The sequence below is a fragment of the Legionella maioricensis genome (genome assembly GCF_023618015.1).
In the GTDB taxonomy this organism is placed as follows: domain Bacteria; phylum Pseudomonadota; class Gammaproteobacteria; order Legionellales; family Legionellaceae; genus Legionella; species Legionella maioricensis.
Genome location: NZ_JAJKBJ010000012.1, coordinates 57,672 through 115,342 on the forward strand (window position 1 = coordinate 57,672; position 57,671 = coordinate 115,342).

Sequence of the window (57,671 nt, forward strand, 5' to 3'; positions counted from 1 at the left end):
GGCTTGGCTTAAGGGGCTTCAAATTTTGAATTAATAATCCAATTATAATGTCGAGAAAAAGAGTAAATCTAATTATAAATAAAGGCAAGACTAACAATACACTATATCTGATAAGATAGTTCTATATATCTAAATCTGACATACTCTATTTACAGAGAAATTAAGAGAAAAATTTCTATTTTGATTATTAGTTAACATAAACAATCTCAAAGAAGATAGAATGCAGGTATAACAAGTGGTAATAGTTGATGATAATTCAACTAAAATTACAAATCTCAACTATTTATGGTAAGGAGGTAACGATGACGAATATTACGGAGGGACTAAATGAACAGCTTATTCTAAAAAGATCCATCGTAGTGACTTGTTTCTTATCAATAGTCGGTATCGTATTTGGCTTATTATCTGGCTCATTAGCCATCGTATTTGATGGTATGTTTGATATGATTGATGCTGTCATGTCAATCCTCGCCTTTTTCGTCACCCGTCTGTTAACCAGTGAAGGTAACCGCCGATTTCAATATGGTTATTGGCACGTTGAGCCCATGGTCCTTGTCTTCAACGGAAGCGTGCTCATTTTGCTCTCCGCCTATGCATTAATCAACGCCATCGGTAGCTTGTTGTCTGGTGGCCGAGAAATGAACTTTGACCTGGCATTAGTTATTGCCCTGTTGATGTCTGTTTTATCCATGAGTATGTATGGTTATATACGACATAAAAATCTCAAGGTGAATTCCGAGTTCTTGAGACTTGATGCACACAGTTGGCTAATGTCCGGATCCATTTCATTATCTCTCTTAGTGGCCTTTGCTATTGCCCAATTTATGGAAGGAAGTCGCTACCAATATCTTACTCCTTACGTTGATCCTCTTGTTTTAGCTATCCTTTCAATTTTTTTAATTTTTGTACCCATGCCGACCGTACGCAATGCCATGCGTGATATTTTTCTTATTGCCCCATTTAGTCTTGATGAGAAAGTAAGGCAATTTTTAGATGCATTAATTGTACGACATGAATTTAAGACCTATTCAAGCTACGTTGCTAAAATTGGGCGTGCCCAATTTATTGAAATTCATATAGTAGTACCTCCTGGCTATTCAATTAACAGTGTGGAAACATTAGATGTAATTCGTCACGAAATAGCAGACGCAATGGGGGGAGAAAGTCCCCAACGTTGGTTAACTGTCGTTTTTACTGCTAATGAAAGCTGGATTTAGAAAAACAAGAGTACGGAAAATGATTCATTCCTATGCATGTTCAATAAGCACATGCTTGCCGCATACGTCTATCACTAAAAGTTAGGTCTAAAAATGCGCCATCTTTTTTAGAAGCAATCAAAAGTCGTTTGTTCATTGGCAGTTAATTCAGTAATTTGGTCTTGGATAGATTGATACATTGGAAATAATTTTGGACTGTAATGGTAAAGTCTCCCAACAATTTTTTCATTAAGAGCCCCCAATAATAGGGCTTTTACATTATTGTTTCTTATGGAATTAATTTCTACATGTAAATCATGTAACTTAGCGTAAGGGAAACTAACACTCTTCGTTGATAAAGATTCCAAATAAGAAGACAACTCTGACTCTAATGCTTCTATTTTTTTCTGTAAATTTAAATATTGAGCTTTATGGGGGCGAAATAAAAACATTCTATCACCTTAATTTTAATTCCATTTAATTTCAACGTGCATAGCTCACACTGACACACTGTAATATGAGATTATCTATTCTGCATCCTTAACAAAAAGTCAGAGAAATCCCATACTACACCGCGCCACGGATTACCTTCTTATTACAATGCTTCAAATACAGCAGCAGCTCCCATGCCTGTACCGATACACATTGTTACCATTCCATATCGACCCTTAGTTCTTTTCAAGCCATGTAATAGAGTTGCGGTTCTTATCGTCCCTGTAGCACCTAATGGGTGGCCTAAAGCAATAGCGCCACCTAAAGGATTTACTTTGTCTCTGGGCAGATTAAGCTCTTTAATTACTGCTAATGCCTGAGCTGCAAATGCTTCATTAAGTTCTATCCAATCTAATTGATCTAAACGAATGCCAGCACGTTTTAAAGCAAGCGGAATTGCTTGAATCGGACCTATCCCCATAATCTCTGGTGGAACCCCGGCAACAGCAAAACTCAGTAATCGCCCCATTGGCTTCAAATTATATTGCTTTAAAGCCTGCTCACTTGCCAGCAAGGCAATACCTGCCCCATCACTGGTTTGTGAACTATTTCCTGCTGTAACTGAACCTCGGGCAGCAAAAACAGGTTTTAATCGAGCAATCGCCTCATAAGAAGTATCAGCTCTAGGTCCCTCATCTTCACTAATCAATTTTTTCTTTACAACTACGGAGGAAGTTTCCAGGTCTGCTTGTCTGATAGTAATTTCTATAGGGCTGATTTCCTCTTTAAAATACCCACTCTTTTGCGCCGCTATAGCTTTCTTATGACTTTCGGCAGCAAACTCATCTTGTTGTTCACGAGTGATATCCCAGCGTTTGGCAACATTTTCAGCAGTGATTCCCATTCCATAGGCAATAGCAACATCTTCCTTATTAAATATCGAAGGATTAGCCGTATATTTATTACCCCCCAAAGGCACCATAGACATACTTTCAACGCCACCACCAAGGGCCAGGTGAATATCACCGTTAAGGATGGACCCTGCGGCAGTAGCAATACTTTGTACTCCAGAAGAGCAAAATCGGTTAATGGTCATTGCGGGAACAGACTCGGGCAAATCAGCTAATAAAGAAGCGATACGCGCTACGTTCATCCCCTGCTCTGCTTCAGGCATAGCACAACCAATCACTACATCTCCGATTTCGTGCCAATCTATTGATTGATGTCTATGGGTTAAACTTTTTATAGTATGTGCCAATAAATCGTCTGGTAATGTATGCTTAAAAACGCCTCTCGGTGCTTTACCAACCGGAGTGCGCAATACATCAACTATATATACATTAGTCATAACTCAATCTCCTTGCTTAATTGCGCAGTGGTTTACCAGTTTCTAATAAGTGACTGATTCGTGCCTGGGTTAATGGCATTGCCGCAAGTTTAATAAATGCTTCTCTTTCCAACTTCAATACCCAATTCTCATCGACCAAAGTGCCTTGATTGAGATTTCCACCACAAAGAACTGCTGCCAATTCATTAGCCAGGAAATAATCATGTTGGGAAATAAAGCCTCCTTCTAACCAATTTACCAAGCCTGCTTGCAGCCGTGCGTGTCCTTCAATCCCTGCAACTTTAAATTTCTTTTGTAACGGGGGAAGATAATTCGCTGCTTGCATGGCATTAATTTTTGCTAATGCCGCATATAAAACTTCATCGGCATGCATTACAACAGTGTCGGTACTGCGCAAATAGCCCATTTGCAGTGCATCAGGGGCGCTTCCCGCAACTTGAGCCGTAGCAATTTGTTGGAAGAATACTTGAAGAAAAGTCATTAAATCAGCCTGCTGTGCCTGATGAGCAGCGCGCATTGCCATTTCCTTACAACCACCTCCTGCAGGAATGACACCAACCCCCACCTCGACCAAACCAGGATAGGATTCAAAAGCTGAAACTACCGTGTCACAATGCATCATTAACTCACAACCCCCACCTAAAGCACGACCTCGTAAAGCCGCAACAGTGGGAATGGCACTGTATTTTAAACGCATGGCCACCTGTTGGAATTGAACAATCATTGCTTCCAGCTCCTGCATTTTCTTTTCCTGAATGAGCATAGAAACACCACGCAAATCCGCACCGGAACTAAAATTAGAAGCATCATGCTGATAGATGATTAACCCTTTGCACTGTTTTTCTGCCAACTCTAAAGCTTCATACAAGCCATCAAGAACTGCCTGTCCAACGGTATTCGCCTTGCTGTTAAAGTTAACCACAGCAACATCATCTTTTAGATGCCACAAACAAACACCTTCGTTTTCGTAAATATAAGGGGTGGAGTAAACAGATTCCTTCAAAACTCTATCAGGGAAAAATTGATGTTGATAAACAGGCAATTTACTTCTGGACTGATATTCGTTTTGTTGAGGAGAATAAGCACCATCCCGAGTATAAAAGGCTTGGATTTCTGCTAACCAGCCTGGTAATTTAGCAGTACTTAAAGTGGTTTTTGCTTCAATGGACTGACTAATAAATTGAGTCATCTGCTGCAAATCAGCTAATTGCCAGGTTTCAAAAGGCCCTTGCATCCAACCAAAACCCCATCGAATAGCTAAATCTACATCTCTGACATTATCAGCAATGTCCTCTAAATGAAACGCGCAATAATGAAATAAGTCTTTAAAGCAGGCTGCCAGAAATTGCGCTTGCTTATTACTCGAATTGATTAGACCTTTCATGCGAGCGACAGGATCCGTATTTTTCATGATCGCGTTCAACTCATCACTTATTTCTGATTTTGACGGTCGATAATTACCTGATTTAATATCATAAACCTCAATGACCTTACCATTTTTTCTGTAAATTCCCTGACCGGATTTTTGTCCTAAATGTCCTTCTTTAATTAATCCACTTAACCACTCAGGCAATTTAAAATGAGGATGCCAGGGATCATCTTTTAATTGCTGTTGCATGGTATGAACCACGTGTTGCATTGTATCAAGACCTACAACATCCATGGTACGAAACGTTGCAGATTTCGGTCTGCCCAGCAAAGGTCCTGTTAAGGCATCCACTTCATCCAGCCCCATATCCATGGCAAGGGTATGATGTAAGGTAGTTAATAATGAAAAAACACCAATACGATTGGCAATAAAATTAGGCGTATCTTTAGCTCTAACCACTCCTTTACCTAAATGACTGGTTAACCAGGTTTCCAGGTTATCCATCATTTTTTTAGAGGTAGTTTGAGCTGGAATTAATTCAGCAAGATGCATATAACGAGGAGGATTAAAAAAATGAACCCCACAAAAATGTTCACGGTGCTGTTTTGGCAAAACATCACATAAAGAATTAATACTAAGGCCGGAAGTATTACTCACCAAAATTGATTTTTCAGTTAAATAAGGTGAAATACGTTTATATAAATCTTCTTTCCAATCAATACGCTCAGCTATGGCTTCGATGATTAAGTCACATGAGGATAAATCTGCAAGATTCTGTTCGTAGTTTCGAGCTTTGAGCAAAGCAGCAGTTTGAGCAGTGGCTAAAGGTGCTGGCTTTAGTTTTCCCAAATTAACGATTGCTTTGTCAATTAAGCCATTAGCAGGTCCTTCTTTGGCTGCTAAATCGAATAATAAAGTCTCTATGCCTGCATTAACGCAGTGCGCAGCTATTTGTGCCCCCATAACCCCTGCACCTAAAACCGCGACTTTCTTTATAAAAAAAGGTTCCTGCATTATTGTATCCTCTTTTTTGTCGTGAAAAAATAATTAATCCTGATGTAGAACATAGGCCCATGTAAACGATCATTAAGTTAAGGACTACCGTGATCCCGTTCGACCTGAGGAGGTGCGATAGCACCGTCTCGAAGCCTTGGTGCATAAGCTTCGAGACGACGTAAACGTCTCCTCAGCTCGAACGGATTGAGGTACAAAATCCTTAGCCTATAAATTATTTAACCTTTTTAAGACAGAGTAAATCGAATACCTTGAGCCAGGGGCAGTTCATCCCCCCAATTTATTGTATTCGTTTGACGTCGCATATAGGCTTTCCATGAATCAGACCCCGATTCACGACCACCTCCAGTTTCTTTTTCACCACCGAATGCGCCGCCTATTTCTGCACCTGAAGTACCAATATTAATATTCGCGATACCACAATCGCTTCCCCAGGCACTTAAAAAACGTTCTGCATTTTTTAAATCTTGTGTAAACAAAGCCGAAGATAGTCCTTGGGGAACACCATTTTGCAACTCAATCGCTTCATCTAGAGAACTATAAGACATAACATATAAAATAGGCGCAAAAGTTTCTTCTTGAACAATGTCCCAATGGTTTTTCACATCGACAACCAAAGTAGGTTGGACAAAAGAGCCTGATTGTTTTAATACTTCACCACCAAACACTATTTGACCGCCTGCTTCTTTTATTCTGACAACGGCTTTTTTAAATTGTTCAACCGCTTCCTGATCAATGAGAGGCCCCATTAAATTACGTTCATCAAGAGGATCGCCAATGGTTATTTGTTCATAAGCATGCTGTAATCTTTTTATTACATCGTGGTACTTGGATTCATGAACAAATAATCGGCGTGTTGTAGTACAGCGCTGTCCTGCAGTTCCTACTGCGCCAAAAACCACACCAGGGATCGCCAAGTGCAGGTCGGCTGACTCATCGAGAATAATTGCATTATTTCCACCCAACTCCAGAATGGTTTTACCTAATCGGGCGGCGACTTTCGCCGAAACTTGTTTTCCTACAGCAGTAGAACCGGTAAAGGAAATGAGCGGAATACGAGTATCATTAACCATAGCATCAACAACATCATGCGAGCTGGGAATTATTAAACTGAATATCTCAGGACAATCATTTTTCTTTAAAACCTGATTACAAATATACTGTACGGCTACAGCGCAAAGAGGTGTTTTTGCAGAGGGCTTCCATAAAGTGACGTTTCCACATATTGCAGCTAAAAATGCATTCCACGCCCAAACAGCAACAGGAAAGTTAAACGCAGAAATAACGCCTATAATCCCATAAGGATGCCATTGCTCATACATTCGATGATATGGACGCTCTGAATGCATGGAGTTTCCATACAGCATGCGGGATTGACCAACAGCAAAGTCGGCAATATCAATCATTTCCTGTACTTCGCCATCCCCTTCTTGTTTGGATTTCCCCATTTCCAAAGAAACCAAACTTCCCAAGCTGTCTTTTTGCTCTCTTAAGGCCTGACCAATTTGCCTTATAATTTCTCCGCGTTTAGGAGCAGGAACTTTTTTCCAGGCTTGAGCCGCTTGCACCGCTCGGCTCATTACCTGCTCATAATCGCTCATAGAACAGGTAGCAATTTCTGCAAGTTTCTGGCCGTTTGCTGGACTATACGAAACTAAAGTCCTTTGATGATTTTCACTGTGCCAACCCTGGCCACTAAAGGCACCAGGATTGATAGACTGAATTTTAAGCTGATTTAATAATTCCATAAAGAGCTCCTAAGCGTAGTATTTACCGAACCGATTCTCCAATACACTGGATAATTTGAATTTTTCTTGCAAAATCAGTCCCTTATACTCATTAGATTGCCCTAATACCAAATCAACTACAGCGCAGATACCTGACGCGGTACTGACTTGAATAGCAGACCATTCCAAACCGCGAATTACTTCAGGATACACTTTTTTCACATAGCTTTTTTCCGTCAGCTCACCGCGTTTAATTCCTTCTACCGTAACATAGACAATAACGATATCCTGGTACGTTTTAGGAATTGCATTTTCGAGAATTCGCTTTAAGGTAACTCGGTCATCGTTTAACCGTAAGTCATTCATAAGTAAACGCATTTTTTCACAATGACCAGGATAACGCATGGTCTTATAATTCATGGTTTGCACTTTGCCAAAATACAACTCAGCCAAACTTCCTAAACCGCCCGAAGTGTTAAATGCTTCATATTCACAACCATCTATCTGAATCGCCTCTAAACCTTCAAGAGGTGCCATTATTACTGCTTTTCCACCCTCAATACCATAACAAGGGTTTCCATACTCATTTATTACCCCATCAGTTGACCAGGTTAACGAGTATTGAAGTGCATTATTCGCTCGCTGTGGCAAAGCACCTACGCGTAATTTAGCATGAAAGCATTGTTCAAATTCCTGCATCAGACTATTTGCAGCGATACTGATAAATCCAGGAGCTAATCCACATTGAGGAACAAATGCAGTCTCAGCATTTTCAGCAATGGCTTTAACAGCATCGGTAACGGAGGTATCCTCGGTTAAATCAAAATAATGCGCTTTTGCAGCCTTTGCAGCTTGTGCCACATAGGTGTTTAAAAAGTAAGGTAAACTTGAAATAACTGCGATAATATTATGTTTTTTTAGATAGGCTTCTGTTGACTGTTCATCTTTAACATCCAACGCAACCGTTTTAATTTCAGGTAATGCGGCTAATAATCTTTTTACATCCGATCCACTAAATTCGACATCGGCCAAATGAACTTGATAAGAGCCACTATCAGCCAATAAACAAGCAATTAAGCTTCCTATCTTCCCAGCACCAGTAATCATTACGTTGTACATACAATCCCTCTCCTTTGTAAAACGAGATAATCCTACACAAAATATTAAGCATTGAATAGAGATAATTGGCGGATTAAAGTGATATTTCCAACTACATCTCTTGTCCTAATCGCTGATTCCCTTCTATAATTCTTGACCTGAGTGCCGTAGTCATTTATCTTGGCCACTTTAATCTATTTGATTATCCCATGAAGCAAGCCGCTTTAACCAATTCTGAATTTTTCGATGCTGTAATCAGATCAAAATATACTCTCTATATTTTTATATTTATCACCGGATTATTAGCGCCGCTTGGTTTTGCTCCGTTTCATATGCCAGGTATTACCATTTTGAGTCTGGCCTTCCTGTTCTCTGCACTATTAAACTGCTCTGCGAAAAAAAGCTTTACTTTAGGCTTCATTTTTGGGGTGGGATATTTTGGCTTTGGTGTTTCCTGGGTTATTATTAGTATTCATGACTATGGTCAATTAAATTATTTTTTGTCAGGATTAACTACCCTTATTTTTGTATTTTATCTTTCTTTATTCCCGGCTTCAGTATCCTATGTTTTTAAATTATTGCAATCCAATCACGATAAGTTATTAAGTATCCTTTTGTTCAGCTCCTTATGGTGTCTTAGTGAATTTATTCGAGCAAATCTGTTTACCGGTTTTCCCTGGTTATTGATTGGTACTACTCAGATTGATACGCCTTTACGTTACCTTGCACCTCTTTTGGGAATTTATGGATTAAGTTTATTTTGTTCTTTTACAGCTGGTTTATTAACAATCGCTGTCCGTGAAAACTCCATCAAACGATATTACTATCTTATTTTATTTGTTCTAATCCTGATTACCCCCTCTCTTGGAAAAAACATTCATTGGACTGAGGTAAAAAAAGATCCCGTGACTATCGGGGTTATTCAAGCAAACCTATCAATGCGGGATAAGTGGGATGATAGTCTTTTCTGGAGTTTATTAAAATTTTATGGGCAGGCTATTGATAAACTGCTGGGCAAACAATTAATAATTTTACCTGAGTCAGCTATCCCCTTACCCGCGAGCTATCTCGATGAATATTTGCTGAAACTCAATAAAAAAGCCTTAAAAGCAAAAAGCGCGCTCATGCTCGGGATATTACAGCCAGCTAATGACAATGAAACTTATTATTACAACTCCGTCATTAGCTTGGGACAAGCCCAGGGGGAACACTTTAAACAACGATTGGTTCCTTTTGGAGAATACATACCAGCACCATTTGTCGCTATAAACCGATGGTTTAATTTACCGGAACCCAATATTTTACCCGGAAAAAAAGATCAACAATTAATAAAAATTGCAGATAATCCCATTGCCAGCCTGATCTGTTATGAAATTGCCTATCCTAATCTGCTAAGGCATCAGATGCCTTTGGCGCGATGGATTGTTTCAATCAGCGATAATGGCTGGTTTGGCCGTTCTTTAGCAAGTTATCAACAGCTGCAAATGGCTCAAGTTCTTTCCTTACTGACAGGACGATTTCAGATAGTGGTGAATAATGATGGTTTGTCATCGGTCATCAATAATAACGGTGATATAGTTGAAGGATTACCCCCATTCAGCTCTGGAATTTTGGAAGGAGAAATTTTTCCTGCTGAAGGAGCGACTCCATGGGTCATTTGGTACGACTACCCTTCGATTATATTTTGCTCATTATTTATAATATTCATACTGATTTTGCAGCTTCGTCAATTTACGAAGAAATAATCTATTGCTGGCGAGGACAAGAGGGGTTATCCTAGCGCTTCACCGTCACTTGATTAATTGGACTATGGATAATACCTATAAACCCCAAGAAGTTGAAGAACAAGCCCAGCAATATTGGCATAAAAAACAGTCGTTTAATGTTACTGAAGATTTAAACAAAGAGAAGTTTTATTGTTTGTCTATGTTCCCCTATCCTAGCGGAACCTTACATATGGGACATGTTCGTAACTATACTCTTGGAGATGTTATCTCTCGCTATCAGCGCGCTTTAGGAAAAAATGTTCTCCAGCCTATAGGCTGGGATGCTTTCGGCTTGCCAGCTGAAAATGCTGCTATCAAAAATGGAATACCCCCTGCTGAATGGACGAGAAAAAATATAGCTGCAATGAAAGAGCAGTTTTTACGTCTGGGCAATGCTTATGATTGGAAACGCGAAATCACAACTTGTGATCCCGAATATTACCGTTGGGAACAATGGTTTTTTATTCGGTTATTTGAAAAAGGTCTGGTCTACAAAAAGAACGCTGTGGTTAATTGGGACCCCGTTGATCAAACTGTTTTAGCTAATGAACAGGTCGTCGATGGACGAGGATGGCGCTCTGGTGCATTAGTAGAGAGAAAAGAAATTTCTCAATGGTTTATTAAAATAACCTCTTATGCAGACGAACTGCTCAATTCTCTGGACACCCTTGATGAGTGGCCATCTCAAGTAAAACAGATGCAACGTAATTGGATTGGTCGCTCAATTGGGACTGAAATCCATTTCAGTGTGACTAATTATCCTAAACGGGTAAAAATTTACACGACGCGCCCCGATACTTTAATGGGAGCAACGTATCTTGCAGTTGCGACAGATCATCCTATAGCAAAAGAAGCCGCGGCTAATAATCCAGAAGTGAAGGCATTCCTTGACAGTTGTCAAGGTACAAAAATGGCTGAAGCAGAGCTGGCAACCATGGAAAAGCGTGGTATTGCAACCGGTATGACTGCCATTCATCCTATAACGGGCAAAGAATTACCCATTTGGGCTGCTAATTTTGTGTTGATGCAATACGGTTCTGGAGCAGTGATGGCAGTACCCGCTCACGATCAAAGAGATTGGGAGTTTGCTCAAAAATATAACTTACCTATTATTGAAGTAATTAAACCTGAAAATGGCGTCAAACACGACCTCACTCAATCAGCCTATACCGGTGAAGGTACTCTAATTAATTCTGCTCAATTTGATAAATTACACTCGTCCCAAGCAATTCAATCCATAACAGATTATCTGGAAGAGCATGACGCGGGTAAAGCGACTATTAATTATCGGCTTCGTGATTGGGGTGTATCAAGACAACGCTATTGGGGTACGCCTATACCAATGATTCTATGCGAACAATGTGGTGTAGTGCCTGTTCCCGATGAGGAGCTTCCAGTAGTACTGCCAGAAAACGTCCAATTTACAGGAGCGGGTTCTCCTCTTGCTCAATGCAATGAATTTGTTAACGTCACGTGTCCCAAATGCGGTCAGGATGCAAGCCGTGAAACAGATACTTTTGATACCTTCGTTGAATCCTCTTGGTATTATGCTCGCTTTGCCTGTAAAGGCCAGGAAAATGCGATGCTTGATGATAGAGCAAAATATTGGACACCAGTAGATCAATATATTGGCGGAATAGAACATGCGGTAATGCACTTGCTTTACGCGCGTTTTTTTCACAAATTAATGCGTGATGAAGGCCTGGTTAACTCCGATGAACCTTTTAAGGCCCTGCTAACACAAGGCATGGTTTTAAAAGATGGACATAAAATGTCCAAGTCCGTGGGAAATGTTGTTGATCCCAATCATCTGATTAATACCTATGGTGCAGACACCGCGCGTCTATTTGTTATGTTTGCTGCGCCGCCTGAACAATCACTAGAGTGGTCTGACACTGCTGTAGAAGGCGCTCATCGCTTCCTCAAACGCTTATGGGCATTTGCTCATCAACACTTAAATATGCTCATTGATATTAATGACATTATTTTAAGCGGCAATGGTCATGTTGATTGGCAGCATGCTGAGAGTCGATTAAAAAAATCGCGTCACGTGGTTCATCAAACTCTAGCCCAAGCGACCAATGATTATGAGCGTAATCAATTCAATACCGTTGTCTCGGGATGTATGAAGCTCTTCAATGAGATATCCAGTTACTCTATAGAGACAGAAGAAGATAAGTTTTTTGTTCACTCCAGTATGAGCATCATTCTTAGGTTGCTTGCTCCTATTACACCCCATATCTGTCACCATTTATGGCAACAGTTAGGTTTTGAAAAAGCAATTATTGACGCCCCTTGGCCTAGAGTTGATAAAGGTGCGTTAAAGACTGATGAAGTTGACTTTGTGGTACAAGTGAATGGCAAACTAAGAGCTCAATTTACTGCCAGCGTAGATGCGACAGAAGAGGTGCTGATTGAAACTGCTAGGCAACATGCCCAAGATTTTCTGGTAGATAAAACAATAAAAAAAGCTATTGTTGTTGCTCATAGACAGTTAATCAATCTGGTTGTCGGTTAAGATGAAGAAAAAGGTTTTTCCACTCATTTTAGCCCTTCTTTTATCCGCTTGTGGCTTTCATTTACGTGGTTTAATCGATGTACCCGAATGGCTGAATAACGTTTCTATTATTTCCAAGGATGGAAATAAAGAACTGGTTTCTTTACTAAAATCGCAACTAGAAGGATATAAAGTCGAAGTTAACCCTGAACCAGCTCTTGCCAAGTATTGGCTCATAATTAATAAAACTACTTTTCAACAGCAAATAGTCAGTGTTGGCGCAAGTACCAATCCAAGACAATATCAACTTATCTTGACTATAGAGTTTATGTTGCAGACCTCGAAAGGCCAAATAATTAAAGCCCCAAGATTCGTTGCAGTAAGCCGTCAGCTCACCGTTAATAATGATCGCATTTTAGGTTCCAATGAAGAAGAAACCGTTCTAATTAGCGAAATGAGAAGGGAAGCAGTAATTCAAATCATTAATCGCTTAAGTCGGAAATAACTGTTCTTTTACTCAGCTTGCCAATTTCCTTTGGCAGCCTGCGACTTGTTTCGCGTTATTCCGTTAGATTTTCTCCCCAATCCAAAGAGTAATTGCTTAGGGGGTATGTCCTTCTTCGAATTCCCTGGCAAAATCGGTCGTCGTGGCGAACGAAGTGAGGCAATCTAGTTTCAATGCTCAACGAAGCATCATCTGGATTGCTTCGCAAGGCTCGCAAAGACGAAATAGACATGTTCTGGAATGATTACACGCAAGCTAACAATGGTAATGGCCCCGCCTCCAGTTCATGGGATACAAAAACACCATACAGAACTCTGATAATTCCTTTCTCATATTACTCTTTCTCTTCATACGAGTTACAATAGTTCTTTGGAATAAGATACATCATTTTTCGTCATTGGACCAATAAGAAACAGAATGCAAATTAAACAACAAATGCTCGCCCAGCAGATACAAAAAAAAATAGCCCCCCTCTATGTCCTTATTGGCCAGGAGCATTATCTTCTTGAAGAAAGTTTAGATACCATAAAGTCCGCTATAAAAAAATCTTATGATTACGATGAAAAGGTCATTTCCGTACAATCAACCGAGGATTGGACTACTGTTTTAGAAGAGGCCAATAGTTATTCATTATTTTCAGATACAGTCCTGCTAAATATTTTTTATGATAAAAAATCAATCGACGCAACAGGTAAAAAAATCCTGACCGAATACCTAAAAGTAATTAATTCCCGTTGTTTTATAATTATCAGAGCACCTAACATTCCGGCAAAACAATTACAGTGGTTATACAATAGCGAACATGTTGTGCTTGTAGTAGCATATCCACTGAATACAGAGTTGATGAAACAGTGGATTGCCAACCAATTTAAAAAAAATGCCCTCACTGTTGAACAACAAATACCTGATTTAATTTATCAGTACACTCAAGGAAATATGCTGGCTTGTGCGCAAGTTATAGAAAAAATTGCCTTGTCTAATGCTTCAAACCGTCAAATTAATTCTCAACTGGCATTGGAGCACTTATCCGATCAATGCGCTCACTCTCTTTTTGAATTGGTTGAAGCATGTTTAATGGGACAGGCGGATAAAGCAATTCATATATTAAGACAAGCTGCAAATAATAAAACAGAAGTGACATTAGTTTTATGGATACTTACCCAGGAAATAAGAGTACTATTACAATTATCCTTTGCTATTCAGCAAAATACAGACTTTAAAGCTGCTTGCAATCAGTTAAAAATATGGCCTCAGCGTATTAATCTCTATCAATCAAGTATCAAAAGATTAACTAATGCCTTGTTAGAGCAGCTATTATATTTCTGTAAATCTATTGACGAACAGATTAAATCAAATTTGAATACTCAAGTATGGAATGCTTTAGAAAGACTAACTCTTTCTCTGTGTATAGGAACTGTATGCGTAGTATAGCTATTTTAGGTGGAACCTTTGATCCGGTACATAATGGACATATACAAACAAGCCTGTTCATTCAATCCAATTTTAATTTTGACGACTACTTTTTTCTTCCCTGCAAAACCCCTACGCTAAAACCACCAACTTGCGCTAACACTCAGCAAAGAATTGAAATGCTTCAATTAGCGATAAAAAGCCATCCTGATTTTAAGCTGGACTTACGTGAAATAAAACGCGACTCCCCTTCTTATATGGTTGAGACATTAGCAAGCTTTAGAAAAGAAAATACAGATGCCGCAATTACTTTAATTATGGGATACGATGCATTTTTATCGTTACCCCAATGGTATCAATGGGAAAAAATAATTAAATTAGCCAATCTGCTCGTTATTAATAGAAATCAATTTTCGACTTACCCCATGCCAGAAGCCATAAAAATGCTGCTGACAGAACATAAAACTGAAATTAAAACGGACTTATTAATCAAACCTGCCGGGACTATTTATTTATTTGATGCAGGTAACTATGAAATTTCTTCTACTCATATTAGAGAAGAGCTAAAAAAAAATAAGCCCGTAGAAACCAAGTTACCTAAAGAAGTAGGTGAATATATTAAGCAACAGGAACTGTATCGATAATATTTTCAGTTATCTTTTCAGTTTTATCGACGTCCTGCATTTTTTTTATAAATTCAGGTAAGTGAGCATAAATCAAATCGACTGCTGGATCAAAGCGAGCATAGAGCATCGATTCCTTAGAGTACTGCTGATAAGGTAAAGAGGTCATTTTAGCTGCTACCATAATCAAAGCAACAATAAAGACGCCTCTTATAAAACCAAAGAGCATACCTAAAGTTTTATCTGTTCCACTTAAGCCAGCACGCTTCAATATGAAACTTAATATAGCATTGACAACGCCACCAACCAGCAAGGTCGCAAAAAGAATAATAACGAATCCTACTGCGGTCCGCGCAGATTGCTCTTTTATATATGACTTTAACCAAGGATCCAGGCTTTGGCAGTAGGTAAATGCCAACCAAAAAGCCAAGATCCAAACACATAATGCCACAAGCTCTTTAACAAAACCCCTAAATAAGCCCGTTAATACTGATAATCCGATAACTACAATTATGCCTATATCAATCCACTGCAACATGGCTAGCTAACTCCAGTATTCACAACGAAGCCATTTAATTGCATTGCACTGGCTAATTGGGTTTTTAGTTTCATTACATCGGTTTTACGGGGTGAATGCCCTACATAAACTTTATAAACAGGCCCTTGTTTTCCTTTAGTTCGGATAAAGTTAGCCTTATAGCCTTTACTATGTAATTTATTAACCAAGGTTTGAGCATTAGCTAATTGCGAAAAAGAAGCTAATTGTACTGCGTAAATATCTTTTCTGATTGATGGCTTATTATTAGCTTGAGCCACTTTGGTAACAGGAACCACCTTGGTGACCGCTTTTTGTTTCAAAGCAACGGCTACAGGAGGTTTAGCAGGCTGTGGATTAGCTACTTTAATTATTTTTTTAGCCGTATTATTAGCCGCTTCATTTACAGCAAGATGGACAGGTGCAGCATTAGAATTCGCAGCAACTTTAACGTCTGGCTTTGGATTGGCATTAATTAAATCAGATTTAACAGGTTCTGCTTTTACAAGTTCAGTTAACTGTCTTTTTTCCGAGACAGAAGGAATTTCTACTTTAGCTACTTTAATAGTTTTAAACACTTCTTTTTCATCAGTTAAAACTACATCCGGAGCCAATGGCTTTGGGGGTAATTTCACATTAACACTAAAATTACCATCAACATGTTGACTTGATTTCTTCATCACAGCAGGAGCGAAAATGGCTCCTAATGAAAGAATAACAGCCAATCCGACTAAACGATGTTTAAGCTTCTCATCCATTACCAGTTTCATAGAATCTCCTTCTGCTCCAAGATGTTATGTTGGGCAGCCATTACTTGACCAACCGTAAAAAATGACCCGTAAACCACAATTAAGTCTCCAGCCGTAGCTTGACTTAATGCTTTTTGAAAAGCAATAAGGGGGCTAGTATAACAAACTTCCACAAAAATTTCTGCATCTTCAAAAATAGAGCATAACAAACTTGCGCTAGAAGCACGTTTATTATCTAATTGTGCAGGATACCATCGGTCAACACAATCCTTTAAGGGAAAAATTAAACCTAAAATATCTTTATCTTTTAAAGCTGAAAAAACGGCGTGCACCTGTCCATTTATTTCTTTTGATTTAAGTGTCTCAGCAAGCAGTCTGGCTGACTGTCCATTATGAGCAACATCATATAAAATACTAATACTGCCTTGATGAAACTGTAATCTCCCTGCAATAGTTACTTTCTCCATCGCCAAAGAGAGATGTCTTTGAGATACAGGCAGCTCCTGATCTAATAACAAACAAGCCATAATTGCTGCGGATGCCGATTTAAGTTGTATTTTTGGCTTGGGCAGTTCTTTGATGCGTTTTCCCCGCCAGTTAAATTCCCAACAACCGCCCTGTTGATCAATAGAAAAATCTGTATCATAAAAATAACAAGGAGTTGCAAGATCTCTGGCTACTTTGATAATGCTTGATGGCGGATTATTATCTGCATAAATAAATGGTTTTCCCTGACGTAATATTCCTGCTTTCTCATAGCCTATGCTCTCTAGCGTGCTGCCTAAATAATCTTGATGATCATAATCTATAGTAGTGATAATCGATAAATCTGCATCAATGATGTTAGTGGCATCCAATCGTCCCCCTAACCCCACTTCTAAAATAATAACATCCAGGTTTTGTTGCTTAAAATAAAGTAATGCGGCAAGAGTAGTGATTTCAAAATAGGTAAGAAGAACAGAATCACGAGCGTCTTCAATAAAATTAAACGCCTGACATAAATCCTCATCCGAAATAGGTTTTAGATTCACTCGGATGCGTTCATTAAAATGAATCAAATGGGGAGAGGTATAAGCTCCTACCTTGTAACCGGCCGTGTGATAGATTCTTTCGAGAGCACTAACGGTTGATCCTTTTCCATTAGTGCCTGCAACAGTAATGACTTTACAATCAAACGCACACACGTTTATTCTTTCTGCCACTTCCAATATTCGAGTTAAACCAAGCTGTATTTCCTGAGTATTCCTATTTTCCAGGCTATTTAACCATTGGTTTAAATCCCAATTACTCCAGGGTTTGTGCAAAAAAATTCTCCGTGCCTTTACGTGTCAATTTTGATACTAATTCCGAAACAGTAGAACGAAGATTTTTACGCTCAACTATCATATCAATATGACCATGCTCCAGCAGGAACTCACTGCGTTGAAATCCTTCTGGTAAGGTTTGTCTTACTGTTTGTTCTATCACTCTTGGACCTGCAAAGCCGATTAATGCATTAGGCTCAGCAATAATGACATCTCCAAGACTGGCAAAACTTGCCGAAACCCCACCCATAGTAGGATCAGTCAGAACAACCATGAATGGAAGCCCTGTTTCTGCAAATTTAGCCAATGCGGCTGAGGTTTTGGCCATTTGCATTAAAGAAAAAAGCCCTTCTTGCATGCGAGCTCCACCACTGGCGGTAAAACAAATATAAGCTCTTTTTTCTGTTGTCGCGAGGTTGATTGCGCGTACAAATTTCTCACCGACAGTGGCCCCCATAGAACCACCCATAAAGTTAAATTCAAAAGCACTGACAACTACAGGTTGTTGCGATAGAGTCCCTTTAACCACAATAAGGGCTTCTTTTTCGCCTGTAGCTTTCTGAGCCTGAGATATTCTATCTTTATATTTTTTTGAATCCCGGAATTTCAGTCTGTCCAGAGGCTCTAAATTGGCAGCAATTTCCTCTTGTCCCCCTTCATCAAGAAATTGGGCAATTCTAACCCGTGCAGACACCCTATGATGAAAATTACAAGAAGGACAAACCATTAAATTTTTTGCCAACTCGGTACTATAAAGAACTTCATTGCAACCCAAACATTTAACCCACAAACCCTCTGGAACACCTTTCTTTTGTGAGGTTTCTGTTCTTATTCTTGATGGTAATAGCTTTTTAAACCAGCTCATAAATTAGAACCTATATATAGAATCGAGTTATAGTATACACTGAAAAAATGATATTCTTAATATCTATCACTAAATCTGATTCATTCAAAATTAATTTTTATTATTCTATTTGCTGGTGAATTAGAAGGTAGTCCATAGCCGTCAAGCGCAAACAATTTTTGGTGATTGTCTTTCCTACGCAGCCAGAAATCCATTCCTGTTTTAGTACAATGCTAATGCAAAATGGCTCCCCTCCTAAGCGGAATCGACACGTTTTTACGCAACTTGTTTGCAGTTAAATGCCTAGCCTGACGGCTATGGGACATAGCCCGTCATTTGTACGGGCTACTCATGGTATAGTCATTTCGCGACGAGTTAGATTATTGACTTAATTCTAATTTATTTTCAGGCTCTATACCTTTTGCATAAATTGGCGTTAAACTCTCTTTAAGTGATTCCAGCTTAGAATGCAAAGAGTCGTTATATCCATCTTCCCCAGCCTTGGCTCGAGGAGAAAATAGCTTCTGGCCTTTTTCAATTTCAGCAAGTACTAGAGCTCCTTTTGATTCGTTGTGGTACCTATTAAATACTATCTCCAACCCTTTCAAATACTCTTCTCGCTCTTGGGCGTCGGTTTTGTAACCAAAACATCCCAAGGTGAACGCGGCAAGAGATCTGAATAAATCTTTCAACCAAAATTGTTGAGCTCTCTCTTGCAAGTACTGGGTAAAAATCCCCACTTCGGGTTCAAAATAGCTCTTACGGATAGAATCCATAGCCAATTCAGTCTCTGCTGTTACCTCATTCTCCATAACACCTTTGGCACCAAAAAATGTTAGTCGTGACACCGCAGAAGGAGTAAGTTGACTTTTTATTCCATCCATTTGCTCCATATTTTGGCTAATCGCTCGTAGTTTCTGTTGAATTTCTTCCGAGTCTGAATCCGCAAGCTTTGCTAAGAAGTCTCCTTCACGTATCTTAAGTTTCTCAATATCATCTAACAGAGCATTCCTTTCGCTTCTATTTTTTACAGAAAACCCTTTAATCTCAGAAAATCTTTTTATAAATGAATCCGTATCTTCTTCTACTCTGTCTAATTTGAGTTTAACCAAATAGTCTTCAAGTTTATGGGCAGCTTGAAGGGCGCTTTGATGTTTTTCATTTACGGACTCATTAGGATGTACTTTAAAATCCTTTAGAGGTCCAAAATTAGTTTCCTTGAATTGTTCCATTTCCTCAATCAGTATTTCGCGAGCTTCTCTATTGTCTGGCCTAATGGCAGTATCATTAATCACATCAATATACTTAGTTCGCAAAGCATCTTCAATTTCAGTAAATTGATTCAAAGCAATAAGTGTGTCTTTTTTCTCATTGAGAATTTTCATTTTCTCCACATGAGCTTCTCTAATTTTTTCAAGAGAGGAATCCAAACGAGCGCTCTTTGCTTTCAGCTCTTCAAACTCAACCTCTAAGGCTCCTAATTTACTTTTAAACACCTCAGATTTGTCGATAGTGGCTTGATCCTCTGATCGGAGCTTAATCAAACTCTTCTGGAGCGCACTTAGTGAGTCATGGATGTGACGTTGAAGTTCGGTACCGGAATAAACTCTGTGGTCAGGCTTGGACTCCATCATTTTATCGACATCAATTAACGCAATTTTATCGCGCATACCCTCTAAATATTTCAGGGACTCTTTATCATCCATTGTATCAAGGGCTCTAATAATGTCGTCTAAACCTTTTTGTTCTTTTTCAATATCAGCTAATTTGAACTCAAGTTCATAAGCATTTAAAGCAACCATCGCTTGTAGGTGATCCTGAGTATTCATTTTTTCTTCCAGGGTCGCAAAAGCAGCGGTCTCTTCTTTTGCAGCTTTTGCCTCATTCCATTCATTCAGCTTTGTCGTCATTGTTGCAGTCATTTTTTGCTGAGTTTCTTCATCTTTTTTGCTTTGTAGTTCTAGTGCAATTTTTTCTTGCCGTATTTTTTGATACTCTTTTTGCAATTCCCATAAGTTACCCTTACCTAAGAGATAATTCTTTGAAGGGGAAGGGGCGCTCAAATCACTTGTTACATCAATCTGCATTTCCTGATCAATTAATTCAATTTTTTCGGAGATGTAATCAATTATGGCACCTATATCCAAATCAAAATCACTTGGTCCAAGTATAGAAGCATGATGACGGTATTTGTTATAAATATTGGTGGGATTAAAACCATAAAAATAATTGGAGGCTTGTTCTGTCTGGTACATCTCACCAATAAATTCCGCTATTTTCTCGTTGCATTCCAGATATTTTATTAATAATTCTTTAGGAATTTTTGTAGAGGGGATGTATATGCCTGACTCTTTTTCTAAAATTTCCTTAAATTGTTCAAGCTCCGCGCGTGACGTTTTCAGTAGATTTTTGCGTTCAATATTTTGTTGATTGATCGCCCCAAGGCTATGTTCTTTGGAACTTATTTGGGAATGAGTTGTAGAGATTGTTTCATCTAAAGCACTGATTTGAGGAGCATACTCCTTCTCTATTGCTGCCACTGCAGGAGTATATCCTTCCAGAAAGCGGTGAGATTGAACTTCTGCCTCTACTCGTTTTGGATGAGATTTCTCATGCAATTGTCTAAATGCTTCTCGAATACGCGTTCCAACCTCTTCTAGTTTGTTTTTTCTTCCGTCCTCAGATTGTTTTGCAAGCTCATCGCCTAAATAAGTCACCTTAGTCTTTACTTTTGCTAAAAGGGAATTAACGACAGTTATTTGCTGTTCAATAGCCTCAACTTCACTAGTTAATTGTTGTTTTGCTTTCGTGCGCACTGCCTCAAAGGCTGATTTATGCTCAGCTTCTTTTATCGGGGGCAAAGGATTATCTGTTTCAAAATTACGAATTTTCTTCTCTAATGAGAGTTTAGATTTTGAAAGACTCACACGATGACTTTCGAGGTTTTTATTTAAATTATTATAAAATTCTATATCCTCAGAAGCTGGTATTTCTGAATTTTCCATTAATGACGGAATAGTTTCTGGAGTATCAACAGCCTCCTGAAGATTGCGTTCAAAAACAGCCAATGATTTAGAATCCTCAATTCGGTTTACAAGCATTTGTCGCTGCATAGCCACTATTTCTTTTGCCTGTATTTCAATTCTCTCTATTTTTCCCTCTGTTGCTTCATAAGTAATCGTAAATAAACGGCCAGCATTTTCACTCCATGTTTTATAATTTGAAGAATTATAAACCTTAGCTAATTCCTCTACTATTTTCTGATGAGATGCTGATTCTGCAAGCGCACGAATATAATAAGATGAAGTCACGGTATCTGGTAAATTCTCAGCCAGACCATTGTCTTTCCATTGCTTACTATATTCTCTAAATTCCTCTGCTTCTCTAGCAAAGAAATCATCATACTCATCCAGGATATGTAATTTTTCTTCTAAAGCATGATAATTGGAATCCAACTCTTGCGGAATAAATTTCCAATATGGATTAGGATCAACTCTTCGCTCAAATGCTCTTAAAGCCTTATCCCATTCAGATCCCCTCTCCATTGTAATTTTGAGGTGATTAACGGTATCACTAACTTTCTTAGGCTGGTGAATTTCATAGACATGTAATCTTTGATTTAATATAGTCTGCATTCCCTCCAAAGTATTCTTTACTAAATTCCGGGCCCCACCTACCTCAGGTACATTATTAAGTGCTTCTTGCGTTAAAGCTTCCTGCAAAAAAGCTTGTAATGCTTTACCTACAGCATAGGTTTTCTCATCAATAATTTTAGGTACCCGAGTTCTGTCTAAATACGCAAAAGCCTCAGTAATTGTATTTCTATTCCAAAGCGCAACCGTATATCCTCTTGAGGCATGATGAGCAATATTCCATACGGCTTGCAGCACATGATCAGCATAATCTCTTTGGGCATCACTATCGGTAACACCTTTAATGACTCCTTCATGGAGAAGATCTGGATTAATAAATTCAGGGAGAAGATCTGGATTAATAAATAATTGGGCAGATTTAGAAGTATTATTAAGATCTTCACGACTTTCAGCTAAAGTTCTACCATTAATATGATCGAGTTCTGCTTTAAGTTTTGTTAATGCTTTGAATATATCAGCCATAAGTCCCCCAATGTTGGATCTGTTTAACAATCAAAACCTGAATTGATTATTTATATACTAATTCTATGCCTGTTATATTAAGTAAATATGAACAATTGAACTTGTTTTTTATTTTTACAGTTTTTTTACACTTTGATACTCAAACTCCTTTTATCAGCAGCTCATCGAAATAATAAAAAGAATCATCAATTTCAAAAAAATAGAAAATTTAATTCTGGTGTGCATAAATACAACACATTGATTTTATTAATCAAACCATCTCTTAAAAAAAAAAAAATCGTATAAAGCCCTAAAGTTTTTTTGCACTTTTCCGATAACTTTGGTGGGTACGGTAAATTTACAAAAAAATAAATTTACTGAATCGTAAATGTCCCAAACCAGGGATTCAGGTCTGAGGAGACTACAATGGCACAAGTAATTAATACTAACGTAACGTCGCTTACTGCCCAACGTAACTTAGGAGTATCAGGGAGTGCGATGTCTCTAGCAATTCAAAGGTTATCATCTGGCTTAAGAATTAATAGTGCGAAAGATGACGCTGCAGGTCTTGCAATTTCTCAACGTATGACAGCACAAATAAGAGGGATGAACCAGGCGGTAAGAAATGCGAATGACGGTATTTCACTTGCTCAGGTGGCTGAAGGTGCGATGCAGGAATCAACGAACCTCCTGCAACGTATGCGTGAGCTGGCAGTTCAAGCAGCTAACTCAACCAATAACAGCACTGACCGCGCTTCAATTCAATCTGAAGTAAATCAGCTGAAAAGTGAAATTGACCGAATTGCATTAAATACCCAATTTAACGGTCAAAGAATTCTGGATGGCTCGTTTTCTAATGCCAGCTTCCAGGTTGGGGCTAACTCAAACCAAACCATTAGCTTTTCTATAGGAAGTGCGAAAGCATCTTCTATCGGTGGTATAGCGACTGCTACTGGTAGTACAGTAGGTGCTGCAGTTGCTGCCGACATTACGGTTGCAATTGGCGGCGGAGCAGCTAAAACCATCAACTCTTCTGCTAACTTTGCAGGTTCGCTATCGTCACAAGATGGAACCTCTGCTTATGCCAAGGCGGCAGCCTTAACTGATGCTGGTTTTTCAGTGACTGCATCAACCTCTGGCACTCAAACACTGGGAGCTATTGGGGGGACTGCAGGGGATACTTACAATTTAGATATCAATGGAGTGTCTATATTTAGTGGTACGGACGTATCTACCGCGTTAACTTCCTCTGCTCTACGCGATGCAATCAATGGAGTGAGCAACCAAACCGGGGTTATTGCTACACTTAATGGTGGTAATTTGACCTTGACTGCCGCTGACGGTCGTAATATTTCTGTGACTGAAAGTGGTACTGGTTTTACCGCAGGTACTGACGGTATTACTGTAACTGCTGGTCCCTTTGCTTCTTTATTACGCGGAAAATTAACCATCAATGCCGCTGATACCATTGCCATTGGCGGTACTGTAGCGAATATAGGACTGAGCGCAGCTATAGCAAAAGATACCATAGGTATTGATTCATTGGATGTGAGTACTGCCGCTGGTGCGCAAACTGCAATCATGAGAATCGATGCGGCGTTAGGCACAATTAACGCCAACCGAGCAGACATGGGTGCGTTGCAAAACCGCTTTGACTCTACAATTGCCAACCTGCAAAATGTATCAGACAACTTGTCAGCTGCACGAAGCCGTATCCAGGATGCTGACTATGCTGCTGAAATGGCCAATTTAACCAAGAATCAAATTTTGCAACAAGCAGGAACCGCGATGTTAGCGCAAGCTAATAGCATGCCACAATCTGTACTTAAACTGTTAGGATAGGACCTAGCAACCCCAGTGCAACTGAATGTTGCACTGGAGTTTTTTAGTTTTATACTCTAATCTATAATCAGGGTATAAAAGGAGTAGAAAATGAATATTGACCCTTTAAAACCAATAAGCCCGATAATAAAAAATGACACTGTAAAATTACCTGAAAAAACAAGTCAACCTGTTAATAAAACTAGCAGTGCAGGGTCACTGGCCGATTCCGATATGAAATATACTCTGGATGAGGCAACAGGATTGCTGCAAGCGATAGTAACCGACAAAATCACAGATAAAGTAATACGTAAAATGCCTTCGGACGAATATTTGCATTTATTAAGTTTGCTTGATGAAATAATTAATGGTTCTATAGATAAGCACATTTAATAAATGAATCTATTTGTTGTTACATAGAAATAAAAATACAGATTAATAACATAGATAAGGGATATTATGAGTCTATCATCTCCAGGGATTGGATCAGGTCTTGATGTCAAAACACTTGTTGATGCTTTGGTAAAGGCGGAAATAACCCCGTTGCAAACGCGACATGACAATCAACTAAGCAGTGTTAATACCGAACTCTCGGCTGTAGGCCAATTAAAAAGCTCTTTAGCAAGTCTACAAACCTCCCTGAACAATTTATCCGATATTAGCAACTTTTATAATATGAAATACTCGGTTAGCAATACCGACTTTCTGTCCGCCACATTAACCCCTCAGGCAGTAAAAGGTACTTATCAAGTAGAAATCCAAAAACTGGCACAACAACAAAGTCTCGCCAGCGGTTATCTCAATACCACAAGTGTAGGTAGCGGCAGCATCACTATTAATTTTGGTACTTATAATGCAAATAAAACGACGTTTACAGCCAATGCCAGCGCAACCCCTGTTACGGTTACTATCGCTCCAGGAAGTGATAGCCTTATTGCGGTTCGTGATGCCATTAATAATACTAACTCAGGAGTCACTGCCAGTATCGTCACAGATAACCAAGGCTCAAGGCTAACACTCACCTCCTCAAAGACAGGTGAAAATTATGCAATGCAGGTTAACAGTAACATTACAGCATTAAAATATGATCCCACCATAGGCAATAATGACTTAACCGAAACCATTGCTGCACAAAACAGCGTAGTTAAAATAAACGGTCTGACACTTACTCAAAGCACAAATCAACTTCAAGATGCAATTTCTGGAGTAACACTTAATTTGAAGAAGGCTGAACTGGGAACAATCACTACCTTCACGGTGGATGATAATAAAGATCAACTGACTACTTTAGTAAATGATTTTGTAAAAAAATACAATGACAGTATAACTCTTTTGACTAATTTAACAGGCTATAACAAAGACACCAAACAAAGTGGTATATTTCAAGGAGATCCCCAATTTAGAAATTTGAAACTTAATCTAAGCAAGTGGGCAACCTCTCCTCTATCCCAAAGTACCAATCCAATTCAATCATTAGCTGATTTGGGTATTACTACCACTGATAATGGTCTACTGGAAATTAATCAGGATAAATACAACGCGGCTCTTAGTACTAATTATGCAAATATTGGAGCCTTATTTGCTAAAACCGCCACGGCAACAGACAGCAATATACGCATCAACTCCGTTGGTGCTGGAGTCCCAGCAGGAAAATATGATGTCTCTTTAACACAATTTACTCCTGGGGTAAGTATGTCCGGTACTATTGGCACTTCTCCTGCCACATCAACTGATGGAGTTACCCTTAATGGAAGTAGTGAATTAAGTGGATTATCCATCAAAGTACTTTCAGGAAGTACTGGTGCTCGCGGGAAAGTTGCTGTTAATGATGGTATAGCCGTCTTGATGAACCAGTTTCTCGATTCTTATATGGATGCTACTACTGGCGATTTAGATCAGCGCACCAAACAATTAAACAAGCAAGTTACTGAATTAGGTAAAACTCAAACTCAGATAGACGCTCGCAGTGTGAGTGTACAAAACAGGTATCTAAAACAATTTAATGCTTTGGATGTTTTGTTAACGCAAATGCAAAGTACCAGTAGTTTTCTTACTCAACAACTGGCCGCTTTACCAAAGTTAACCACTAAATAATACAAGGCTATGCTCATGAAAAATCCATACAACCAAGTTTTAAATCAATATAAGTCAATTGAATTACAAACCCGTATTGATACTGCCTCTCCTCACGAACTTATAGAACTACTGCTGCAGGGAGCCAGATCCCATATAGCAACGGCTCAAGGCAATATTCAGCGTAACCAGATCAAAGAAAAAGGCGAACATATTGGCAAAGCCTTAAATATCATTGAAGGACTAAAGACAAGCCTAAACCACGAACAAGGTGGAGAAATTGCTATAAATTTACTGCAACTGTACGACTACATTCAACGCATATTATTAAAAGCAAACTTAAATAATGACGAAGACTTATTAGTTCAATCAAATTTATTACTGGCTGAAGTACATCAAGCCTGGCAATCCATTAATTCCAGTTCAGAAAGTGAGGTAAAAGAATAACTAACTCATTTGCTATTTCAACACGTTCTGTTCTATCTTTAGAGATTCACTGGGGTTGGTCTCATTCGTGACGGCCGACAAGCAACAAACATTCATGGCTTTTATTTGATCACAAAAAAATGAGTGACTTTTAGCGATCATGTACCCAAAGAGAATTCGCGGTGCTCATGCTCTCCCGGATTTCATCCGGGCTACTTTAAATAGCATTGACTTATTATTGTAGCCCGTATGTAACGTAGTGTAATACGGGAGAGCATGAGCACCGCGAATTCTCGTGATATTGAGAGATTGCTTATACATATCTAACTTTAAATAACTTTAAATAACTTTAAATAACTTTAAATAACTTTAAATAACTTTAAATAACTTTAAATAACTTTAAATAACTTTAAATAGTAAAGTTATTTTTTATTGTGCCGCTAAAGAAATTAGAGAACTATAATCGAGGTGATTATGAAAAAAATTATACTATCAATCATAGTCTTAACCTACCTCATACTCACGACTCCATTTGCTTTTGCTTATAAGCGATTTGGTGAAACTTTATGCAATTCTCCCGATTATTTTTGTATGAAAATTAAAAGTGGCGAATCATGGGAGAGTCTATTTCCAAATGTTGAGGAAAGAGATATTGTCCGACGTATTAATCGTATGAATGTTAGCCTTCATCCTGGAATGACCATTGCGGTGCCTAAAAATATTGATCGGCTAACCATTTACGACGTTTCTCCATTCCCGCGATATATAGAATCAGATGGCGAAAAAACAATTTATGTCAGTCAAAAGAAATTAGCCTGGGGAGCTTATGATCAGGATGGAGAATTACTTTGGTGGGGACCTATCTCTTCTGGGATAGGCAAATGCAGAGTAGCTGGAGGTTGCGGCACTCCTACCGGCTCTTTCCGTGTTATAAGAAAACAGGACATCGAATGTGTTTCCACCGTTTTCCCAAGAAGAAGTAACGGTGAAAGTGGTGGCGCCTTAATGCCTTACTGCATGCATTTCTTCAGAGGGTACGCCCTGCATGGAAGCTATGAAGTACCAGGATATAGAGCAAGTCATGGCTGTGTTAGAATGTTTATTGAAGATGCGCGCTGGTTAAATGAAGAATTTGTTGATGTTCCCGGAGGAGGAATGAAAGGAACTCGGGTCATATTAGATGCTCCGGATGATCCTAATGAACAATAGTCAATCAAATTTCATCTTGATAGACAAATACTGGACAAGCTGATAATATTTTATTTAGTGAAATTTATATATTTGTATGTTAACGTATAAAGTGAATTTGTGATTAAAAAAAATCACGTTATTGACTAAGCAGTAAGATATAAAGAAACATCATCTTGTATCACTCGTTTTGATCAAAGAAATCTCGCAAAATCAATCGAATTGGGCAAATCAGGAGAATTATATAATAATGGCTCATTATCATACGCAGTCGGAATCAATGCAAAAATCAAATATCAAATCATTAATGCCTTGGATGGTATGGGGATTAGGCTGCTTATTTTATTTTTATGAATGTCTCTTACAAGTATCACCCAGTGTAATGAGCAATGAGTTAATGCGAGACTTCTCAGTTACTAGTCAAACTTTAGGTATTTTATCGGGTATCTACTTTTATTCTTATGCCGCCATGCAATTACCTGGTGGTGTATTAATGGATTATTTTGGCCCTCATCGATTATTAACTCTGGCTACCGTTGTATGCGCAGTAAGTACCATTGCTTTTGGAATGACCGACAGCTTCTTTATGGCTTGCGTCGCACGACTCATGATTGGTTTTGGTTCCGCTTTTGCAGCGGTTGGCACCATGAAATTAGCAGCAAATTGGTTTCCTGCACAAAAATTTGCCTTATTAACTGGTTTAATGGTTACCATTGGTATGATGGGCGCAATTGGTGGAGAGGCTCCTTTAGCATTGCTAATTGACAGTTTTGGTTGGCGTCATAGTATGATCATTATGGGTACTGTTGGTCTTGTTTTGTCCACTTTAATTGTATTAATAGCCCGAGATACCCCCCAAAATTACACTCCGGCAACCCACCACCATCCTATTGAAGAAGAACGCCTAGTACCGAGTTTCCTTGCATTGATAAAAAACAAACAATTATGGCTTGTTGCTACATATGGTGGACTGATGTACATGGCAACACCAGTGTTTTGCGGACTATGGGGCGTTCCATTTTTAATAAATAAAATGCATATTGCTAAAGCTACTGCAGCTAATTATGTTTCTTTAGTATTCATCGGCTGGGCGATTGCCAGTCCCTTATGGGGCATATTTTCCAACCGTATTGGTTTGCGTAAACCGCCAATGTATATAGGTTGTATAGGTGCTTTAATTTGTTCGACCTTGTTTATCTTCGCACCTATTACTTCTTCTTTTCTCATGGAATTTCTTCTCTTTTCCTTTGGTATCTTTTCTGCCGGTTTTTTGCCTGCATTTACAGTAGCTAAAGAGTTATGCAATAAAAAGTATGTTGCTACTGGTTTAAGTTTTATGAATATGATGAATATGGTGGGAATAGCTTTAGCACAACCACTTATAGGTTATATTCTTGATAAAATGTGGCAAGGAGAAATGACAGGAACAGTAAGACTATATCCACTGTCCGCCTATCACACGGCTTTGGCGATTCTTCCTCTTGGTATGCTCATTGCGCTATTTATTTTACCAAGAATCAAAGAAACCTATTGCCAAAGTGCTCATTAATGAAATAATACCGCGTTTAAAAAAGTAGAATTAATATGTCTAAAAAATTATATATTAAAACAAATGGCTGCCAGATGAATGAATATGATTCATCTAAAATGGCAGAAGTATTACTAGAATCTCATGGTTTAGTTAAAACAGACCAAGTAGAAGAAGCAGATGTAATATTACTCAACACCTGTTCTATACGTGAAAAAGCTCAGGAGAAAGTGTTTTCACAGCTGGGACAATGGCGGGAATATAAAGCCAAAAACCCTCACGTCGTCATTGGCGTCGGTGGTTGTGTGGCAAGCCAGGAAGGTGCTGATATCATTAAGCGAGCTCCTTTCGTAGATATCGTGTTTGGCCCCCAGACATTGCATCGACTTCCAGCTTTACTTAATGAACGATTTGAAAAGAAAAAGTCTGTTGTAGACATTAGTTTCCCGGAAATCGAAAAGTTTGACCATCTGCCAGCACCTCGAGCAGAAGGCCCCACCGCTTTTGTATCCATTATGGAAGGCTGCAGCAAATATTGTAGTTTCTGTGTCGTTCCCTATACTCGTGGAGAAGAAATAAGCAGACCTTTTGATGATGTTTTAGCTGAATGTTATCAACTCGCTACCCAGGGTGTAAGAGAAATTAATTTACTCGGCCAAAACGTCAATGATTACCGTGGTCCAATGGAAAATGGCGATACAGCTGATCTGGCCTTACTCATTCATTATATTGCAGCAATAGATGGGATAGGAAGAATTCGCTTTACCACATCTCATCCTCTCGCTTTCTCGGATAATTTAATCAATGCCTACGCAGAGGTTCCTGAATTGGCGAATCATTTACATTTACCAGTACAAAGTGGTTCCGATAGGATTTTGGGGTTAATGAAGCGAGGTTATACCGCTTTAGAGTTTAAATCTAAAATTAGAAAATTACGAAAAGTTCGTCCAGACATTCGTTTATCAACTGATATTATTGTAGGGTTTCCGGGTGAAACGGATAAAGATTTCCAAGATACTATGGATTTAGTTCATGAAATAGGCTTTGACACGTCATTCAGCTTTATCTACAGTCCACGGCCCGGCACTCCAGCGGCTAATCTGGCTGACGATACCCCTCAAGAGGTCAAAAAACAAAGACTTCAAATTTTACAAAATAGGTTATTATTACAAGCGTCCCGTTACAGCCAATCGATGATAGACAGCACACAAAGAATTTTAGTTACTGGCTTCTCTAAAAAAGACACCCAGCAACTGGCCGGTCGAACTGAATGCAATCGCGTTGTTAACTTTGATGGCCCCGCTAATTTAATAGGCCAATTTGTTACTGTTCAGATCAGTGATGCACTACCCAATTCATTAAGAGGACGTCTCATTGAAACAGAGGAGACGCAAACAGCCTAATGATAGACCATTTACAAAAACAAATAACAGTACCTCGCGAGTACCATAGCCAACGTGTTGACAGTGTGCTCGCCCAACTACTACCCGAATATTCTCGCTCACAAATCAGCAATTGGATTAAAACCGGGGCTATCACCATGAATCATAAGCCCTGCAAACCCAAGGATAAGACTTTGGGTGGCGATCTTATTGAACTTAATGTTGATTTTGTCGAAGCTGACCCTGATTTTAATCGGTGCGAGCCTGAAGACATTCCTTTAAATGTGATTTTTGAAGATGAAGAAGTACTTGTTCTGAATAAGCCTGCAGGCTTAGTGGTACACCCTGGAGCGGGAAATAGAGAGCATACATTAGTAAATGCCCTACTCCATCATGCTCCTGGTCTAAAACATTTACCTCGAGCTGGAATTATTCATCGATTAGACAAAGATACTACCGGATTATTGATCGTGGCTAAATCTCTGACAGCCCACACTTCACTAATCCGCCAAATGCAAGCACGAGAAATACAACGTCATTATATTACTTTAGTTCAAGGCCATATTATTTCCGGAGGGACAATAGATACTGGTTTTGGCCGGCATCCCAGAAACCGATTGAAAATGACCGTGACAGGGCAAGGGCGACAAGCAATTACCCATTATACTGTTAAGAAACAATATAAAGACTTCACATTACTGGATGTCAGTCTCATGACAGGTCGTACGCACCAAATCCGGGTTCATTTAGCTTATATCAATCATCCAGTAGTCGGAGACCAACTCTATGGTGGGCGTATGCGATTTCCAGCTAATGCCAGCGAACAACTGAAAACCGTTTTGCAACAATTTAAAAGGCAAGCTCTGCACGCCTGCTCTATTGCATTTTATCATCCTCAAACAGATGAAGAACTAACTTTTCAGGCTCCTCTGCCTGATGATTTCAAATTACTTCTTAACACGATGGATCAGCATTATGAAGACTAAATTGGCAAATTGGCCAGCACCAAAAAATATAACGGCGCTAAGCACTACTCGTTACTCCGGGTTTAGCCAACCTCCCTATGATTTAAATAATCTGGGATTGCATGTCGGCGATAATGAAACTCACGTAATGCAAAACAGACAGCAGTTAGTAGAGCTTTTGCGATTGCCTGGCGAACCAGTATGGTTAGACCAGACCCATAGCACAACCTGTGTCATTGCTGAAAAAGACTCCAATAGAAATGCTGATGCGGCGATAAGCCATTCTCGTTTGCATCCGCTAGTCATTCTTACTGCTGATTGTTTGCCTATTACGCTATGCAATACGCAAGGAACCGAGATTGCAGCTATCCATGCAGGATGGAAAGGATTATTTAATGGCATTGTGGAAAATACTATAGACAAGATGAACAGCAATGCTTCAGAGCTTTTAGCCTGGATAGGACCCGCCATCTGCCAGAAATGCTATGAAGTAGGAGAGGAAGTATATCAGGCTTTTACGACCAAATATCCTTTGAGTAAAACGGCTTTTGAACCCAGAAATGCAAAATGGTTAGCTAACTTACCTAAAATTGCTGAGATAGTTCTTAACGCAAAGGGCATTAATGCCGTTTACCAGTCCGGTTTCTGTACCTTTGAGTTAAAAAATGAGTTCTATTCCTATCGAAGACAGTCGCAAACAGGTAGAATAGGAACTTTAATATGGTTTAATGATCAACATCAGGATTAATAATATGATAACTCGTATAAAATTGTTCATAGGCGCTCTGCTGCTTTTGACAGTGCCTTTTGCTTATTCAGCTGAAGAGCCCGTAATACCCAGCCTAGCACCAGTGTTAAAAAATATAATGCCAGCGATTGTCAATGTTGCCGTTCAAGGTTACTTGCCTAGTGACGCCAATGCGCCTGGAGCTGCCAGTGAAGATGACAATCAAAATAATAAGCCTCAGCCCAAAATGCCGGAAAAAGGCCGTAAATTTGAAAGCATTGGCTCAGGGGTAATTATAGATCCCAATAATGGAGTTATCATCACGAATGATCACGTGATCCGTAATGCCAATTTAATTACTGTGACCCTCCAGGATGGCAGACGTTTAAAAGCACGCCTGATTGGTAGTGACAGTGAAACAGATCTCGCCGTCTTAAAAATTGATGCTAAAAATTTAAAATCTCTCGTTATAGGCGATTCAGACAAGCTTGAAGTGGGTGATTTTGTAGTAGCTATTGGAAATCCTTTTGGTTTAAACAGTTTTGGTAACAGTCAATCAGCGACCTTTGGGATTGTGAGTGCCTTAAAACGTAGTGATTTAAATATTGAAGGGGTGGAAAACTTTATTCAAACTGATGCGGCTATTAACCCAGGAAATTCAGGTGGTGCTTTAGTCAATGCCAAAGGGGAGCTGATCGGGATTAATACAGCAATTCTTTCTCCTTATGGCGGTAACGTAGGAATTGGTTTTGCAATTCCTATCAATATGGTTAAAGACGTCACCCAGCAAATAATAAAATTTGGTTCAATTCACCGAGGCCTAATGGGTATATTTGTGCAACATTTAACTCCTGAACTGGCTCAATCTCTGGGATACCCTGAAGAATTCCAGGGTGCTCTTGTATCTCAAGTGAATCAAAACTCGCCTGCTGAACTTGCTGGTTTAAAATCTGGCGATATTATTGTTCAAATTAATGATACAAAAATAACTCAGGCAACTCAGGTTAAAACAACAATTAGCCTGTTAAGAGTGGGAACTACGGCTAAAATAATGGTTCAACGAGATGGCAAACCTTTAACCTTAAGTGCTGTTGTTACGGATATAAAAGCTCATGAGCAAAAATTGCAATCAAATAACCCTTTCCTTTATGGATTAGCACTCAGATCTTTTGAACAAGAATCACCTCCTCATGGTAATGTTGTTGGAGTGCAGGTGGTAGGTGCATCTGAAAGCAGTGCGGGATGGCGCGCAGGTTTAAGGCCCGGGGACATCATAATCTCTGCCAATAAAATTCCAGTCAAGGACGTTAAAGGACTGCAAACTGTTGCTCAACAGAAAAAACAGGAATTGCTTGTTCAGGTACTACGAGGGCCAGGCGCACTATTCCTGTTAATTATCTAGTTTTTCTTAATTTTCTCGCGGACCAGATGGTCCGTGAGAAATATCTCCAATACATAACGTCAATTAAATAAAAGCCTTTTCAATAACTTTCCTAATACTTTATTCTTTAATTGCGCTTACCACCTTACTCAACTCATACGTCATCTCGAGCGTTAGCGAGAGCTCTCCTGGATATACCCAAATACCACATTTAAGAGATCTCTCGCTAACGCTCGAGATAACGTATGGGTGGATGAGGGCTTGTCTTGCTCAACTCTCTTTATTCCACGTCAGCAATAAATTTAATAAAAATTGTTATAAAAGATCAATATAAGTACACTTCAATGCATTATCCAAATTATGGGCATAAAAAATGAAAAAAAAACTTCTAACAGACTTGACATAAACGCGTGAAAACGACAAAATCACGCCTCTTGTGGCTATGTAGCTCAGCCGGTTAGAGCGCGGCACTCATAATGCTGAGGTCGGTGGTTCGAGTCCACCCATAGCCACCATCTCCCAATATAAAAATTCCTCACGTAAGTTAGCAAAAAAGCTATGGTAAGCCGATAATTTTAGTTATTATGTTATTACTCATGACTTTACGGTTTTTAAATGCGCTCTTTAGTAGTTTTATTTTTAGCCTTGATATGCTTTTCGTTCACTTATGCTAATGATGTAAATATTTCCACCGTAACCAAAAATGGTAATACTATTTTTTATCTTCAGGCTGGAGCATTTAATTTAGAAAAAGATGCGAAATTACGTCAAAAAGAACTTGCGGGACTTGTCAACCAGGATGTGGAAATCAAAAATCTTGCGGACAAAAGTCTTTATCTCGTTCAAATTGGTCCTATCAATGATTATCAGACTGCAAGGGCTCTAAAAGATAAACTATCTCAAAAAACCAATAATCAGGGAAAAGCCTCCACTAATGAGCAAAAATCGTCTTTGCATGTCAGTCCGATTCCCAAAATCCAGGAGCAGAACCCCACCCTCCCGCCTGCAAGTAAATTATGGAATTTACGCAATGCAGATATTCGTGCTGTAATCACTGAAGTATCAAGGGTAACGGGTAAAAATTTTGTGATTGACCCGCGGGTTCAAGGAAAAATATCTATAGTATCGTCCACGCCGATGTCTAATCACGCTCTATATCAGGTTTTTCTTTCTGTCCTTCAGGTTTCAGGCTATGCGGCTATTCCTAATGGCGACATCATTAAAATTATTCCTAATATTGATGCCAAAACTCAATCTCCCGATCTGATTAATGAAATAAGAAATCCTCCTCAGGGAGATGACATGATGGTTGCCGTGGTACCAGTCCATTATGTTCCCGCGGAACAACTTGTCCCGGTTCTCAGGCCTTTAATGCCTCAATGGAGTAGCGTTTCTGCCTATGCCCCATCTAATATGCTTATCTTGTCCGGACGTGCCAATAACATTAAAAGTCTTGCCAACATCATCAAACAAGTCGACAGCTCCTCATCAGCTGGCATTGATATGGTTCCCTTAAGGCACGCTTTAGCAATGGATATCGCCAATACCCTAAAAGATCTGGTCAAGACGCAGCCAACCGGCATGGGCGGCAGATCTCAAATGACTATCGCAGCCGATGACCGATCTAACGCTATTTTAGTGAGTGGCAGTAAAACGGATAGAATCAGACTTCGCATGTTAATCTTAAAATTAGACAGAGAAAGTTCTGCAGGGATAAACAGCAATACTCAAGTGGTCTATCTTCATTATTTAAGAGCAGAAGATTTAGTACCTATACTTGCCGGAATTGCTCAAGCAAATTTTAGTGGTAATGTAGGAACAACTATTGGCACAATTACGCGGCCTGTATTAGATAGCACCAATCCAGCATCAAATCTTGCTATGGGCGGCTCATCAGATGGGCAAAATTCATTATCAGGGAATGTCGCCCCACAACCCACAGCCAATCCTGCTGCGACAGCAAATACTACCTCGGCCAATACGCAGAATGAAGGCACGACGAAACCAACAGTGCAAATTATAGCGGAGCCTAATACTAACTCCATCATTATTAATGCCCCCTCTTCTATTATTCGTATTTTAAAAAATGTTATTTCTCAATTGGATATTAAACCAGCACAACTATTAATTGAGGCTTTAGTAGCCGAGGTCAACCAAGTCGATGTCAATAACCTGGGTATAGAATGGGGCTCAGATCAACAAACGGGTGATCCTAAAAACTTTAGGCCAGGCTTTGCCATTCTTAATAGCAAAACTAAAATTGCCGATTTTCAAGCGCAAATTTATGCACTGGCTCGACTACAAAAAGCAAATATTTTATCAACCCCGTCTGTCGTTGTTCTTGATAATCGCCAAGCCAAAATATTGGTAGGTAAGCAAGTATCCGTTGCCGCATCAAGCTATCCCAACAATGCTAACGGCACAACAACTGCAAGTCCCTTTACCACATTTAACAGGGTTAATGTAGCGTTACATCTTTATGTAAGACCGCAAATTACTCATGGGCAAGGTATTCAACTGCAAATCGATCAAGGCAATGACACCTTGGATCCTGCAAGCACAACGGACAGCACAACTAACCCAACGTTTAGGATTAGCAGCATAGTCACTGCAGTACACGTTGAAAGTGGTGATGTGGTTGTTTTAGGAGGACTAACCCAAGACAGTCTGGGTAATGATAATAATCGCCTGCCAATACTTGGGGATATCCCGGGGATAGGCCGATTATTTCAACACAACATCCGCAACAGAGATAAGCGAGTTCTCATGGTGTTTATTAAACCGATTATTCTGCGCAATGAAAGAGATAATTTACAGGTAACGGGTGATAAATATAATGATGTACGCCAATATCAACTGGATTGGCTCCGTTCTCAAGAGGAATATGAGCAAAGCAATACCCAAACAGTTCTGCCTCCATGGACCCAAGTGCCTTTACCCAGACCCTTTACCCGTCCAGCGGCACATTTACCTGAAATGACTAAATAGATTATGGATATTGAAGAAAAGTCACACCGTCTACCTTATAGTTTCGCTAAGAACAATGGAGTTGTGGTGGGTGAAATTAAAAATCATAGTGCTTTAATCTATCATTTGCCTAATACCTCTTTGCAGGCATTTGCGGAAGTAAAACGTCTGTTGCAATGCGATCTAGAGTTGAAACAAGTTGATGAAACAACATTCCAACAACATCTGGCCCATATCTATCAATCGAAATCCTCCATACTGGATGCAGCTGAAGGAATGGAAGAAGACATGGATCTCTCATTATTAGCCAGCCAACTTCCCGTCAGTGAAGATTTATTAGAAAACCAGGATGATGCCCCTATAATAAGACTGCTTAATGCATTATTTACTCAGGCAATCAAGCAAAAAGCTTCTGATATTCATATAGAAACCTATGAGGACAGAGTTTTGGTTCGCAACCGAATCGATGGAGTTCTGCAGGAAGTACTTGAAATTCAACGGGCTATTGCCCCTTTGGTTATTTCCAGGGTCAAAGTCATGGCTAAATTGGATATAGCGGAAAAACGTATTCCTCAAGACGGCCGCATCTCACTTCGTATTGGCGGACATAATATTGATGTCCGGGTCTCTACTCTGCCTTCTAATCATGGCGAACGTGTCGTATTAAGGATATTAGATAAACAAGCAGCCCAGCTCGATTTAAATCTTTTGGGCATGCCTCAATCAACACTAAAAGCCATGCGCAAAATGATCGCAGAACCGCATGGGATTATTCTGGTAACCGGTCCAACGGGATCAGGTAAAACCACTTCTCTTTATGCAATGCTGACCGAATTAAATCAGGTCACCCGAAATATTTTAACTATTGAGGATCCCATAGAATACGATTTAGAAGGAATAGGACAAACCCAAGTCAATACCAAAGTACAGATGACTTTTGCCAAAGGCTTAAGGGCTATTCTTAGACAAGATCCGGATGTAGTAATGATTGGAGAAATCCGCGATTTGGAAACAGCTGAAATTGCCGTACAAGCAAGTTTAACAGGACATTTAGTACTATCTACTTTGCATACTAATAGTGCACTGGGAGCCCTAACCCGACTACGTGACATGGGTGTTGAATCATTTCTAATGTCATCAAGTATTGTCGGACTTATTGCTCAACGTTTAGTAAGAAAATTATGCCCTCACTGCAAAACACCTCATCAATTAAGACAAGATGAAAAGGAATTGATGGGACTTGCACCTGATGCGGATGTATCGCGAGTATTTGAACCGCATGGATGCGAGTTATGTAATCATTTGGGGTATAGAGGAAGAACAGGTATCTATGAGCTCATTACAATAGATGAAACTCTAAGAGGAATGATTCATCGCAATGAAAACATGCAAACGTTAGAGGCTTACTTAAGGCCCACCACTCCAAGTATCCGTGATGATGGGTTTAAACGAGTGCTTGTTGGTGATACTGCTCTGGCCGAAATTCTTCGTGTAACTTCTCAAAATTAAAAATCACTGAATAAGCTTCGACTAAGTACTATAAGGGCTTCGTCATTGCGAGCACAGCGAAGCAATCCAGGGTTTAGTGTTCAATACTCAGGATTGCTTCGCTGTGCTCGCAATGACGGGAATTTCAGAAACAAGCAATAAACACGGGACTAACGAAAGTTAATTGGTACGCCCCCCGTATAACCGAGAGATTTCACCAAAATAATATTATAAAAACTCGCCAACCCTACTCTACTTTACTGAGAAATTTTACGCCAGGAAGTGCCCTTTTCACCGTCCTCCAGCTCTATTCCCTGACTCAATAATTCAGCTCTTATCTGATCAGCTCTTGCCCAGTTACGATCTGCTCTTGCTTGAATTCGCTCATTAATCAATTGTTCAATGGCTGCCTTATCATCTTCTGCAAAACCTGATTGTAAAAATGAGGCCGGATCTTCCTGTAAAAAGCCCATAATTCCGGCTAAATGCTTCAAAGTAGTAGCTAAATTTGCTGAATTATTTTTATTCACTTCATGGCTTAATTGAAATAAAACAGATAATGCAACTGGAGTATTAAAATCATCATTCATCGCATGATTAAATTGCTCCAACCAATGAGCATCTACTTCGCCATCCACTATAGCAGGAACTTCTTTAATCGCTTGATAAAGCCGAGTTAAGCCTTTTTTAGCATTTAATAAATTCTCTTCAGAATAATTCAATGGGCTACGATAATGACTAGTCAGCAGAAAGTAACGAATGACTTCCGGATGATGATCTTTTAGTACATCAGCAATAGTGAAAAAATTACCCGTTGATTTAGCCATTTTTTCATTATTGACTTGCAGCATGCCCACATGAAGCCAGTAATTAGCGAAGGGCTTGTCGGTGGCTGCCTCACTTTGGGCAATTTCATTTTCATGATGAGGAAATTGTAAATCCAGACCGCCACCATGAATGTCAAATTGTTCACCCAGTTCATGCATCGCCATGGCCGAACATTCAATGTGCCAACCAGGACGCCCATCTCCCCACGGTGAGGGCCAACTGGGCTCATTCAACTTTGCCTTTTTCCATAAAACAAAATCCAGAGGAGAGCGTTTTTCTTTTACAATCTCAATACGCGCCCCTGAAACTAAACCCTCAAGATCTTTATGAGATAATTTGCCGTAGTCAGCAAAAGAATCAACCTGGTAACACACATCCCCATTGTCACTAACATAGGCATGACCTTTATCCAGTAAACGCTGAATTAAATTGATAATTGTTTCTATGTGTCCTGTTGCGCGCGGCTCAAAATCAGGGGGTAGAATTTTTAAAGCACGGGTGTCCTCATGCATAGCAGAAATATATTGAGTAGTTAATTCCTCAATGGATATGCCTCTTTCATTGGCTCGAGTTATAATTTTATCGTCGATGTCCGTAATATTTCGTACGTAGGTTACTTCAAATCCTTGGGAGCGCAGATAACGTACCATTACATCGAAAGCCACCATAGAGCGTGCATGGCCCAAATGACAGCGATCATAAACCGTAATTCCACAGACATACATTCCAATTTTCCCAGGTCTCAGGGAAATAAATGGTTCTTTTGTTCGGGTTAAAGAATTATACAAATGCAACATGTCTGCTCCTTAGTTTACCTTGTCCCAAGTATCTTTTAAATCAACAACACGATGAAAAACTTTTACTTCACCATTCACTATTTTATTGACGCAATAGTAACCCAGTCGCTCAAATTGAAAAACTTCGCCCTCAGGTTGATTTGCCATGGAAGGCTCACAAAATGCTTGCAAAGTTTGTAATGAATCATGATTCAAAAATTGAAGAAAATCTTCTTCACGAGCAGGATTCGGATCCGTAAACAATCGATCATACTGATAAACTGTTATTGGATGCGCTTGGGCACAGGAAACCCAGTGGATCACTCCTTTGACTTTGCGATCCTCAGGATTTTTACCTAAAGTATTTTCATCATAAGTACAGCGTAACTCGATGATTTCACCTTGGGCATCTTTTATTACTTCATGACATTTAATTACATAGGAGTGGCGCAAACGTACCTCGGCTCCCGGAGATAACCGAAAATATTTTTTAGGAGGATCTTCCATAAAGTCAGAACGCTCTATGAATAACTCTCGAGAAAAAGGTATTTCTCTGCTGGGAGATTCTGGATTTTGATGGTAAAAATTAGCCTTAATTTGCTCTACTTTACCTTCAGGATAATTTTCTATCACAATTTTTACTGGATCCATAACACACAACGCGCGTTTTGCTGTTTTATTTAGTTCAGCACGGACACACTCCTCAAATAGAGACATATCAATAACTGAATCACTACGCGATATCCCGATGATCTCACAAAATTGACGAATAGCGGCTGGCGGGTAACCTCGTTTACGCATACCACGTAAGGTAGGCAAACGCGGATCATCCCATCCTGTTACTACGTTTTTTTCAACAAGCTCGCGCAACTTGCGTTTGCTCGTAACCGTGTGGGATAAATTTAATCTGGCAAATTCAGTTTGCACAGGCTTTGCTGGTAAAGGCAAATTATCAACCAGCCAGTCATATAGTGGTCTATGATCCTGAAACTCCAAAGTGCATAAGGAATGAGTAATTTTTTCTAAAGCGTCCGATATAGGATGAGCATAATCATACATAGGATAAATACACCAGGCATCGCCAGTACGCTGATGATGGGCATGGCGTATACGGTACAAAACGGGATCGCGCATATTCACGTTGCCGGATTTCATATCAATTTTGGCCCGTAAAACATGAACTCCGTCTGCAAACTCACCTGCTTTCATTCTATGAAACAAATCCAGGCTTTCCTCTATAGGTCTATTTCTATAAGGACTTTCCCGCCCAGGCTCTTGTAGGGTTCCCCGATAGGCACGAATCTCTTCCATGCTAAGACTGTCCACATAGGCCATATCTTTTTTTATTAATAAAACAGCAAAATCATAAAGTTCCTGGTAATAATCGGATGAATGAGTCATGGCACACCATTCAAACCCTAACCAGCGAACATCATCAATGATGGCTTTGACGTACTCATCCTCTTCTTTTATAGGATTTGTATCATCAAATCGTAAAAAACAGATTCCGCCAAACTCTGCGGCCAAACCAAAATTCAAACAAATAGACTTGGCGTGTCCCACATGCAAATATCCATTGGGTTCAGGCGGAAATCTAGTGACCACAGACTGGTGTTTGCCACTAGCCAACTCATCAGTAATCAATTGTCTTATAAAATGAGCCCGTTTTTCAGTAATTTCTGTCATTGCATTTTTCCATTGTTGTCGATTGCCTGCCGCATAGAGCTTATTAAAGAAGCTCCTGCTTGCAACGCATTTTTATTAGTTTCATGAGCTTGTAAAATGTTCGTGATCAGTGCTGCGCCAACAATGACTCCATCGGCAAAATGGGCAATCTCTGCTGCCATCGCTGGTGTTTTGATGCCAAATCCTACCATCAAAGGTAACTTGGTTTGCGCTTTTCGAGTTTGGTACTGGGCTTGCAATGCTGAAATATTAAGCGAATCCGACCCTGTAACTCCTTTTAACGAAACATAGTACAGATAACCTTTGGCGAATTGATTAATCAAAGCCATACGTTCATCTGATGTGGTGGGTGAGCAAAGAAAAATACTGTATAAACCATGCTTTTCCCAAACCCGGGCAACCCCCTCACATTCCTCAGGCGGTAAATCAACCAATATAGTCCCATCTACTCCCGCATCGGTGGCATGTTGAGCAAAAAGATCATAGCCGTACTGTTCTATAGGATTTAAATACCCCATAATGATTACTGGCGTATCTTTATCTTTCTGTCGAAACTCTTTGACCATCCGGAGTACGTCCTGAGAATGAACAGAATAAGCCAGTGCTCGTTCCATAGCATGTTGAATCACTGGCCCCTCGGCCATTGGATCAGAGAACGGTATACCCAGTTCCACAATATCAGCACCTGCTTTTACCAATTCATGCATCAACTCTACCGTCATACCAGGATTAGGATCTCCTGCGGTGATATAAGGACTTAGCATTTTTTTACCACTAGCATTAAGCTGTGCCAATTTCCGATCAATTCGATTCATAAGGTACCCGAATAAGTGTCAAAATAAAATTATTAAATTGTAATGCCATCAATAGTGGCAACTGTATGTATGTCTTTATCACCGCGACCTGACAAATTAACGATGATACTCTGCTTCTTGGACATGGTTTTAGCTAATTTCATAGCATAGGCTACGGCATGGCTTGACTCAAGAGCAGGAATAATTCCTTCTATTCTCGTCAGCATGCGAAAAGCATTAAGCGCTTCATCATCATTGATTGCCTCATAAGTCACTCGACCAGTATCCTTTAAATAAGCATGCTCAGGACCTACACCTGGGTAATCCAGACCTGCGGAAACTGAATGAGTGTCTTTTACCTGACCATACTCATCACAAAGTAAGTACGTACGATTACCATGCAAGACCCCAGGTTTCCCTGCAATAAGCGAAGCAGAGTGCTCCCCTGTTTCTAAACCCTTTCCTCCTGCCTCAACACCATAAATCGCCACAGTTCGATCATTTAAGAAGGGATGGAATAAACCAATTGCATTGGAACCACCACCCACACAGGCCACTAGAGCATCGGGCAGTTGGCCAGTTTTTTTCAGGAATTGCGCGCGCGCCTCAACACCAATGATGGTCTGAAAATCTCTAACCATTTGGGGATAAGGATGCGGTCCTGCAACAGTCCCGATGATATAAAAAGTATCATCCACATGACTAACCCAATCACGCATCGCCTCATTTAAAGCATCTTTAAGCGTCTTTGAACCAGAGGTTACCGGAACAACTTCTGCTCCTAATAATTTCATGCGATAAACATTACTTGACTGACGTTTAATGTCTTCTGAACCCATATAAACAACACATTCGAAACCGAATTTTGCAGCTACCGTTGCAGATGCAACCCCGTGCTGCCCGGCGCCTGTTTCAGCGATAATCCGGGTTTTCCCCATTCGTTTGGCAAGTAATGCTTGTCCCACTGTATTATTAATCTTATGCGCACCAGTATGGTTTAAATCTTCACGTTTAAGATAGATTTGCGCACCACCTACATGATTGCTTAACCGCTCAGCATGATACAAAGGATTAGGCCTACCTACATAATCTTTTAATTCCATATGTAATTCAGCGAGAAACTCTGGATCATTACGATATTTGGCATAACCTTGTTCTAACTGCTTTAAAGCATGAATTAAGGTATCTGCTACAAATACACCACCATATGGACCAAAATGACCATGTTCATCAGGAAGTTCTTTTTTACTCATTATATGCCCCATAATACCTTAACAAATTGACTCATTTTTTTATGATCTTTTACACCAGGCGTAGCCTCAATTCCACTGCATACATCAATTGCATAAGGTTTAGATACTTTAATCGCATCCAAAACATTAAATTCATTAAGACCGCCAGCCAGAATAAACGGCTTGGGTAAACTCTGAGGAATAATCTGCCAATCAAAAGCAATCCCAGTTCCTCCTCTACTCGTTTCCGAGGGCGTATCGAGAAGTATGGCGCTCGCTTTTAAATATTCCTTCATTACCTGCTGAATTTGACCGCTAGTTTGAGGTTGTATGGCTTTAATAAAAGGTTTATTAAAACGTTGGCAAAACTCTGGAGATTCATCACCATGAAATTGCAATAATTGGATAGGCAGCTCTTCTATTATTTGATGTACAAAAATCTCTTCAGGATTAACCAAAACGGCCACTGCATCCACAAATGGAGGAATATTTTTTAATAAAACCCTGGCTTTTTCTATAGTGATGCTGCGAGGACTTTTAGGATAAAAAATCAAACCAATAGCATCAACTCCCAGAGCTATAGCATGGGCCACATCTTCAGCACGCGTCATGCCACACATTTTGACTCGTGTACGAGATGAATTCAATTATTTCTCCCATAGAAATAAAGGGCCAGGATTATTCTGTATGAGAGCAAACTTCTGAGGAAAGTTGACTTGCACTAAATAGAGACCATATGAAGGAGCCGTTTCTGCACCCAGCTTTCTATCTTTAGCCTGCAAAACCTCATTGACCCATGAAACAGGATGTTTGCCAGAACCTACAGCGATTAATACACCGGCTATATTTCTTACCATATGATGTAGAAAAGCATTTGCAGTTATATCGATAATTATCAACTCACCAGAACGAGAAACTTGAACTTGATGAATATTACGCATAGGAGTCTTCGATTGGCACTCAACAGAGCGAAAAGAAGTAAAATCATTTTCCCCTAACAGGCTTTGTGCCCCCTGATGCATTAAACGATGATCCAGCTGCCTGTACTGCCAGGTAACATTGCTACGCAGTAAAGCCGGTCTGATTGCCCCATTGTAAATGACATAGCGGTATCGCCTGCTCAATGCAGAATAACGGGCATGAAAATCATCGGGCATCTCCTTGCCCCACTTAACACAGATATCTTTGGGCAAAAAGGAATTAGCGCCATGTATCCAAGAGCGAATCGTGCGCTCTTTGACGCAATCAAAATGAATAACCTGGTTCGTAGCATGAACGCCCGTATCGGTTCTACCAGCACATACTACTGCAATAGTACTATCGGCAACTTTTGATAAAGCATGTTCAACTGCTTGTTGAACAGTATGCAAGCCGGTTTGCGCTTGCCAGCCATGATATCGGCTTCCATCGTATTCAACCACTAAGGCAATACGCATTCAATATTCCTGATAAAAAGGGTCAATTTATAATACCCTATTTATTTTGTCTATACCTATTGATGATTGATTAGCAAAGATTATAGCGAAAGAACGCTTCCAGAGAAGAAAACATGAGGATTTAATCCGTATAGATTTATACGTAACGTCATCCCGAAACATCAACGTCATTTCGAACGAAGTAAGAAATCTCCTGACATGAGCACTGGACCTTCATTTGGAGATCCCTCACTTCGTTCGGGATGACGTTTTTTCCAAGGTACAGGGTACTGTATCAACGTCATTTCGAAACGGCAACGTCATTTCGAACGAAGTGAGAAATCCCCTGACATACACTTTAATCTTCCAATGGATTATTTATCTTTTATTTCATCAAGTAAACGTTGAGCTTCTGCCTTTTGGATATCATTACCATACTCCAAGACTTCTTCCAGAGAGGTTCTTGCAGATTCTATATCATCCATGCCTATATAAGTTTTGGCCAAAGCCAATAAGGTATCTAATGCGGCCTTGCTTTTTAATGAATTAGCCGTTTGGGGGGCTTCTGGTTTTGTCACTACAGCCTCGGGCTGCAATTCATTAGTTGTATCATTCTCATCAGCAATTTTTTCGTCTTCAGACTTAGCAAAAAACTCAGTAATTTCTGGATCAATGTCTATATGTTTATTCTCTATTTCGGGTTCACTTTTCAAATTAGAGTCTTCATCTTCAAGACTAGGCATGGACTCCTCGTTTATTGCTGACTTGCCCACTTTATCTTTCTCTTTCTTAACTTCTTTGGATTGATTTTCTTCTATTAAACTCTGAACAGGCGACAAAGTTGGGACAAAATCGATACTTTGGCTATCATCATCCGCTTGCTCTTCTTTGCCTTTTACCTTCTTTTCTGTTTTTTCTGGAATCAACTGATGTAAACCCGATTCAAATTCTAATACCTCATGATTTGATGATTCTTCCCTCTCCTCATTTTCTTCTGAATGTTCCGATATAGGCTCATTATCTGATGCTACAGCAGTTTTCTCCTCCGAAGAGGATTGATTTTGAACTAAATCCTTACTCATTTCCGGCTGCATTAGAGGTTCAAATTCTATAACTGACTGTTCTTTTGCCCGCTCTTCTGTGCCTGTTTTGTCTTCCTCTATTTTATCTTTCTCTTTTTTGTCTTTTTCTGTTTCATCAGTTATGACCGCATCACTTTTAATACTCATTTCCTGTTTTTCAAGAGGCAAATCAGGCACAGCAATCGGTTCCTGCTTAAGAGCTTCTTCTTTCTTTTTCTCGGTCACTTGTTTTTTTACCGGCTTATTCGCAGTCTCAATACTCTCGGTTTTTATTATCGCTCCGTTTTCAGCAAGTTCATCCTCCTTTTTAACTTTGCTGGGCTGTTCAACAGGGGCATTTTGCTCAATTTCTTCAACCTGGGACGATTGAGAAGTAAAAGCAGGCGCAGCTACAGTAGCCGAGATAGTGGCTTCGCCAACTTTTGGGGGTTGTTCGCCGTCCGGTATAAGATGTTTGGCCTCCACAGGAGTGCTGGTTAAATAAGGTTCATCACGAATTTCTTGTTCTCGATGTCTAAAATACCAATAAGCAAATCCGCCTCCTCCTGCCGCCACGACTAATAAGAGCCATAATGGCCACAAGTTTGAAGATTGATTATTTGTCAGAGACGAATTTGCTTGAGAAGCAACTGCCAAACGTTGTTTCATCATTAATTGCATTTGCTTCCTGATTACTTCCATTTCTTTATCGCGTTTCTCTAATTGCATCTGAAGTTTTTTATTTTGTTCCTGAAGCAGATGCAATTGTTCCATTAATACCGCATTAGATTCTCGTACAGTCTCCACTGCTGCTGTTGTGATAGAAATCTCAGCTTTAATATTTGAATCGCGTTCCAGATTTTGAGTCTTATTAGTCTGGACTGGTTGTTGATTGGCACTCACCACAGGGACAACCGGGTTTGGGAATAAAAATTTGGGTAATTGCATCGGAGTCGGCGTTATTTTTTGTATTGTGGTAAATTTGGGAATAGTCGGAATTTCCGAATTTTTTGCGGGAGAATTGGCATTAATCTGCGGAACAGGGCTAATTGTTTGACCATTCATATATGGCGGTGAGAGCACATGATTTATAGGTGATTTTTCATTCCATGCTTTATCATGAGCCATTACTTCTTCAGTAGCTAATTCAGCAGGCACTTGCATAATTTCGCGTGTAGCAGGAATCACCAGACGAATGCCGATTTTTAACCCATTTAAGTTACCATCTTTAAATGCATCAGGATTTGCCCCAACAATAGCAAGAACAACTTGTGGTAAAATTATTTCCGAGGTTTTATATCTTTGAGCAATTTGCCATACATTTTCATTGGTTACTGTAGGCCCATAAGTAGTTTTATTCTTATTATCCTTCAGAGCAACTGGATTATGTTGTACTTCAGTGATTACTTTTTTATTAATAACCCCTGACTCAGTATGATGTTCTGTAACCTTTTTATAATAGGTCGGGCTACTTTGAGCTCGCGTAGAAACTAATTGATATCCAGGAGGATCTAATAATACCGTATACGCTTTATATAACTGACCATTAGGCCAAGTCAAATCAACAACCAACTCCATATAAGGTTCAGTCATTCGTTCTATAGATTGAATTTTTATAACTATTTTACCCTTGACATTTTTTTCAATTTTAAAATTTAATAAAGAAAGTGCGGCAACGCGCTCAAGACCTATTTGATGAAAATTTTCAGGATCAGCAACCCCTACTTTAATACCCACTAGTGGTGCACTTCCTACATCGATTAATTCTATTTCGGCTAAAAAAGGTTGATCAAGAGACGATTTAACTGTCATTTCCCCTAAGCCAATTGCGTTAAGCGACATAGGAAATGTCAATGCAATTAGAGCCGCGTATAAGACAGTTTTTTTCAATCAAGGCTCCATGCAGGCTGTACTGGACGTAGTGATTATTAATAAGTAAAAATTAACATTAACTGGTGGTCTATTCAAGAAATCTGAATATTATTCTAATATAATCATTATGTTATGATCAATTGTAGACCAACAAAGCCTCAAAACAACCAAACCACCAACCCCCACCTCTAATTCGTCATCATTGCCCTCTTTATTCTGTGCTATGCTTTTCTATAACCTCCTTAAGGAAACATCAGGCAAATTCAGTCTCTGCAAAACCAATGGTAAGGCAGCTCTATGGAAAGAATTTATGGATATATTGTTTGGTTTACAGCAACATTATTTGTTGTTTATGCCTTTTGTTTAAATACTGCCTCTGCCGTTTTTTCAGATGCCATAAAAACCACTTTGGGTGCCAGCCCTGTTGGTGTTTCAATTGCGATGAGTGCCTTTATTCTTAGTTTTGCCTGCATGCAAATACCCGCAGGTTATTTACTGGATAAATTCAATCCACGACTTGTTGTAAGTGGGGGTATACTGCTCCTTGCAACAGGCAATGTACTGACTTCATACTCAGATAATATTACTTTATTCACTATTTCCAATGTCATACAAGGATGTGGTGCTTCATTTGCTTTTGTTGCCGCTGCGGTTTTAATACCACAATGGTTTTCTGAGAAACAATTTCCCATTCTCTTTGGACTAACTCAAACAATGTCTTGTATCCTGTCTGGAATTATCCACTATTATTTTACCGTTGAATTAAAGATACATACCTGGAACGATATCTATCGCGGCCTGGCACTATTTGGTTTTATATTATTTCTGCTCTCTGCTCTAAGTATAAAATCACCACCACATTATAGGCGTGGGGAAAATATTTCATTAAAAAACTCTCTGACCCTGGTTTTTAAGAACAAACAAATAATACTCTGCTCCCTTGCTGCTGCTACGTCATTTGGTGTTCTTTTAGCCTATGCGGGGACTTGGTATATCAAAATCCAGACTTATTATTCGGTAGACAATCTTCAAGCAGTTATTATTGGTGGAATGATTTTTTTGGGAATTGGCATTGGAACTCCATTTTTAGGCTGGCTATCAAATAAAGTGAAATCAAGAGTCATGGTTATTCACGTAACCCTCTGCCTTGGAACCATGTTCTTACTCATGGGCATCTCTCTCCCACACTTCGACTTTCGAGGTCTTATATTAGCTCAAATTATTTCCTTTTTGATTGGTTTTTTTCTTTCCGGTTCCATGCTTTTTTATTCAGTAGTAAGTGAGTTATCAACTAATGCCACGCGAGGAGTAGCCATTAGTGTATTGAATACAGCCGTTTTCTTATTTAATACATTAATGATGTTTATTCCCTACGCGTTCTTAACCTCTACGTCTACTGAGTTTTTTACTTATCTTTGGACCTTACCGTTTTTCATCTTGATTTCAATACTGTTGCTTTACTTTATTAAAGACAGTTTTTCATCTAAATGAGCAGGGAGTACGTCATGAATGACAAAACAGCTTACCGCGGAGCAATTTTCTATTTCAAAGATACGGCTACAATTGCTAATCTCCCTGTTAACAAAGACAAACAATCAGATGAAGACTGCCAATACGTCTATATAGAAGATGGCCTTCTTATCGTAGAGTCAGGAAGGATAATTGAAGCTGGAAATTATTCCGCTCTTAAAAATAAACTGACTGGCGCTAAAATTGTAGATTATAAAGGTAAATTAATTACCCCCGGCTTTATTGATACACATCAGCACGCGTCGCAAAGTGCGATTGTAGCTGCTTATGGAGAAAAACTATTAGAATGGCTGGATAATTACGTATTCCCCGCTGAAAGTACTTATAGTAACGATGAAAGCGCCAGGAAAGATTTAAATTTTTTTCTGGATCACCTCATAAAAAATGGCACCACAACAGCCGTATCCTATGGTCCCTTATTTTATAACGCATCAGATATTTTTTTTGAGGAATTAAAAAATAGAAGCATGCGTTTCATTACCGGCAATATTTTAATGGATATCAATTCACCGGACAGCCTGAAACTATCAACTGAACAAAACTATGATAATTGCCATGCCTTGATAGAAAAGTGGCATAATAATCATAGGCTTTCTTACTGTATTTCGCCTCGGTTTGCCTTATCTTGCTCAGAGCAAATGCTTGAGCTATGTGGCGCTCTAAAAAAAGAATATCCTGATTGCTATATCCAAACTCATCTTGATGAAAACATCAATGAAGTTGCGGAAGTTAAAAAACTATATCCATGGAGTAAACATTATTTAGATGTGTATGATCATTTTGGTCTGGTGACAGACCGAACTGTTTTTGGCCATTGCATTCATACCACACATGAAGAACTTGAATTATTTAAGAAGTCAGGTGCGATAATGTCATGGTGTCCTTTAAGTAATAATTTCCTGGGTAGTGGATTATTCAATTTTGGCCGTGCTATAAAATATACAGACAAAATCACTCTAGGCACAGACTGGGGGGCTGGTAACTGTCTTTCCATGTTTGCTGTGTTAGATGATGCCTACAAAGTGTCCATGCTCAATAATGTTCCATTACCCAGTATGATTCGTTGGTACCTTGCAACTTATGGCGCTGCAAAAGCACTCCAATTGGATGATAAAATTGGTAATTTTACCCAAGGGAAAGAAGCTGATTTCATCGTAATTGATGCAGATGCCACCGCCTATTTAAAATATCGCCATGAAAAAGTCAGTGATATTTTTGAGTTTCTTTTTATTTTAATGACTCTAGGTTCAGAGGAGAATATCAAAGCGACTTATATCTATGGTAAGCCCGCATATATTAATGAGCGTTAATTCGTTTAGCCACTGATGGTGTGATTATCAATAAATTTGCAACCACAACATCAGTGACCATTACGGTATCGATTTTTACTCTGGGACAGAGCGTTCTTCTTCAAAAAATGTCACTTGCCCCGTTTTTATATCATGTAGTCCGGCAACAATACCTACCTGCTTGCTCTGAAGCATTTCTTTAAGTATGGGACTTCTGGTTTGTATCTCTCTCACAACATTTAAGGCATTGGCCTTAGCAATGGCATTGACCAGCTTTGGATCTTCGCAATTTTTTGATCCCTCATCCTTCATTGTGGTTTGTATTACTGGTTGAATTTTATTCAACACATCAGTTAAGTGCCCCAATTGAGCTCCTTGACATGCACCCGCCACTGCACCACATGAGGTGTGTGCCAATACCACTATCAGTTTTGCACCAACGCCTTTAGTCGCATACTCCATACTTCCCAGTATGTCCTCATTAAGAACATTTCCTGCAACACGTAAGGTAAATAAATCAGCTAAACCTTGATCAAAAAAGAATTCGGGAACACTACGAGAATCCATGCAATTAAGTATCACTGCAAAAGGATATTGTCCATAAGCAGACATATAGGCTTGTTTTAAATAATCCCGAGATATTTGCTTGTGAGCTAAAAAACGTTGATTTCCCTCTTTCAAGCGTAGCAAAGCCTGTTTGGGTGTCATGTTTTGTTGCTTTGCCTGAGTCAGGGTTTTTCCAAGCAGAGGTAATTGCGTAGTAGATGCATAAGTAAAGCCACTAAAAAACCAAGCGATACAGCAGGTGAACAGCATGACTCTTGAAATTAAATGATACATTAATAAGCTCCTGTTTTTATTTATGTCTCCGTCAAACATAATAACTATATTTGAATTATTCATGCAAAAATACTTTTATTTTTCATTTAGTTTTATGTTTCACTAGATCTACATGACTGTTGATTTATTCCGGAGGTTGTTACTGGTTCATTTTAACGATACAGTGAAGTTTAATTAAGAAAGGGAGATCGACAGACATGTTAAGAAAAACAAAAATCGTTGGAGCTGGCGTATTTATTTTTGCCACATCAACGATTAATGCTGGTTTTTATGGAGGCGTGGGTATTGGCTCAGATACCGTTGACTTCACACAACGATCTCTTGTTTCGCCAATCAGCGACGGAGTCCATGCTGTCGATTTCGATGTAATTAATAAATCTCATTTATCAGGCACAGGAGTATTTGGCACCTTGTTTGTTGGTTTTGAGAAACTTTATAATAAGTTTTACTTAGCTGGCGAGGCGAATGCTAATATCAGCTCAGTGACGCATACTGAATATAATCATGAGTTTGTTCATCTTAATTTTGCCGACACATTCATAAAAATGCAAAATAGCGTTGGGCTTAGCGTTCTCCCAGGATTTCAATTTACTCCCAATACCTTATTTTATGGTCGCCTCGGATGGACCAATAGCAAAATCCAACAGCGGACAGGCGATCTTTCTTTAGCTAATTTCAGTGTAAGACGAGATGGCTTTCGTTACGGTGTGGGTGTGAAACAGGCCATCACTGACCGTGTGGCTTTGCGTATGGACTATAGTCGCATTGCTTATGGCAGCATTCAAACCGCTACCAATGACGGCATCGTACCTAAAACAACACAAATAACCCCCAACCAGCAATTAGTTGAATTTGGCGTGGTTATTAATTTTGATGGCAATATCTCATCCAAATGAATTTAAAGGTGCTCAAGCGCACCTTTAAAGTTACTTATATTACTTATATTCGTAATTCATAAGGGGCTTACGAAAAACACCAATCTCTTAATTTAAAAACATTTTTATCTCAACCTTGGTGTTTTTCGTAAGTCCTGTCATAATAACCTCCTCGATTTTTATTGGATAAATATGTCAGCATCATTACTGGATGGAAGATTATTAGCCTCTCTCCGTCGAGATGAATTAAAGAAGCGTCTCCAGCAACATGTCCAACAAGGTAATAGAGCCCCCGGACTGGCTGTTGTTCTTATTGGTAATGATCCCGCCTCTTCAATTTACGTCAGTAATAAACGTAAGGCTTGTGAAGAAGTGGGTATCACCTCACACTCTTATGATTTACCTGCCGAAACCAGCCAGGATGATTTGCTCCGACTGATTAGTGAGTTAAACGACTCTGATCAAATCGACGGGATCCTCATTCAATTACCCTTGCCCAAGCACATCAATGAAACACGCATTATTGAGCATATTAAACCCGAAAAAGACGTTGACGGGTTTCATCCTTATAATTTAGGCAGACTCGCCCAAAGAAATCCTCTGCTACGTCCATGTACCCCACTTGGAATAATGAATCTTTTAAATCACTATGAACTGCATGTAAAACGAAAACATGCCGTGGTCATTGGCGCATCTAATATTGTTGGTCGCCCTATGAGTCTGGAATTATTATTAGCAGGGGCAACCGTTACTGTTTGCCATAAGTTCACCCAACAATTACAAAAATATGTAGAAATTGCTGACTTTATCATTATAGCTACGGGGGTAAAGGATTTAATTAATCCAGACTGGCTCAATGAAACACAAGTGCTTGTTGATGTAGGGATGCATCGACTGGCAGATGGTAGCCTCCGCGGAGACGTGGATTTCAAAGAGGCGGTAAATAAGGTGGCATGGATAACACCTGTTCCTGGCGGTGTTGGCCCCATGACTATTGTTTCTTTGCTCGAAAATACGATGATGGCGAAATTAAAGGGATAAACTTATTTATCCAATTCATCCCAATCAAACTCGCCACTTAATTCATCAAAGTCATCTTTAAATTCATCTTTTAAACGTTTACGCTCTAATCGGTCCTCAAGCATACGTTTAATTCTCTTCTTTTTAGGCAAATCCTCAATCTCTTCATCGTAGTTATAATCAGAAAGAGAGTGATAATCATATTCTTCGTGTAAACTCATTTTATTTCCCCTTTTTGTACCACTCAAGAAAAGTATAGTTCACTTTTTAAAAATGCGAGAACTGCTCTTTTTGATGCGTTTGAAAAAATTAAACTATAAGGAACTGTTCGCTAATTCTGCTATAATCGGCAAAATTCTTTTTTATAAGTTCCCTTCCATGCTTAGTTACCAACACGGTTATCACGCCGGCAATTTTGCTGACGTAGTCAAACATATTTCTTTAACCCGTCTTTTAGGCTATCTCACCCTCAAAGATAAGCCTTTATTTTATCTTGAAACTCATTCCGGTCAGGGGCAGTACGACTTGAAAAACAAACAGGCTGAAAAAACCGGAGAATACAAACAAGGAATTAAGCTCATTTGGAATGATAGGAAAACGCTGCCCCCCGTTTTTAAAGACTACATACAAGCAATCAGTAAATTAAATGGTTCCGAGGGGCTTCGACTCTATCCAGGCTCTCCTTATTTGGCGATTAATGCGCTACGAATGCAAGACAGAGCCTATTTTTGTGAACTCCATCCTGCAGAATTTGCGGCATTGGATCAAATGCCTCATTTTAATAAAAAAGTGCATCTCAGTAATACAGACGGTATAGCGGCCCTAAACGCACTGCTGCCCCCTCCAGAAAAGCGGGGATTAATTTTTATTGATCCTTCGTTTGAAATAAAAGATGAATACAAACAAATTCCTGCCGCTATAAAACGAGTATTTAGTCGTTTCTCCACTGGAGTTTATTGTCTTTGGTACCCGGTGGTTAATAGAAAACTAACGGATCAACTGATTCGTGGCATGAAAGATATTGGTGCAAAAAATGCGCTGCGAGTTGAATTTAATTTAACTCTTGCACCTAGAGATGGAATGTCAGGCTGCGGACTGTGGATTATTAATCCACCATTTACCTTTGCTGCTGAAATTAAAACCGTTCTTGATACCTTAAGAACCTACTTTAATCCCGGCATTTCTTCCTATATAGTAGAAACACATTCTGGAGCATGAGAACGAAACAATGACTGTTTACCCTATCCCTGCTTTTTTAGATAACTACATTTGGGCAATTATTGATAAAAAAGAAGGGACATTTGACTGCGTGGACCCTGGGGAAGCGGAACCTGTATTGGCTTTTGCAAAAACTCATAATCTAAAACTGCGTACTATTTTATTAACTCATCATCATAATGATCATATTGGTGGCGTAGGTCAATTAATCAAAAAATACCCTACTTGCTTTGTTTATGGTCCTCGTGATAACCGAATTCCTTATGTAACACATCAGGTACACGCCAATCAAACCATTCAGGTCGGGAACTATTCTTTCCTTGTTTTATCTAATCCAGGACACACCTCCAGCCACATCAGCTATTATGAACCGGAGCAAGGATGGTTATTTTGTGGTGATACTCTATTTTCAGCAGGTTGTGGCAGAGTATTTGATGGAACTATGGAAGAATTACATCAATCCATGCTCTTATTTAAGAATTTACCACCGACTACCCAAATTTTTTGTGCCCATGAATACACCCAACAAAATCTAAGATTCGCCCAAACGGTCGAACCGCACAATTCAGCCATTAAAACTCATTTAAACAATCTACACCAACAATCTACATCCTGCTCACTACCGTCTACATTGGATCTGGAACTGTCCATAAACCCATTTTTACGAACTGGGAATAAGGATGTAATAAACTATGCGCTACAGCATGGTGCCTTATCTTCTGAATCGCTGGAAGTATTTAGGACATTGAGAAATCAAAAGAATGCATTTAACTAGGGCTGTTGGCAATTGGTCTTGCCACGTCTGTTCTTTGCACTAAACTCTCGATGTCGCGGACAAGCCGATAGAGGAGAGGATACAAAGCCTCATAAACAACATGTAGAGACAGACCTAATCGCTCAAAAAGTATTAATTTAATTCTGTCTGAATGGTTCGAAATCAAAAAGAGTTTATTAGTTTATTAAACTTTAGTAAACTGACCAACCAATTATCTTCAAAGGTAATACCATTGAAAATTAAGTTATTCATAATAAAAAGTTTTTTATTCTGCATCTTCATTTTTCTTGGCATTTCTAATGTTGCAATGGCACGTAATGTACCCGATGTATGGGATGTATTACGTGATGAGTTTACCCTGAGTCATGAAGTAACACGACCAGAAGTTCAAGAACAAATCAGATGGTTGGTAGCCCATCCAAGTTATCTGCATAAAGTAAGTCGTCAATCAGAACCCTATATTTATCATATCCTTGCTGAAATAAAAAAACGTAAATTACCTGGTGAATTAGCTCTTCTGCCAATGATAGAAAGCGCCTATGATCCTTTTGCATATTCAGGAGCAGGTGCTGCGGGTTTATGGCAACTCATGCCACGCACAGGCAGCGACTTAGGGTTAAAGCAAGATTGGTGGTTTGATGGAAGGCGCAGTATAGGCCCTTCAACTGATGCGGCCTTAAATTATTTACTCTATCTTAGTAAGTTTTTTGGCGGAAATTGGATACTGGCAATAGCGGCCTATGACTCCGGTGAAGGTACGATTGCCCGTGCCATTAAGTCAGTTAACCGCCCGGGTCAAGCTGTCTATTTCTGGAATCTCCCTATTCCCAGAGAAACTAAAATCTATGTGCCACGTTTATTAGCTTTGGCGGAAATCATAAAAAATCCAGGTCGTTATCGGGTTTCTCTTCCAAGCATTCCCTTTCTTCCCTATTTTGAAGAAGTTAATGTTGGCAGTCAAATCGACCTGAATCATGCAGCGAAACTGGCTGGGATAAGTTATAAAGAATTAATTAAACTCAATCCCGGCTATAATCGTTGGACTACAGCGCCCTACAAGCCGTTTAGACTGCTTATTCCTGCGGAAAAAGTTGAGCGATTTAACCTGAACCTTGCCAATTTCCCTGAAGAAAAACGGGTGAGCTGGACTAAACACCAAGTGAAGCAAGGCGACAGTTTGAATAACATTGCTACCAGATATCACACCACTGTTAATTTAATCAAGCAATTAAATCAATTAACCACCAATAGAATTCAACCCAATCAATCCATATTAATACCAAGCAGTAAAAATACGGCCGTGATAGCGAAAAAAGAAGTCGCCACTCCATCATCTGCAACCCACCAATTAGCCACACCGAGCAATCGCCGCATTATTCATATTGTCCAAAATAATGATACCTTTGAAAAAATCCAGAAAACTTATGGAGTTTCAGCCAGAGCCATCCAAAGTTGGAATAAATTACCTAATACCAAGTCACTAAGAAAAGGACAACAACTGGTTATATGGCGGAAAGTAAAACAGCCGGTGCAATATATAGTTAAACGAGGGGATAGTCTCAGCCTCATTGCTAAAATGCACCAAACTAAAGTGAATTCAATTCTTGACCTGAATCCTGACCTTAGTAAAAATAAGCCTCTTCGCTTGGGACAAAAAATTCTAGTTGGATAAACTGACTACTTAATGTTCAGAATTTTTATTGGGATTATTTATTTTCTCATTAAGGCATGAAGCGTGCAGGAGTGTGCTAAAAATTGTGTTATACTCTATATAACTTATTAATAAATTAAATAATATGAAATTACTGTTTGATTTTTTCCCCATCCTTTTATTTTTTATAATATTTAAAATCTATGGCATTTATACTGCGACAGCAATTGCTATGATCGCGTCTTTAAGCCAAGTAGTATTCTATCGATTAAAATTTCAACGTTATGAGAAAATGCATGTAATCAGTTTGGCTATAATTATGGTCCTGGGTGGTGCGACGCTTTTCTTTCAT

General features: G+C 39.3%; 45 protein-coding genes and 1 tRNA gene (1 of these 46 only partly in view). 27 read left to right on the forward strand and 19 right to left on the reverse strand.

What is annotated here, in order from left to right:
• The first annotated feature begins 302 nt into the window (after positions 1 to 302).
• On the forward strand, positions 303 to 1,217 hold the full coding sequence (locus LOX96_RS10970; protein ID WP_250421525.1) for a cation diffusion facilitator family transporter: 915 nt from the start codon (positions 303 to 305) through the stop codon (positions 1,215 to 1,217).
• A gap of 107 nt (positions 1,218 to 1,324) precedes the next feature.
• Here LOX96_RS10970 and LOX96_RS10975 read toward each other — a convergent pair whose 3' ends face one another.
• From LOX96_RS10975 to LOX96_RS10995, 5 genes are all read right to left on the reverse strand, one after another.
• Complete coding sequence (locus LOX96_RS10975) at positions 1,325 to 1,648, reverse strand: hypothetical protein (RefSeq protein WP_250421526.1); 324 nt, start codon at positions 1,646 to 1,648, stop codon at positions 1,325 to 1,327.
• A gap of 143 nt (positions 1,649 to 1,791) precedes the next feature.
• Positions 1,792 to 2,976 (reverse strand): acetyl-CoA C-acyltransferase, encoded by a 1,185-nt coding sequence (locus LOX96_RS10980; protein WP_250421527.1) that lies wholly within the window; start codon positions 2,974 to 2,976, stop codon positions 1,792 to 1,794.
• A 16-nt stretch (positions 2,977 to 2,992) separates the two neighbouring features.
• Positions 2,993 to 5,359, reverse strand: coding sequence for a 3-hydroxyacyl-CoA dehydrogenase/enoyl-CoA hydratase family protein (locus tag LOX96_RS10985; RefSeq protein WP_250421528.1), 2,367 nt, complete (start codon positions 5,357 to 5,359; stop codon positions 2,993 to 2,995).
• A 227-nt stretch (positions 5,360 to 5,586) separates the two neighbouring features.
• Complete coding sequence (amaB, locus tag LOX96_RS10990) at positions 5,587 to 7,107, reverse strand: L-piperidine-6-carboxylate dehydrogenase (protein ID WP_250421529.1); 1,521 nt, start codon at positions 7,105 to 7,107, stop codon at positions 5,587 to 5,589.
• A 9-nt stretch (positions 7,108 to 7,116) separates the two neighbouring features.
• The gene (locus LOX96_RS10995) at positions 7,117 to 8,205 is read right to left on the reverse strand and encodes a saccharopine dehydrogenase family protein (protein WP_250421530.1); all 1,089 of its coding nucleotides are present in this window, start codon (positions 8,203 to 8,205) and stop codon (positions 7,117 to 7,119) included.
• 188 nt (positions 8,206 to 8,393) lie between these two features.
• On the opposite strand from LOX96_RS10995, the gene lnt reads away from it, so the two are divergent.
• The 5 genes from lnt to nadD all read left to right on the forward strand — a co-directional run bounded on the left by lnt (position 8,394) and on the right by nadD (position 15,006).
• A complete protein-coding gene (gene lnt, locus LOX96_RS11000; RefSeq protein WP_250421531.1) occupies positions 8,394 to 9,929 on the forward strand; it encodes an apolipoprotein N-acyltransferase in 1,536 nt (511 codons plus the stop codon).
• A gap of 64 nt (positions 9,930 to 9,993) precedes the next feature.
• Positions 9,994 to 12,468 (forward strand): leucine--tRNA ligase, encoded by a 2,475-nt coding sequence (gene leuS / locus LOX96_RS11005; protein ID WP_250421532.1) that lies wholly within the window; start codon positions 9,994 to 9,996, stop codon positions 12,466 to 12,468.
• Position 12,469: 1 nt separating this feature from the next.
• Positions 12,470 to 12,952, forward strand: a complete 483-nt coding sequence (locus LOX96_RS11010; RefSeq protein ID WP_250421533.1) for an LPS-assembly lipoprotein LptE — start codon at positions 12,470 to 12,472, stop codon at positions 12,950 to 12,952.
• Positions 12,953 to 13,369: 417 nt separating this feature from the next.
• Positions 13,370 to 14,383, forward strand: a complete 1,014-nt coding sequence (gene holA, locus LOX96_RS11015; RefSeq protein WP_250421534.1) for a DNA polymerase III subunit delta — start codon at positions 13,370 to 13,372, stop codon at positions 14,381 to 14,383.
• Positions 14,371 to 15,006, forward strand: a complete 636-nt coding sequence (gene nadD, locus LOX96_RS11020; protein WP_250421535.1) for a nicotinate-nucleotide adenylyltransferase — start codon at positions 14,371 to 14,373, stop codon at positions 15,004 to 15,006. The genes holA and nadD overlap by 13 nt, the downstream gene beginning before the upstream one ends.
• Here the strand turns inward: nadD and LOX96_RS11025 are convergent.
• The 5 genes from LOX96_RS11025 to LOX96_RS11045 form a co-directional block, all read right to left on the reverse strand.
• A complete protein-coding gene (locus tag LOX96_RS11025; protein WP_250421536.1) occupies positions 14,981 to 15,523 on the reverse strand; it encodes a CvpA family protein in 543 nt (180 codons plus the stop codon). The two genes, nadD and LOX96_RS11025, sit on opposite strands and share 26 nt — an antisense overlap.
• A 2-nt stretch (positions 15,524 to 15,525) precedes the next feature.
• A complete protein-coding gene (locus LOX96_RS11030) occupies positions 15,526 to 16,290 on the reverse strand; it encodes an SPOR domain-containing protein (RefSeq protein ID WP_250421538.1) in 765 nt (254 codons plus the stop codon).
• Complete coding sequence (gene folC / locus LOX96_RS11035; RefSeq protein WP_250421539.1) at positions 16,287 to 17,573, reverse strand: bifunctional tetrahydrofolate synthase/dihydrofolate synthase; 1,287 nt, start codon at positions 17,571 to 17,573, stop codon at positions 16,287 to 16,289. The genes LOX96_RS11030 and folC overlap by 4 nt, the downstream gene beginning before the upstream one ends.
• Positions 17,554 to 18,438 carry an acetyl-CoA carboxylase, carboxyltransferase subunit beta gene (accD, locus tag LOX96_RS11040; protein ID WP_250421540.1) on the reverse strand — a complete coding sequence of 295 codons (885 nt, stop codon included), beginning with the start codon at positions 18,436 to 18,438 and terminating at the stop codon, positions 17,554 to 17,556. The genes folC and accD overlap by 20 nt, the downstream gene beginning before the upstream one ends.
• A 359-nt stretch (positions 18,439 to 18,797) precedes the next feature.
• Positions 18,798 to 22,532 carry a hypothetical protein gene (locus tag LOX96_RS11045; protein ID WP_250421541.1) on the reverse strand — a complete coding sequence of 1,245 codons (3,735 nt, stop codon included), beginning with the start codon at positions 22,530 to 22,532 and terminating at the stop codon, positions 18,798 to 18,800.
• A 405-nt stretch (positions 22,533 to 22,937) separates the two neighbouring features.
• On the opposite strand from LOX96_RS11045, the gene LOX96_RS11050 reads away from it, so the two are divergent.
• The 13 genes from LOX96_RS11050 (at position 22,938) to lspE (ending at position 38,478) form a co-directional block, all read left to right on the forward strand.
• The gene (locus LOX96_RS11050; RefSeq protein WP_250421542.1) at positions 22,938 to 24,353 is read left to right on the forward strand and encodes a flagellin N-terminal helical domain-containing protein; all 1,416 of its coding nucleotides are present in this window, start codon (positions 22,938 to 22,940) and stop codon (positions 24,351 to 24,353) included.
• Positions 24,354 to 24,443: 90 nt separating this feature from the next.
• Positions 24,444 to 24,725: a flagellar protein FlaG gene (locus tag LOX96_RS11055; protein WP_250421543.1), complete on the forward strand. Its 282-nt coding sequence runs from the start codon at positions 24,444 to 24,446 to the stop codon at positions 24,723 to 24,725.
• 66 nt (positions 24,726 to 24,791) lie between these two features.
• On the forward strand, positions 24,792 to 26,426 hold the full coding sequence (fliD, locus tag LOX96_RS11060) for a flagellar filament capping protein FliD (RefSeq protein ID WP_250421544.1): 1,635 nt from the start codon (positions 24,792 to 24,794) through the stop codon (positions 26,424 to 26,426).
• A 9-nt stretch (positions 26,427 to 26,435) separates the two neighbouring features.
• Entirely contained in the window at positions 26,436 to 26,852 is a 417-nt protein-coding gene (fliS, locus tag LOX96_RS11065) for a flagellar export chaperone FliS (RefSeq protein ID WP_250421545.1), read from the forward strand.
• A 453-nt stretch (positions 26,853 to 27,305) separates the two neighbouring features.
• Complete coding sequence (locus LOX96_RS11070; protein ID WP_250421546.1) at positions 27,306 to 28,040, forward strand: L,D-transpeptidase; 735 nt, start codon at positions 27,306 to 27,308, stop codon at positions 28,038 to 28,040.
• A gap of 229 nt (positions 28,041 to 28,269) precedes the next feature.
• Complete coding sequence (locus tag LOX96_RS11075) at positions 28,270 to 29,568, forward strand: MFS transporter (RefSeq protein WP_250421548.1); 1,299 nt, start codon at positions 28,270 to 28,272, stop codon at positions 29,566 to 29,568.
• A 35-nt stretch (positions 29,569 to 29,603) separates the two neighbouring features.
• Complete coding sequence (gene miaB, locus LOX96_RS11080) at positions 29,604 to 30,950, forward strand: tRNA (N6-isopentenyl adenosine(37)-C2)-methylthiotransferase MiaB (RefSeq protein WP_250421549.1); 1,347 nt, start codon at positions 29,604 to 29,606, stop codon at positions 30,948 to 30,950.
• Positions 30,950 to 31,915, forward strand: coding sequence for a 23S rRNA pseudouridine(1911/1915/1917) synthase RluD (gene rluD / locus LOX96_RS11085; RefSeq protein WP_250421550.1), 966 nt, complete (start codon positions 30,950 to 30,952; stop codon positions 31,913 to 31,915). The genes miaB and rluD overlap by 1 nt, the downstream gene beginning before the upstream one ends.
• Positions 31,905 to 32,642: a peptidoglycan editing factor PgeF gene (gene pgeF, locus LOX96_RS11090; protein WP_250421551.1), complete on the forward strand. Its 738-nt coding sequence runs from the start codon at positions 31,905 to 31,907 to the stop codon at positions 32,640 to 32,642. The genes rluD and pgeF overlap by 11 nt, the downstream gene beginning before the upstream one ends.
• 4 nt (positions 32,643 to 32,646) lie before the next feature.
• Positions 32,647 to 34,023, forward strand: a complete 1,377-nt coding sequence (locus LOX96_RS11095; RefSeq protein WP_250421552.1) for a Do family serine endopeptidase — start codon at positions 32,647 to 32,649, stop codon at positions 34,021 to 34,023.
• 417 nt (positions 34,024 to 34,440) lie between these two features.
• A tRNA-Met gene (locus tag LOX96_RS11100) sits at positions 34,441 to 34,517 on the forward strand.
• A 100-nt stretch (positions 34,518 to 34,617) separates the two neighbouring features.
• A complete protein-coding gene (gene lspD, locus LOX96_RS11105; protein WP_250421553.1) occupies positions 34,618 to 36,990 on the forward strand; it encodes a GspD family T2SS secretin variant LspD in 2,373 nt (790 codons plus the stop codon).
• A gap of 3 nt (positions 36,991 to 36,993) precedes the next feature.
• A complete protein-coding gene (gene lspE, locus LOX96_RS11110; RefSeq protein WP_250421554.1) occupies positions 36,994 to 38,478 on the forward strand; it encodes a GspE family T2SS ATPase variant LspE in 1,485 nt (494 codons plus the stop codon).
• 236 nt (positions 38,479 to 38,714) lie between these two features.
• On the opposite strand, the gene cysS is transcribed toward lspE, so the two are convergent.
• From cysS to LOX96_RS11145, 7 genes are all read right to left on the reverse strand, one after another.
• Positions 38,715 to 40,082 carry a cysteine--tRNA ligase gene (cysS, locus tag LOX96_RS11115; RefSeq protein WP_250421555.1) on the reverse strand — a complete coding sequence of 456 codons (1,368 nt, stop codon included), beginning with the start codon at positions 40,080 to 40,082 and terminating at the stop codon, positions 38,715 to 38,717.
• 9 nt (positions 40,083 to 40,091) lie between these two features.
• On the reverse strand, positions 40,092 to 41,747 hold the full coding sequence (locus tag LOX96_RS11120) for a glutamine--tRNA ligase/YqeY domain fusion protein (RefSeq protein WP_250421556.1): 1,656 nt from the start codon (positions 41,745 to 41,747) through the stop codon (positions 40,092 to 40,094).
• Entirely contained in the window at positions 41,744 to 42,562 is an 819-nt protein-coding gene (trpA, locus tag LOX96_RS11125) for a tryptophan synthase subunit alpha (protein WP_250421557.1), read from the reverse strand. Before trpA ends, LOX96_RS11120 begins: the two co-directional genes overlap by 4 nt.
• Positions 42,563 to 42,594: 32 nt before the next feature.
• Complete coding sequence (gene trpB / locus LOX96_RS11130) at positions 42,595 to 43,794, reverse strand: tryptophan synthase subunit beta (RefSeq protein WP_250421558.1); 1,200 nt, start codon at positions 43,792 to 43,794, stop codon at positions 42,595 to 42,597.
• The gene (locus LOX96_RS11135) at positions 43,794 to 44,420 is read right to left on the reverse strand and encodes a phosphoribosylanthranilate isomerase (RefSeq protein ID WP_250421560.1); all 627 of its coding nucleotides are present in this window, start codon (positions 44,418 to 44,420) and stop codon (positions 43,794 to 43,796) included. Before LOX96_RS11135 ends, trpB begins: the two co-directional genes overlap by 1 nt.
• On the reverse strand, positions 44,421 to 45,209 hold the full coding sequence (gene truA, locus LOX96_RS11140; RefSeq protein ID WP_250421561.1) for a tRNA pseudouridine(38-40) synthase TruA: 789 nt from the start codon (positions 45,207 to 45,209) through the stop codon (positions 44,421 to 44,423).
• Positions 45,210 to 45,562: 353 nt separating this feature from the next.
• Positions 45,563 to 48,139, reverse strand: coding sequence for a motility hub landmark protein FimV (locus LOX96_RS11145; protein WP_250421563.1), 2,577 nt, complete (start codon positions 48,137 to 48,139; stop codon positions 45,563 to 45,565).
• 279 nt (positions 48,140 to 48,418) lie between these two features.
• On the opposite strand from LOX96_RS11145, the gene LOX96_RS11150 reads away from it, so the two are divergent.
• Together LOX96_RS11150 and guaD are read left to right on the forward strand one after the other, a co-directional pair.
• Positions 48,419 to 49,612, forward strand: a complete 1,194-nt coding sequence (locus LOX96_RS11150) for an MFS transporter (protein ID WP_250421565.1) — start codon at positions 48,419 to 48,421, stop codon at positions 49,610 to 49,612.
• A 14-nt stretch (positions 49,613 to 49,626) separates the two neighbouring features.
• The gene (guaD, locus tag LOX96_RS11155) at positions 49,627 to 50,961 is read left to right on the forward strand and encodes a guanine deaminase (RefSeq protein WP_250421566.1); all 1,335 of its coding nucleotides are present in this window, start codon (positions 49,627 to 49,629) and stop codon (positions 50,959 to 50,961) included.
• Between the two features lie 75 nt (positions 50,962 to 51,036).
• Here the strand turns inward: guaD and LOX96_RS11160 are convergent, their stop codons facing one another.
• On the reverse strand, positions 51,037 to 51,756 hold the full coding sequence (locus LOX96_RS11160; protein ID WP_250421589.1) for a carbonic anhydrase family protein: 720 nt from the start codon (positions 51,754 to 51,756) through the stop codon (positions 51,037 to 51,039).
• Between the two features lie 221 nt (positions 51,757 to 51,977).
• Here LOX96_RS11160 and LOX96_RS11165 point away from each other — a divergent pair, with 221 nt between their 5' ends.
• Positions 51,978 to 52,676 (forward strand): outer membrane protein, encoded by a 699-nt coding sequence (locus LOX96_RS11165; RefSeq protein ID WP_250421568.1) that lies wholly within the window; start codon positions 51,978 to 51,980, stop codon positions 52,674 to 52,676.
• Positions 52,677 to 52,847: 171 nt separating this feature from the next.
• Positions 52,848 to 53,696, forward strand: coding sequence for a bifunctional methylenetetrahydrofolate dehydrogenase/methenyltetrahydrofolate cyclohydrolase FolD (gene folD, locus LOX96_RS11170; RefSeq protein ID WP_250421571.1), 849 nt, complete (start codon positions 52,848 to 52,850; stop codon positions 53,694 to 53,696).
• A gap of 2 nt (positions 53,697 to 53,698) precedes the next feature.
• On the opposite strand, the gene LOX96_RS11175 is transcribed toward folD, so the two are convergent.
• Positions 53,699 to 53,896: a PA3496 family putative envelope integrity protein gene (locus LOX96_RS11175; protein ID WP_250421573.1), complete on the reverse strand. Its 198-nt coding sequence runs from the start codon at positions 53,894 to 53,896 to the stop codon at positions 53,699 to 53,701.
• Positions 53,897 to 54,053: 157 nt separating this feature from the next.
• Here LOX96_RS11175 and LOX96_RS11180 point away from each other — a divergent pair, with 157 nt between their 5' ends.
• The 4 genes from LOX96_RS11180 to LOX96_RS11195 all read left to right on the forward strand — a co-directional run.
• The gene (locus tag LOX96_RS11180; protein ID WP_250421574.1) at positions 54,054 to 54,893 is read left to right on the forward strand and encodes a 23S rRNA (adenine(2030)-N(6))-methyltransferase RlmJ; all 840 of its coding nucleotides are present in this window, start codon (positions 54,054 to 54,056) and stop codon (positions 54,891 to 54,893) included.
• A 10-nt stretch (positions 54,894 to 54,903) separates the two neighbouring features.
• Positions 54,904 to 55,668: a hydroxyacylglutathione hydrolase gene (gloB, locus tag LOX96_RS11185; RefSeq protein WP_250421575.1), complete on the forward strand. Its 765-nt coding sequence runs from the start codon at positions 54,904 to 54,906 to the stop codon at positions 55,666 to 55,668.
• Between the two features lie 307 nt (positions 55,669 to 55,975).
• On the forward strand, positions 55,976 to 57,340 hold the full coding sequence (locus tag LOX96_RS11190; RefSeq protein WP_250421576.1) for a lytic transglycosylase: 1,365 nt from the start codon (positions 55,976 to 55,978) through the stop codon (positions 57,338 to 57,340).
• Between the two features lie 124 nt (positions 57,341 to 57,464).
• Positions 57,465 to 57,671, forward strand: partial view of a septation protein A gene (locus LOX96_RS11195; RefSeq protein ID WP_250421577.1) — the 5' portion only. 342 nt of this gene lie beyond the right edge of the window; the window shows 207 of its 549 coding nt (coding positions 1-207); its start codon is at positions 57,465 to 57,467; its stop codon lies off the right edge, out of view.

What these genes read in the sequence shown, in the direction of transcription:
- LOX96_RS10970 (WP_250421525.1), top strand. Translation starts at nt 303, where the DNA reads ATGACGAATATTACGGAGGGACTAAATGAACAGCTTATTCTAAAAAGA.
- LOX96_RS10975 (WP_250421526.1), bottom strand. Translation starts at nt 1,648, where the DNA reads ATGTTTTTATTTCGCCCCCATAAAGCTCAATATTTAAATTTACAGAAA.
- LOX96_RS10980 (WP_250421527.1), bottom strand. Translation starts at nt 2,976, where the DNA reads ATGACTAATGTATATATAGTTGATGTATTGCGCACTCCGGTTGGTAAA.
- LOX96_RS10985 (WP_250421528.1), bottom strand. Translation starts at nt 5,359, where the DNA reads ATGCAGGAACCTTTTTTTATAAAGAAAGTCGCGGTTTTAGGTGCAGGG.
- amaB (WP_250421529.1), bottom strand. Translation starts at nt 7,107, where the DNA reads ATGGAATTATTAAATCAGCTTAAAATTCAGTCTATCAATCCTGGTGCC.
- LOX96_RS10995 (WP_250421530.1), bottom strand. Translation starts at nt 8,205, where the DNA reads ATGTACAACGTAATGATTACTGGTGCTGGGAAGATAGGAAGCTTAATT.
- lnt (WP_250421531.1), top strand. Translation starts at nt 8,394, where the DNA reads ATGAAGCAAGCCGCTTTAACCAATTCTGAATTTTTCGATGCTGTAATC.
- leuS (WP_250421532.1), top strand. Translation starts at nt 9,994, where the DNA reads ATGGATAATACCTATAAACCCCAAGAAGTTGAAGAACAAGCCCAGCAA.
- LOX96_RS11010 (WP_250421533.1), top strand. Translation starts at nt 12,470, where the DNA reads ATGAAGAAAAAGGTTTTTCCACTCATTTTAGCCCTTCTTTTATCCGCT.
- holA (WP_250421534.1), top strand. Translation starts at nt 13,370, where the DNA reads ATGCAAATTAAACAACAAATGCTCGCCCAGCAGATACAAAAAAAAATA.
- nadD (WP_250421535.1), top strand. Translation starts at nt 14,371, where the DNA reads ATGCGTAGTATAGCTATTTTAGGTGGAACCTTTGATCCGGTACATAAT.
- LOX96_RS11025 (WP_250421536.1), bottom strand. Translation starts at nt 15,523, where the DNA reads ATGTTGCAGTGGATTGATATAGGCATAATTGTAGTTATCGGATTATCA.
- LOX96_RS11030 (WP_250421538.1), bottom strand. Translation starts at nt 16,290, where the DNA reads ATGAAACTGGTAATGGATGAGAAGCTTAAACATCGTTTAGTCGGATTG.
- accD (WP_250421540.1), bottom strand. Translation starts at nt 18,438, where the DNA reads ATGAGCTGGTTTAAAAAGCTATTACCATCAAGAATAAGAACAGAAACC.
- LOX96_RS11045 (WP_250421541.1), bottom strand. Translation starts at nt 22,532, where the DNA reads ATGGCTGATATATTCAAAGCATTAACAAAACTTAAAGCAGAACTCGAT.
- LOX96_RS11050 (WP_250421542.1), top strand. Translation starts at nt 22,938, where the DNA reads ATGGCACAAGTAATTAATACTAACGTAACGTCGCTTACTGCCCAACGT.
- LOX96_RS11055 (WP_250421543.1), top strand. Translation starts at nt 24,444, where the DNA reads ATGAATATTGACCCTTTAAAACCAATAAGCCCGATAATAAAAAATGAC.
- fliD (WP_250421544.1), top strand. Translation starts at nt 24,792, where the DNA reads ATGAGTCTATCATCTCCAGGGATTGGATCAGGTCTTGATGTCAAAACA.
- fliS (WP_250421545.1), top strand. Translation starts at nt 26,436, where the DNA reads ATGCTCATGAAAAATCCATACAACCAAGTTTTAAATCAATATAAGTCA.
- LOX96_RS11070 (WP_250421546.1), top strand. Translation starts at nt 27,306, where the DNA reads ATGAAAAAAATTATACTATCAATCATAGTCTTAACCTACCTCATACTC.
- LOX96_RS11075 (WP_250421548.1), top strand. Translation starts at nt 28,270, where the DNA reads ATGGCTCATTATCATACGCAGTCGGAATCAATGCAAAAATCAAATATC.
- miaB (WP_250421549.1), top strand. Translation starts at nt 29,604, where the DNA reads ATGTCTAAAAAATTATATATTAAAACAAATGGCTGCCAGATGAATGAA.
- rluD (WP_250421550.1), top strand. Translation starts at nt 30,950, where the DNA reads ATGATAGACCATTTACAAAAACAAATAACAGTACCTCGCGAGTACCAT.
- pgeF (WP_250421551.1), top strand. Translation starts at nt 31,905, where the DNA reads ATGAAGACTAAATTGGCAAATTGGCCAGCACCAAAAAATATAACGGCG.
- LOX96_RS11095 (WP_250421552.1), top strand. Translation starts at nt 32,647, where the DNA reads ATGATAACTCGTATAAAATTGTTCATAGGCGCTCTGCTGCTTTTGACA.
- lspD (WP_250421553.1), top strand. Translation starts at nt 34,618, where the DNA reads ATGCGCTCTTTAGTAGTTTTATTTTTAGCCTTGATATGCTTTTCGTTC.
- lspE (WP_250421554.1), top strand. Translation starts at nt 36,994, where the DNA reads ATGGATATTGAAGAAAAGTCACACCGTCTACCTTATAGTTTCGCTAAG.
- cysS (WP_250421555.1), bottom strand. Translation starts at nt 40,082, where the DNA reads ATGTTGCATTTGTATAATTCTTTAACCCGAACAAAAGAACCATTTATT.
- LOX96_RS11120 (WP_250421556.1), bottom strand. Translation starts at nt 41,747, where the DNA reads ATGACAGAAATTACTGAAAAACGGGCTCATTTTATAAGACAATTGATT.
- trpA (WP_250421557.1), bottom strand. Translation starts at nt 42,562, where the DNA reads ATGAATCGAATTGATCGGAAATTGGCACAGCTTAATGCTAGTGGTAAA.
- trpB (WP_250421558.1), bottom strand. Translation starts at nt 43,794, where the DNA reads ATGAGTAAAAAAGAACTTCCTGATGAACATGGTCATTTTGGTCCATAT.
- truA (WP_250421561.1), bottom strand. Translation starts at nt 45,209, where the DNA reads ATGCGTATTGCCTTAGTGGTTGAATACGATGGAAGCCGATATCATGGC.
- LOX96_RS11150 (WP_250421565.1), top strand. Translation starts at nt 48,419, where the DNA reads ATGGAAAGAATTTATGGATATATTGTTTGGTTTACAGCAACATTATTT.
- guaD (WP_250421566.1), top strand. Translation starts at nt 49,627, where the DNA reads ATGAATGACAAAACAGCTTACCGCGGAGCAATTTTCTATTTCAAAGAT.
- LOX96_RS11160 (WP_250421589.1), bottom strand. Translation starts at nt 51,756, where the DNA reads ATGCTGTTCACCTGCTGTATCGCTTGGTTTTTTAGTGGCTTTACTTAT.
- LOX96_RS11165 (WP_250421568.1), top strand. Translation starts at nt 51,978, where the DNA reads ATGTTAAGAAAAACAAAAATCGTTGGAGCTGGCGTATTTATTTTTGCC.
- folD (WP_250421571.1), top strand. Translation starts at nt 52,848, where the DNA reads ATGTCAGCATCATTACTGGATGGAAGATTATTAGCCTCTCTCCGTCGA.
- LOX96_RS11175 (WP_250421573.1), bottom strand. Translation starts at nt 53,896, where the DNA reads ATGAGTTTACACGAAGAATATGATTATCACTCTCTTTCTGATTATAAC.
- LOX96_RS11180 (WP_250421574.1), top strand. Translation starts at nt 54,054, where the DNA reads ATGCTTAGTTACCAACACGGTTATCACGCCGGCAATTTTGCTGACGTA.
- gloB (WP_250421575.1), top strand. Translation starts at nt 54,904, where the DNA reads ATGACTGTTTACCCTATCCCTGCTTTTTTAGATAACTACATTTGGGCA.
- LOX96_RS11190 (WP_250421576.1), top strand. Translation starts at nt 55,976, where the DNA reads ATGGCACGTAATGTACCCGATGTATGGGATGTATTACGTGATGAGTTT.